Origin of the sequence: Niveispirillum fermenti, from assembly GCF_048066175.1 — a bacterium.
Taxonomy (GTDB): domain Bacteria; phylum Pseudomonadota; class Alphaproteobacteria; order Azospirillales; family Azospirillaceae; genus Niveispirillum; species Niveispirillum fermenti.
The window spans coordinates 1-56,116 of the sequence record NZ_JBLTXA010000031.1 but is presented as its reverse complement, the minus strand read 5'-3'; the positions used below and the strand labels follow the sequence as shown (position 1 = coordinate 56,116).

The following is a 56,116-nucleotide window of genomic DNA, read 5'->3' as shown; positions in this document are numbered from 1 at the left end:
CCGCCCCCGCACCATCGTGCAGGAACCGGTCGGCGCCGTTGCGGATGGCCCGGGCCACCTGCCCGGCCTGGGCCGGCGGCAGCGCGCCTTCCTGCAGGGACAGGCTGAGCAGGCCCAGCGGGGCGACCTGCGGCCAGGCGGGCTCGGCCACGGCATCCGCCGCGAAATGGGGCGACCCCGTGACCGGGCCGGCGAAGACGGGCAGCCGCGTGGTCGCCAGCAGTTCGGCGGCAGCCCAGAAGAACTCGTCCGACAGGTCATCATCGCCATAGCCGCCGCTGCCCTCGAAATCGCCCAGCGCGTGGGCGTCGGGCACGCGGCGCGCCGCCTCCCAGGCCCGCACGGCGGCGCGCAGGCAGCGTTCGGCAAAGGCGGGGTCGATGGTGCGCCACAGCCGGGCCGCCTGGGCCGCCGTCGCGGCCAGGTTCAAGGTGGCGGCCGTGCCGGGCGGATAGAGGAAGCGGGGCTCGGGATCCAGGTGCGGCGGCATGGGCAGCGCCGTCCAGCGCCTGTCCGCCACCTTGTGGTGCGCCATGCCAGAGGCATCCACCAGGGTGAAGCGCAGCCGCTCCCCCGGCTTCTGGGGTCCCAGCGGCAGGGCCATGCGCGTGCCGGCCGGCACCTGCATGGACAGCATGAATTCCATCTGCCAGCGCGCCTCGTCCAGCAGGTCGGGCACGCCGTTGCCGGCCTCCGGCATGGCGGCGGACCCGTCGGGGAAGGGCGGGGGCTTGCCGCGCGCCAGGGCGCGTTCATGCAGGTGCAGAAGCGTCCACAGCGCGATGCCGCCATTCACGACATATTTGCCGTGGTCGCCGGCATCGTACCAGCCGCCCGTCACGTCCAGCCGGTGGGCGCAGGCCGGCCAGTCATTGCCATTGCGGTCGCGGCCGCCGAAACAGGGCACCACCTCGCCGACATGCCCCGCCGGCCGGGCCCATTGCGCCCCCACGAACCGCGCCTCGATCGGCATGCCGGCGCGGTTATGGTGGAAATAGGCCAGGGCATCGCGCTTCAACGCGCCATAGGGGCCGTCGCCGATGGAAAAGGGCCGGCTTCGCAACGGCCCGACGGTCAGGACGAAACCGTCGCCGCGCGCCACAACAGCGCTGAAATCCACCTGATGCAGGTGCTGGCCCGAGGCGGCATCGTCGCCCGTCACGCTGCTGTGGCCCGCCGCCACGACATGGCCCGCCGCATCATGCAGGGTCCAGGGCAGGGGGGTGCGGGCGGGATGGGGCAGGATGGCATGCTTTCCCGCCCGCGCCAGCAGCCCCGCCTGGTTCAGCCGCACGGGTGCGATGTCCCCCGCCGCCGCCCCGGTGCCGGTGCCGGCCGCCGGGGCGGCGGTGACCGGGGCCGGGGAGAGGAGAAGGAGGAGGGGCAGCCAGAGGCCGGCGGCCAGGGCGGCCGCGCGCGTGGATCGTCCGGACATGCCCGTTACTTCCCCGCGGTGGCCGATTGGGCGAAGGGGCCGATCATGGCGCCGATGAAGCTGTTGGCGGCCTTGGTGGACAGGATCTTGCCGTCCGCCCCGGCCAGCACGGTGCGCCATTCTTCCCCCGCCGCCGCCGCGTCGGTGGCGACAAGGAAATCATAGGCCCCGCCCCGCGCCACGATACGCAGATAAAGCGGCCCGTCATCGGGCACGGGCAGAGAGGCCAGAAGCCGTCCGTCGGCCGGCGCCTGCGGCCCGTCGCGCATGGCGACCTGTGCCACCCGGTCCTTGCCCCGGCGTTCCACGGTGAAGCGATACCAGTATTCGTCGCTCTGCACGGCGGCCAGCCCGGCCCGGTCGCCGGGCCGGACGGGGGCGAAATGCATCTCCGTGGTGACCAAGGCGTTCATATGCTGCTGCCGGCGTGCCCAGAAGGCCGGGTTTCCATGGTCGGACAGGCCCACCGGCGTCAGGCGCAGCGTCAGGAAGCCGGCATCCTCGGTCAGGCTGTACCAGTCGCCCCGGGGATTGCGCGCCATCATCCAATAGGGCGGCAGGGCCGGCCCGTCGAATTCGTCGCGCACGGCGAAGGGGCCGGATGTGGGCACGGGCGCCGGCGGCTGTGCCGGCAGGCCGGGCCGCGCATGGGTCAGGGCGATGGCTTCTCCCGGCTGCGTGATGCGTGGCCAGCCATCCACCCAGCGCACGGGCAGCAGATAGGTGTCGCGGCCGGTATTATAGTAATCCCCCTCATAGGGGCGCACGGCCAGGAAGGTGGCCCACCATTCCCCGTTCGGCAGTTCCACGAAATCGGCATGCCCCGCCGACGTGACGGGATGCGGCCGGTCGGGGTCCAGGTCGCGCTGCGTCAGGATGGGATTGACGGGTCCGGGCACATAGGGGCCCATGGGGGCGTCGGCGCGCAGCACGACCTGGGAATGGTTGATGGCCGTCCCGCCCTCTGCCGCGATCAGATAATAATGGCCGTCCTTGCGGATGATGTGCGGCCCCTCGATCCAGATGGGCCGGGTCGACGGATCGATCCCGCCATCGACCAGCAACTGCCGCGGCCCCACGGTCTTCAGCGCCCCGGCGTCGAATTCCTGGATCCAGATGGCGCGGTGCCCGTCATAAAGCGGCGCGCCCGGCGGCGGGCCGTTATTCAGCAGATAGGCCCGGCCGTCATCATCGAAGAAGAGGGACGGATCGATCCCTTCCTCCAGATCGGGCAGCCAGACCGGATCGCTCCACGGTCCGGCCGGGTCGCGGGCCGTGATCACGAAATTGCCGCCGCAATCCACGCAGGTGTTGACGATGTAGAAAACCCCGTCGCGATGCTCGATCGCCGGGGCGAACACGCCGCGCGACAGGCCCAGGCTCCCGAAATCCAGCATGCCGGGCCGGTCGATGGCGTTGCCGATCTGCGTCCAGTTCACCAGATCGCGGCTGTGAAAGACCGGAAGGCCCGGAAACCAGGTGAAGGTGGAATGGACCAGGTAATAATCATCGCCCACCCGCGTGATCGACGGGTCGGGGTAATAGCCGGCCAGGATGGGATTGCGGTAATCCCCCGGACCCGGCCGGGCCACGGCGTCCGACGGGTCCGACCCCTGATAGTCCAGCCAGCCGAACCGCGCCACCGCGCCCGCCCCGGCCTCCGCTCCGCCCGCCGATGCCGGCGCCAGCCCGGATGCCAGCGTCAATACCAGTCCCAGCGCCGCACGCGGCGCCCAGCTTGCCCATCCCATTTACTTCCTCCCTGACGCGCCTTGATCTTGTTAGCGCTATCATGCGGAAGAAGGGCGGCGCTGTCCAGGGAGGATGAGGGGCTGGTGCAAGGGCGGAAGGCGGTGGCCGTCAGGCCCGCTTCGGCGGCCAGGGGATGAAGCCGGAGGTGCGGCGGATATAATCCTCGTAACCGGGTTTGGTACGGGCCATGCGCCGTTCCACGGTGGGGGCGCCCGACCATTTCATCAGCGTCCAGGTGAGCAGCAGCGGCCCCGGCAGTGCCCACAGGCCCGGCCCGGTCTCGGCCGCGATCAGGTACAGGCCCCACCAGGCGCAGGCATCGCCGAAATAGTTGGGATGGCGGGTATAGCGCCACAGGCCGCGGGACATCACCTGTCCCTTGTTGGCGGGATCGGCCTTGAACCGCACGAGTTGCCAGTCGGCCAGCGTTTCAAACGCGATACCGAACAGGCAGAGCCCCGCCCCGGCCCAGCCCAGCAGGCCCAGCGGCGTGCTGGTGTCGATCTGGCCCAGTTGCACGGGCAGACAGACGATCAGCAGCAGCGGCGCCTGGGTGGCGAACACCAGGATCAGCGAGGCGACGGGCAGGCTCCAGCCGCGGGCGGCCTGCGCCTTGCCCAGCATGGCCACATAGCGCCGGTCCGGCCCGTGATGGCGCCAGCGCCACAGCATGTAGCCGCCCAGCCGGCCGCCCCACAGGGCGACCAGACCCAGCAGCAGATATTGCCGCGGGGCGCCGTCCCCCACGCCGCCCGCCATCTGGACATAGGTGCTGGCGGCCACCAGCACCATGCCCAGACCCCAGACGGCGTCCACGGGCGTCATGTCGCCGATGGCCAGGCAGATGGCCCACAGGATCAGGAAGGCGATGATGATCACTGCCGCGTTGGTCAGCAGCAGGCTGGCTGTTTCCATGGCTTGGCGCTCCCTGGTCGATGCCCCTGCCCCTGTCCCGCGCTGACGGCGGGCAGGGGCAGGGGCTTCCTCGTTTGCCGCTCGTGTCCGTCGGGCTTTGCGTGCCGACCGGATCAGAACCGGGTGGACAGGCGGGCGCCGTAGGTGCGCGGCGCGCCGTACAGCGACACCTCGTCCCCGGCGAAGGGGATGATGCTGGTCCGGTACAGTTTGTCCGTCAGGTTCTTGCCATAGACGGTGAACTGCCAGGCACCGTCCGTCGTGCCCAGGCTGACACGGGCATCCAGCAGCCCGTAACCCGGTTCGACATTGGTGTTCTCCGGCCCCCAGAAGATGTTGTCCTGGTAGACATAGGCGACATTGGTGGAAAGCCGCATGTCGCTGCCGACATCGATGGCGTAATTGGCGCTGACGCTGAACTGGTAATCGGGCGTGCGCAGCATCTTGTTGCCGGTGAATTCCAGGTTGCGCGCGGCGTCCAGATACTTGCCATAGCGCGCATGCAGCAGCGAGCCGGAGGCCGACAGGGTCAGTTCCCGCGTCGGCTGCACCTGCACTTCCGCCTCCAGCCCCTTGATCTTGGCCGACGCGGCATTGGCCACCACCAGGGTCAGGGCCACGTCGTCCAGCTGCTCCACCTGCAGGTCCTTGAAGTCGGTGTAGAAGGCAGCCAGGTTGAAGCGCATGCGGTTGTCGAGCAGGTCGGTCTTGATGCCGGCCTCGTAATTCCAGGCGGTTTCCGGGTTATAGGCCAGGGAGGCGGTGGCCGCGTCGGCCGCCGCGCTCTGCCAGCCACCGCCCTTGAAGCCGCGCGTGACGGAGCCATAGACCATGGTGCCGTTGCCCGACGACCATTCCAGCAGCACGCGCGGCGTCAGCCGGCGCCAGGTCTGGTCGACCTTGATGTGATAGGGGCCCAGCAGCGGGGCCGGCGACAGGGCATTGTCCATGCCGTCGGGACCCAGGCTCAGGATGCGCGCCTCGGAATCGAAGCTCTTGTGATCGATCGTGTAGCGCATGCCGGCCGACAGGGTCAGATCGGTGGTCAGATCATATTCCAGTTCGCCGAACGCGGCATAATTGGGTGCCTTGCCCGTCTGGATGAAGATATTGTCGCCATCCAGCGTGTCGCGCGTGCTGCCCGCCCCGCCCGGCAGGAAGGAATTGGCCGTGTTGCGCGACGAACGGTCCGTCGTCTCCTTCAGGAAATAAAGGCCGGACACCCAGCGCAGCGGCTGATCCTGGGCCGAAGCCAGGCGCAGTTCCTGCGTGATGCCGACATAATCTTCCGTCTGGGTCAGCATGCTGTCGGTGATCGAGGGCGGGGAGCCGGCACCCGGCTGGCTCCAGCGGTTCGACGCCTCGCCCCGGCGCACCGCGGCGACATAGGTCAGGACCGGCCCGTCGAAATCATAATCGGCCCGTACCGTCAGGCCCGAGGTGCGCCGCTTCATGTACTGGTCGTGCGGCGTTTCGGTGGTGCGGGGATTGTCGGAAATCAGGTTGGGCGTGATGAAGCCGAAGCCGGCCCGCGTCGGGTCGTCCACGGCATGGCGGGCCGACCCGCCGCCGCTGTCGCGCCCGGCATCGGCCACCACCAGGATGGACAGCGCCTCGTTCGGGTCGAACTGCACCGACAGGCGGCCGGCAAAGCTGTCGATATCCTCCAGCTCCTGCCCCGTCACGATGTTGGTGGCATAGCCGTCATGGCGGTTCTGGTAGAAGGACAGGCGCGCCTTCACCGTGTCGGACAGGGCGCCCGTGATATAGGCCTGGCTGGCGATGGCGCCGTAATTGCCCATGCTGACCGACGCGAAGCCCTCCAGCTCCTCCTTCGGGCGGGCCGTCACGAAGCTGATGGCGCCGCCCACGACATTCTTGCCGAACAGCGTGCCCTGCGGCCCGCGCAGCACCTCCACCCGCTCCAGGTCGAAGATGGGCGGCGTTGCCGTGCCGCGGCGGCCGATATAGACCTCGTCCAGGAAGACGCCGACGGACGGATCGGCCGTGGCGCTGTTCAGGCGCACCGTGCCGATGCCGCGGATGAACAGCTCCTGTTCCAGCGCGTTCTGCTGCTGGAAGGTGAAGCTGGGCGTGCGCGAGGCGAGGTCGGAAATGTCGGTGATGGCGGCGGCGCGCAGCGTCTCCCCATCGATGGCGGTCACGGCGACGGGCACGTTCTGCAGGCTTTCCGCCCGCTTGCGCGCCGTCACGACGATCTCGGCCAGGAAGGGCTGGTCGTTCGCGGCGGCCGTGGCGGCCGGCGCCGATTGTGCCAGGGCCGGGCCGGACGTGGCGCCCAGCAGGGCGGCCAGCAGCCCGGCGGCCGGCCAATGGCGGCGGTTTGCCGCCTGAATTCCGTTGATCATGATTTCCCCCTTAGCTGCGAATTCTTATTGGTATGTTTACGCAAGTCACAAATCTCACCATCCGCTCGCGCCTGTCAAGCTGGACTTCAACTATTTTCTGCGGAAAATTTTGTGCGTATGCACAGTGCGCTTCGGGAAGCCGGTGGCGGATCAACGCTTGCGTAAACGTACCATAGACGATATAAACTTGCATAACCATACTAATCATGCATGGGGAGAACCATTGCCATGGTCTATGTGCTTGGCGGGTGGCAAAGCGATTTTGCGTCCAACTGGACGCGCCAGGGAATGGATATCCTGGCCGGGTTCACGCAGACGGTTCAGCAGGGGCTGGCGGTCACGGGCCTGGATGCGGCCGAGGTCGATTGCGGCCATGTCGGTAATTTCGTGGCCGAACTGTTCGTGGGCCAGGGGCTGCTGGGCGGGTTCTTCGGCCATGCCGATCCGGGTTTCGACGGCATGCCCACGGCCCGGCACGAGGCGGCCTGCGCCTCCGGCTCGCTGGCCGTGCAGGCGGCCATGGCGGATATCGAGGCGGGCCGCCACGGGCTGGCCTGTGTCGTGGGGCTGGAACTGATGCGCAACGTGCCGGGCGTCACGGCGGCCGACCATCTGGGGGCTGCCTGCCTGCGCGGGCAGGAATTCACCGATTGCCGCTATGTCTGGCCCCAGGCCTTTTCCGACCTGGCCGATGAATATGAACGGCGCTATGGGCTGGACCCGGCCCATCTCTGGCGCATCGCAGAGGTGAATTTCACCAACGCCCGGCGCAATCCCAATGCCCAGACGCGCAACTGGACCTTCACCGACCGCAGCTTCACCGACGATGCGGAGGCCAATCCGTTCGTGGAGGGGCGGACGCGCAAGATGGAATGCGGTCAGGTGACCGACGGGGCCGCCGTGCTGTTCCTGGCCTCGCCCGAACGCGCGGCCGATTATGCCCGCCGGCGGGGGATCGCGCTGTCCGACCTGCCCCGCATCACGGGCTGGGGCCACCGGTCGGCCGCCATCGGCTATCGCCGCAAGCTGGCCGACGGGGCGGGGGCCGAGCATGTCTTCCCGCAGGTGCGCCGCGCCATCCTGGATGCGCGCCAGCGGGCAGGCATCACCGACCTGTCGCAGATCCACGCCGTGGAAACCCATGATTGCTTCGCCATGACCGAATACATGGCCATCGACCATCTGGGCCTGACCGCGCCCGGCGAGGCGTGGAAGGCCGTGGAGGAGGGCGCCATCGAGATGGGGGGCCGGCTGCCCATCAACCCGTCCGGCGGGCTGATCGGCTTGGGCCACCCCGTGGGGGCCACGGGCGTGCGCATGGTGCTGGACGCCGCCCGGCAGGTGACCGGTATGGCCGGCGGCTATCAGGTGGAAGGGGCACGGGCCGTGCAAACGCTGAATATCGGCGGCTCCACCACCACCACCGTCAGCTTCATCGTCGAGCGGAGGGCCGCCTGATGGACCGCCGCACCATCCTGGCCGGAGTGCCCGCCATGATCACAGCAGCCCCCCTGGCAGCAGCCACCGCAGCCAGTGCGGCCCCCGCGCCCGACCGCCGGCTGAACCAGTTCAAGGCCGTCATCGCCGACTGGAAGCGCCAGGATATCGACGCCGTGCTGGCCCGGCTGCATGACGATATCGTCTGGCATTTCGCGGCGGCCGTGGTGCCGCCGCTGCGCGGCAAGGCCGCCGCCCGCGCCTTTCTGGAGAAATTCTCGCAGGAGGTGGCGGAGGTGCGCTGGCGCCTATTCCACGCCGCCGAGCAGGGCGACCGGCTGTTCGTGGAAGGGGTTGACGAGTTCGTGCGCGCCGATGGCCGCAAGGTGGCCGTGCCCTATGCCGGCATCATGGAATTTGACGGCGACCTGATCATCGGCTGGCGCGACTATATCGACCGGTCGGTGATCGAGGCGATGCGGCGGGGCGAACCCTATCCCCCGCAGGTGGTTGAACTGATCGACCGGGAGGCCCTGTGATGGACATGACGACCGTTCCCTTCCGCGAGGCCGATTTCATGCCGGTCGATCTGGCCATCGACCGCGCGGCCGATGGCAGCATCCGGCTGCGGTCCCGCCTGGACCTGCATATTCCCGACGCCAACATCCCGCGCGCCATCCGGGCCCGCGCCCGCCGGCATCCCGACCGGCTGGCCCTGGCCTGGCGCGGGGCCGACGGGGCCTGGGAAAAGCGCAGCTTCGGCGCGCTGGCCGATGATATCGCGGCGGCGGCCGGCTGGCTGTCGGCCCATGTGCCGGCCGGGGGCACGCTTCTGATCATGGGGGTGAACAGCCACGCCACGGCCGTGCTGACCTATGCCGCCTTCACGGCGGGGGTGCGGGTCAGTCTGGTCGGCATCTCCTACGGGCTGGCCGGCGGCAATCTGGCGCGGCTGCGCCATGTCTTCGCCAAGGTCGGGCCGGTCATGGCCTATGTCGATCCGCATCCGGCCCTGGCCGGCGCCATCGATGCCGTGGCCCCGGCCGGCATGCCCGTGATCAGCACGGCGCCCCTGGGGCTGGACCGGCCCGTCATCGGCTTCGACGCGCTGCTGGCCACACCGGCCGCCGCCGATCTGGATCAGGCCATCGGGGCGCTGGATGTCACGGCGCCGGCCTGTCTGATGCTGACCTCCGGTTCCACGGGCCTGCCCAAGGTCGTGCCGCTCAGCCTGACCAATCTGGCGGCCAGCACGGCGCAGGGCATGGCCACGGCGGGTGGTGCGCTGGGGCCGGACGGCGACATCGTGGACTGGCTGCCCTGGCACCATGCCGCCGGCGCGTCGGTCCTGCGTATCGCGCTGCTGGAGGGGTATTCGCTCTGGGTCGACAATGGCAAGCCCATGCCCGGCCTGTTCGGCGAGACGGTGCGCAACCTGCGCGAGGTGTCGGTCGGCTATTACAACAATGTGCCGGCCGGCTATGCCCTGCTGGCCGATGCGCTGGAACAGGACCCGGTGCTGCGCCGCACCTTCTACAGCCGCATGCGCATGATGCTGTATGGCGGCGCGGGTCTGGCCCAGCATGTCTATGACCGCCTGCAGCGCATGGCGATCGAGGAGACGGGCCACCGCGTCCATATCACCTCCGGCTATGGCATGACGGAATCGACAACGGGCTGTCTGGTCACCCATTTCCCGACCGACAAGGTGGGCATCGGCCTGCCCGCACCGGGGGTGGAGGTGAAGCTGGTGCCCTATGACGGGCGGTACGAGCTGCGCCTGCGCGGGCCCAATGTGATGGCGGCCTATCTGGATGATCCCGACCGGACGGCCGCCGCCTTCGACGAGGATGGCTTCTACCGGTCCGGCGATCTGGCCCATTTCCATGACGAGGCGCGGCCCGAGGCGGGTCTGGCCTTTGCCGGGCGGCTGGCGGAGGAATTCAAGCTGGATAACGGCACCTGGGTTCAGGGCGGGCATCTGCGCGACCTGTTGCTGGGCCATCTGGCGCCGCTGGTGCTGGATCTGGTCTTCACCGACGACAACCGGCCGTGGCTGGGCCTGTTGTTCTGGCCACGTCCCGGCGCCCCGGCCGATGTGCTGGACCAGGTGGCCGGGCGGCTGCGCGATTTCAACCGCGATCAGGCGGGCCGGTCCGCCACCGTGGCGCGCGTGGCCATGCTGACCACCCCGCCCAACCCCGACTGGCATGAATTGTCGGACAAGGGCACCATCAACCGCCGCGCCGTCATCGACCACCGCGCCGACATCGTGGCCGATCTTTACAGCGCCAACCCCGGCCCGGCCGTGCGGGTGCTGTAGGCAGGGAAGCGGGGTGCCGCCGCCGGGCGGCACCCCGCCTTTTCTCCCCGTGCTGTCTCTGCGCGCTGTCTTTCCCGGCCGGACCGGCTGCCGGATCAGGCCGTGAAGAAATCGGCCCGCGCCACGCCCTGCGGGTCATAGACGGGTTCGATCAGATCGACGCGGTACTTGCGTGCCTCCGCGGCCGTCATGCCGGCCTGTTGCAGCAGGCCGACCATGGTGCTGTAGGCGGGGGCGGCGAAATGGGCACGCAGGGCCGCCTCGTCGCGCCATTCCTCGAACACGTTCACGCGGGCCGGGTTCCTGTGATCGGCGCCCCAGCTATATTCCACGCACCCATCCTCGGCCAGCGCCTCCTGGATCAGGGGGTCGGCATCGGTCAGGAATTGCGCGCGCAGGGCAGGGTCCACGTCCAGCGTGGCCATGATGATGATGGGCATCGTGCTTGTCCTTGATGGGGGGCCGGGTCAGAGGCGGGGCGGCGGGGCGGCCGGATCATCCTTCAGGTAATGATCGACCCAGCGGTGGAAATATTGATTGCCGCGTTCGTTGCGGCCGAAGGTGACATGGTCCAGCGCGCCGGCCTCCAGCCCTTTCTGGATGGACAGGCCCAGCACGTAATCCTCCTGGTTCGTCACATCCCCGAAGAAGCTGGCCATCATGGCCATCTTCTCCCGCTCCGCCTCGTCCGCCGGGGCGTTGGGGGTGGCATAGGTCAGGATGGTGCGGTTCTGCCCCGGCGCCGGCCCCGGCAGCAGCAGGGCGATCTGTGCGATCTCCGGCGCCACGAAGATGGACAGGTTGGGGAACAGGGTGCGCACGAAATCGAACCCGTCATTCTGGTGCCGGTGCCATTCGTCGCGCGGCACATCGCGCAGCCTGCCGATGCTGCGCTGGGGGAAGCCGATGCGCAGATGCGGCCCGAACCCCTCGAAATGCATGATGTTGGAGAAGGTGCGCGGATGCACCGTTTCCGGGTGCGCGGCGGCGAAATGATACCCTTCCAGATAGCCGTCATAGGCGATCTTCCAGTTGGCGCCGGAAATCTCCCGGTTGCCGCAGAAATGCCATTTGCCGAAATTCAGGCTTTCCAGATCGTCCAGCATGCCGCCCAGATAGGATTTTACATCGATCTCCAGGCCCGGCGTCAGGATCACGAAGATCATCCCGGCCACTTCCTGGCAGGCAAGCGGCTTCAGCCGGTGGCAATCCTTGTCCACCTCCCCGAACTTGGCCTTTTCCGACACGGCCAGCAGGCGGCCGTCATTATGGAAGGACCAGGCATGATAGGGACAGGTGAAGCGGCTGGCCGATCCCTGGCCCGGCTTCACCAGCGGCGCGCCGCGATGGGTGCAGACATTCAGCATGGCATGCACCTGGCCCGCCCGGTCACGGGTGATCAGGACGGGCACGCCCATCGCCTCCATCGCCTTGTAATCGCCGGGCGCCGGCAGTTCGATGGACAGGGCCAGCATCAGGGGCAGGCGCCGGAAGATCAGGGCCATTTCCCGCTCGAACCGGGCCGGGTCCAGATAATCGGCGGCCGGCACCTTCAGGATGTCCGCCGCCTGATCGGTGGTCTGGGTTTCCACATAGGTCAGCATCGCCTCGGCCGACCGGTTGATCTGTTCCGCCAGCGCCGTCATACCGCCTCCCCCGATGTGCAAACGGGCTGGCCGCGGAACCGCCCCGCGCGCCACCCGAATGATTTATGATTCATTCGTCATGTTCACTATCCGCAACCGGCTTGTCAAGCCGGGTTTGATTGCGTTTCAGCGAATTTGCATAAACGCCGGGCCGGGGCGGGTTCGCGCTTGACAGGCCGGGCGTTTGCGCTGAAATAATGACTAATGAATCATAAATCGTAATAAGCCGTGGCCATAAGCCGGCAGGCAGGAGGGGGTCACCTGCCGCCTGCCGGCAATGCCGGCCCCGGCCGACAGACAGGGAGGATGGAGAAGATGGGTCGTTTGCAGGGTAAGGTCGCCCTTGTCACGGGTGCCGCGTCCAACCCCGGCCTGGGCTATGCCACGGCCTGCCGCCTGGCGGCCGAGGGCGCCCGGCTGGTCGTGACCGACATGGATGCCGATGGCGCCGGCCTGTGCGCCGCCGCCATCCGGGGGGCGGGCGGGGAGGCCCTTCATCTGCGCCAGGATGTGGTGTCGGAAGATGATTGGGCGCACGCCATCGCGGAAACGGAGAAGACCTTCGGCCGGCTGGACATCCTGGTCAACAATGCCGGCATCCATCTGACCAAGAATGTGGACGACACCACGCCCCGGGAATTCCAGCGGCAGCTGGATGTCAACCTGATGGGCACCTTCCTGGGGGTGAAGACGGCCCTGCCGCTGCTGCGCCGGTCGGGCGGCGGGTCGATCGTCAACCTGTCCTCCATCGCCGGCACCCTGGGCATTTCGGGCCTGTCGGCCTATGCGGCGGCCAAGGGCGGGGTGCGGTCCATGACCAAGACCATCGCCATCGAAGGCGCGCCCGACAATATCCGCTGCAATTCCATCCATCCCGGCATGATCTGGACCAACATGATGATGCAGGCATCCGTCAGTGCGGAGGCGGTGAAGGATGCGCTGATGGCCGCCATTCCGCTGGGGCGCATGGGGGAACCCGATGATATCGCCAATGCCGTGCTGTTCCTGGCGTCCGACGAAAGCCGGTACATCACGGGCATCGAGCTTTATGTCGATGGCGGCATGTGGGCGCAGTGAGGGCAAGGGGGGGCAAGCGCCATGATCGATCGTGGATTGCAGGGCGCGCGCGTCCTGGTGACGGGTGCCTTGCGCGGGATCGGGCTGGCCACGGCGGAACGGCTGGTGGCGGAAGGGGCGCAGGTGGCCGTGACCGACCTGTCCCCGCCCGATGATCCGCTGGTGGGCCAGGTGGTGGGCCGGCTGGGACCGGCCGCCGACTATCTGCGCCTGGACGTGACGTCGGAGGCGGATTGGGACCTGGCGCGCGGCTGGGTGGAAAGCCGCTGGGGCGCGCTGGACGTGCTGGTCAACAATGCCGGAACCGACATGGTCGGCCCCGTCGATCAGGCCAGCCTGGAGGCATGGCACCGGCTGATGCGCGTCAATGTCGACAGCGTGTTCCTGGGCGTGCGGGCCTTCACGGCCGCCCTGGCCGCCGGCGGGCCGGCGCGGCGGGGCGGGTCCAGCGTGGTCAATGTCGCCTCCATCATGGGGCTGGTCGGGTTTGCCGAGACATCGGCCTATAATACCAGCAAGGGGGCCGTGCGCCTGTTCACCAAGGCCGTGGCCATCGAATTCGCGCAGGCGGGCAAGCCCATCCGCGTCAATTCAATCCATCCCGGCTTTGTCGAAACGCCGCTGCTGCATGTCGGCATGCAGCGCTGGGTCGATCAGGGCAAGGCGGCCCGGGCGCAGGATCTGATCGACGCCATCGGCGGCATGACGCCGGCCAGGCGGCTGGCCCGGCCGGACGAAATCGCCGCCGCCATCGCCTTCCTGGCCAGCGATGATGCCAGTTACATGACGGGATCGGAACTGGTCGTCGATGGCGGCTGGACGGCGCAATAGGGGGGCAGCATGATGGATCGTGATCTGAACGGGGCCGTGGCCCTGGTGACCGGGGCCGGTGGCGGCATCGGCCGGGCCATCTGTGCCGCGCTGTCGGGGGCCGGTGCGCATGTCCTGGCGGCCGACCGCCACTGGCCGGCCGATGCCGCCCCGGTGGCGGGGGAAAAGGCCATCCTGGATGTACGCGACGCCGACGCCTGGTCCACGCTGATGCGGGATATCCGCAAGCGTCACGGGCGGCTGGACGTGCTGGTCAACAATGCCGGCATCCCGCTGGTTGCCGCCATCGCCGAAACCACGCTGGACCAGTGGCGCCTGTGCCAGTCGGTGAATGTCGAAGGGCCGCTGCTGGGCATCCAGGCCGCGCTGCCGCTGCTGCGGGAAAGCGGGGCGGCCCGGCCGGGCGGCGCGTCGATCATCAACATCTCGTCGGTCGGCGGCCTGCGCGGGGCGCCGTTCAACGCCGCCTATTGCACGTCCAAGGCCGCGGTCCTGATGCTGACCAAGTCGGCGGCGCTGGAATTCTGTGCGCTTGGCTATCCGATCCGGGTCAATTCCGTGCATCCGGGCGCCGTCGGCACCGCCATGATCCAGGATATCATCGACCGTTATGTCGCGCTGGGGTCGATGGCGTCGGTGGAACAGGCGACGCAGGCCGTGAATGCCATGCACCCGATCGGCCGTCAGGCCCGGCCGGAGGAGATCGCGGCCGGCGTGCTGTTCCTGGCCTCCCCGGCCTCCAGCTATATGGTCGGGTCCGAGCTGGTCATCGATGGCGGCTATACCAGCCGGTGAACGGGCCGCCTGTCCTGGATACCGGTCCCGACAATGATCGGGACCGGTGGTCGGGACCGGTACGGCCCGGCATCAACCCGGCTTTCCCGCCGGCATGCCTGTGAAATTCCGTGCCCAGGGGCCGGCATCGGGGCCGGTCAGCCAGGCGACGGCATTGGACAGAAGCCGGCGATAGCCGGGATTACCATAGGCTGACGGGCCGTCGCCGCACTGGATATAGACGACAGGGCTGTTGCCCGCCCGCTTCGCCCAGGCGATCAGGTCGCTGCCGGGCGGGTGGTGCCAGCCATCATTGGCATGCATGCGGCCGCGCACGGCCAGATCGGCGGAATGGAAATTTTCCGCTTCGAAACGATGGCCGCTGCGCAGCAGGGGCAGCTTGTCCGCCTCGTTGATGCGGGTCAGGTACAGTTCGTCGGTGATGGTGAAACCGTCGTCCAGGCCGTCCGTGACGGGATGGTCGGCCACGACCCGCACGCGGTGGGTCACGTCATGGCGATAGCCGCTGTCGATGATGCCGCGGGCCGGGTCGGGCGTGTAATGGAAACGGCCGCCGATGATCTCTGCCCACCGGTCCCAGGCGGGCCAGCCGGCCAGGGCATGGTGCAGGAACAGCAGGGGTTTGCCCTCGGCCAGCAGCGCTTCCATGCCCGCCTTCATGGCGTCCGGCGGGTCGATCCGATCGGGCGGGGTGGCGGGACGGAACAGCAGCCCCGGCATGTCATAGAAGACCAGCAGGTCGAATGCCCGCAGCCGTTCCGGCGCCATCAGCCAGGGGGCGGCCGGATGTTCGACATGGGTCCAGGCCACATCCGGCAGCGCATCGAACAGGGCGAAGAAGGCGGGCCGGTCGAAGGGATGGCCCTTGGTGACCAGCAGCAGCTTCACCGCCGCATCATAGCGGATCACCATGGGCCAGCCCCCGCCTTCACGCCCAGTCGACTTCCAGCACGGTCTTGCCCACCGTCTGCCCCGCCATCAGCCGGCAGAAGCTTTCCGGCGCCCGGTCGATGCCGCGCGTGACATTCTCCAGCGCGACCAGCCGGCCTTCCGCCGCCCAGCGGCGCAGATCCTCCCGCGCCTGCGGCAGCGTTTCCATGTGCGAGAACAGAAGGAAGCCGCGCAGGGTCAACTGCTTGGCCACCACCTGCCACAGATTATGGACCGGCGTGGGGTTGGACTGGTTGTTGTAATCGCCGATCATGCCGCAACAGACGACGCGGCCGAAATCGCGCATATGCGGCAGCATGGCGTCCAGCGTCCGGCCGCCGACATTGTCGAAATAGATGTCGATCCCGTCGGGGCAGGCATCGGCGATGGCGGCCCCCAGGTCGGGGACGGCGCGGTAATCGATGGCGGCATCGAAGCCCAGCCGGTCCTTCAGCAGCGCCACCTTTTCCGCCGAGCCCGCCAGGCCCACCACCCGCGCGCCGCGCAGCCGGGCAATCTGGCCCGCGACGCTGCCCACGGCACCGGCCGCGGCGCTGATCACCACCGTGTCGCCCGCCTTCACCTGTCCCACATCATGCAGCCCGACATAGGCCGTCAGGCCCGACGGCCCCAGCGCGCCGACATAGTGGGACAGCGGAACGGCCGGATCGACCGCCAGCTTTTCCAAAAGGATGGTCTCTGCCGACAGGATGGAATAATCCTCCCACAGGTTCAGGCCCCAGACATGGTCGCCGGGCCGGAACCCCTCCAGGTTGGATATTTCCACCACCCCCAGCGTCGGGCCACGGATCACGCCGCCCAGCGGAATGGCCTGGAAATAATTGTCCTTGCCGTCCAGCCAGCCGCGGATGGCCGGTTCCATGGAGAAATAGAGGTTGCGCACCCGCATCTCCCCCGGACCGGGCTCCGGCACCGGCTGCTCGATGCGCTGGAAATCGGACGGCACGGGGGTGCCGCCGGGGTGCGCGCGCAGGATGATGCGCCGGTTGATACTCATTCGCGTGGCTCCCTGAACGGAAAGAACCGGCCGGCGGCGGAACCGCCGGCCGGGCGGCATCAGAATTCGACGCCGAGCTGGACGCCATAGGTCCGCGGTTCCCGCGCAGAGGCGAAGGAGAACAGGCCCGCCACGGTGAAGGCCGCCGTGGGGCCGCGATCATCCAGCAGGTTGCGGCCATAAAGGGTCAGCTTGGCCCGGTTGTCGCCCAGGTCGAAATTCATCGTCGCCGAGGCATCGACCAGGTTCTGCTTGTCCGACCGCACGCGCGGATCGTTGGCCAGGACGGTGACGTTGCCGGTCGCCGGATCGACCTGCGTCGGCCCCAGCGAGATCTGCTGGTCATAGGCGTCGATATAGCGGTAGCCGAGGTTGAACACCAGGTCACCGGCATCCAGCGGCACCGTGTAATCCAGCGCGATCGAGCCCGTCACATCCGGGGAATAGATCATCTTCACGGCCGAGTAGTCGAAATTCACCAACTGGCCGGCGGCATTGGGCGCACCCGTGATGAAGCCCTTGAACCCGGAATCCTGGATACCCAGCGAGCCGGTGACCTTCAGGTCATGGGTGACCCGCGCCGTCACGTCCAGTTCGATGCCCTTGATCGTGGCGGAACCGACATTGCTGACGATCGTCTCGTTGCCGGTGCCGACATTGGTGGGGATCGTGGTGTTTTGCTGCAATTCGTCATAGTCGGAATAATAGGCGGCCAGATTGACCTGCAGGCGGTTGTCCAGCATCGAGCTTTTGATGCCCGCCTCGTAGCTGTCCACGGTTTCCGGGCCAAACGGCGTGGTGGAGGAAACCAGCGTCTGCCCGCGGCTGGAGAAGCCGCCCGAGCGGTAGCCGCGCGACCAGGAGGCATAGATCATGTTGTTGTCATCGGGCCGGTAGTCCAGGACCACCTTCGGCGTGAACTTGCTGCCGCTGTAGCTGGCCTGCGGATATTGCGCCGGCCCGACGCGGTTGATCTGCTTCTTCTCGTCCCGGGTCCAGCGGCCGCCGCCCGACAGGCGCCACTGATCGCCCAGCTTCCAGTTGAAATCGCCGAACAGGGCATAGGATCGGGCGCGGCCGGTATTATACTGATCGGCGGCGGGGGTCATGGCGCCGAACAGGCGGGTGGCCTGGAACAGGTTGAACTTGCTCTCGTAATAGAAGCCGCCGATGACATAGTCGAAATTGTCGGTCAGGTTGCCGGCTCCGCGCAGTTCCTGGCTGAACTGCCAGTAATCCTGGATGCGGTTGGTATAGTACAGGTCGGCGGTGGAGGAGTCGAAATCCTGGGTCTGCGCCTCGTCGGAGGTGCGGTATCCCGTGACCGACGTGACATCCATTCCGTCGGTATCCAGGTTCATTTCCAGCGTGACGGCCGGGGATTTGTAGTTGGAATGGCCGGGCTCGCTGAAAATGGTGTAAAGGTCGCCGCGCGTATTGCGGTCGCACTCGGCCGCGGGGGCCATGGTGCAGATCACCTCGCCGGTCTGCGAGATGGAGGAATTGACCACGTCGAAATTCTGGACCTGCTTTTCCACGGTCAGCAGGGCCTCGAAATTGTCGGTCGGCGTGAACAGGAAGCTGGCGCCGAAATTGTCGTTATTATTGCCGCCCCGACGATCACCGTTCACGCCATGGCGGTAATAACCGTCGCTTTCATTGTGGAAATAGAAGAACTTGGCGGCCAGCTTGTCGGGGACGACATTGGCGTTCAGGATGGCGCGCATGGCCCAGGTGTTGAACTTGCCATAGCTCAGTTCCACCTTGCCGCCATTCTCCCCCGTGGGGCGCGACCGGCGGATATTGATGACGCCGCCGATCGTGTTGCGCCCGAACAGCGTGCCCTGCGGGCCGCGCAGCACCTCGATGCTCTCGATATCGAAGAAATCCAGATAGGCACCGGTGCTGGTGCCGATGAACACGCCGTCCACCACGATGGCCACGGTCGGGTCGAAGGATTTCTCAATATCCGCGAAGGACAGGCCGCGAATGGAGACATTGGCGGCAGCGCCACCAGAATTCTGTTGTGAAATCAGTACGTTGGGGGCAGAGCCCATCAGGTCGCCGATATTCAGCGTCGCCTTGCTTTCCAACTGCGCCGGTGTGATGGCCGTGACGGCCAGCGGCGTCTCCTGCAAGGTTTCCGACCGGCGGCGGGCCGTGACGATGATTTCCTCCAGCGCGTCGACCTGGGTGCCGGATGCGCCCCCGGTGGTCTGTGCCAGCGCCGGGGGGGTGCCGGTCAGCACCAGGGCCGCGGCGGCCAGCAGGGTGGAACGCAATGTGGGTGCGCAAGCCATGGTGGATATCCTCCCTGTGGATGTCTTTTTTTGTGGGCTTGTTTTGCAGCGACTCTTGCGGGCGGGGCACCGGTTCCGGCGTGTCAGAACGACGATGCACGCCTGCCCGTAAGTGATGATTGATGAGTCATTAATCACTATATTCACGGTCCCGTGGCACGTCAATCCACCTTTCCGGTCCCCCTGTCGATTTCTGTGCGTATTGGCGCCTTGGTTTGGGGGTATGGAAACCGGCGCAGACGGTTGCGGGGCGGGCTTGACAGGCCGGCGGCCGTCCCATCTAATGACTGTCGAATCATAAATCATAGAAAACCGGTGCGACGGGGCATTGTGCCATCCGGCGGCCGGCCCATGACGGAGGAAGACCATGCCCCAGACCGATGCCGCCGCCCGCAACCTGGCCACCGCCGAGGCGCTTTACGCCGCCACGGCGACGGGCGACTGGCCCCTGGCCGAAACCATGCTGTGCGAGGATCTGGTGATCACGGAGGCGCAGACGCTGCCCTTCGCCGGGACCTATAGCGGCAAGGGGGCGCTGCGCACGCTTTACGCCAAGGTGCTGGGCACCTCGCTGGGGCAGGCGACCATTGCGGTGAAGAACAGGATGGCGGCCGGCAATCATGTGGTCTACCTGCTCCAGCTTGTCCCGCCTGTCGGGGAACCGCTGGATCTGGTGGAAGTGTTCCATTTCGCCGAAGACGGGCGGGTCGCCGCCATCAAGCCCTATTACTATGACAGCGCCGCGGTGACGGCGGCCGTCAACCGGGCACAGGGCTGATAACCAACTGGCGATGAAAAGAACTCATCGCCAGTTGGTTCTGATCACCGTAAAATAGCCGGACAGCGGCCGGGCCTGGCGGAGGCGTATACCCCCGCCAGGCCCGTTTCCCGCCGGTGGATCAGTCGGCCAGATATTTATCCAGCGTGGCATGCAGGTGGCGCACCCGGATTTCCTGGTAATTGCCCAACTGCACCTCGCCATTCTTGGAACATTTCAGCCCGTCCTGGACGAAGGGCAGGTTTTCCATATCCTGCTGGAACACATCGCCCAGCACGCCCAGTTCCGGGGCATCGGTCCAGGGCTGGTCCGGGCCCAGGAGTTTCATTTCCACGGGCGGCGGCCGCGGCGCGTCGGCAGGCAGGCGGACCAGGATGCGCACTTCCATCAGGGTCTTGTCCTGATCCGGCCAGGGCCGCCAGCGATAGACGATGTTGGGCATGAACCCGCCCCAGGGCGCGAAATTGGGGAACACGTTGTAGACAAAGGCGTCCAGCAGCTCGGCATCGGTCACATGGCTGTGATCGTACCCGCTGTCCGCCTGATATTTCTCCCGGTTGGCGGCGGCCATGGCGGCGCGTGCCGTCATGCCGTCGGGCACATCCACGGCCATTTCGGTGCCGCCGGCCCGGCCGTTATATTTCAGGAACTCGTCCACGATCCATTGCTGCTGCTTGCCGGCCGGATCGACATGGGGGGACATGACAGCGAACGGCGTCAGCGCCGCGTTCACATGGTCGCCATAGGTGCTGTATTGCGTATTGGCATCGCCGGTGAAGGGCAGAAGCTGGGGGTGCGTCTCGATCGTGTGCCAGGCCTCCATGAAGGCTTCGGCCACCACCTTCCAGTTGGCATTCACCACCTTGCCCACCCAGATGACGGTCGTGCATTCCTCGTGCCGCCAGCGTTTGAAGAAATCGGGCAGGGGGGCCAGATATTCCTCCAGGCTGGGACCCTCGGCGGCTTCCCGCAGGAAGACATAGCCGGCCCAACGCCCGACCTGCGCCTCCGGCAGGGCCAGTTTCTCTTCCCGCAGGTGCGGGAAATCCCAGCGGCAGGGAATATCCTTCAGGCTGCCGTCATTGTTCCAGGCAAAGCCATGGAACGGGCATTTGAATTCCGCCGCCGATCCGCTTTCCAGCCGCAGCTTGCGCCCGCGATGCAGGCAGACATTGTGGAAGGCGCGGATCGACCCGTCCTGCTGCCGCGTCACCAGATAGGATCGGCCGGCATTCTCGTACAGCGCGTAATCGCCGGGCTGGGGGATATCCTCCTCCCGCGCGGCGAATTGCCAGACGCGCGGCCACATCCGTTCCTGTTCGCGGCGGAAGAAATCCGGGCTGGTGTAACGCGCGGCCTGCAGGGGGTCACTGCCCATATACTGGTAATTTTCCCGGCGCAGGAAATCGGGCACGGGGCGGGTGTCCGCATCCATCAGGTCGTTCCACGACGTGCCGGGACAGCGGGCCTCGCCGGGTTTGGGCTGTGACGAAAGATCATCTGGCACGGCAACCTCCCTGAACATGTTGTTTCGTTCGATCTTGCGTTGGGCGGACGCTTTCGGGGTCGGGCCGGCCGCTCCCCCGCGACGATGCGGGGGGCGTGCCCTTCGCCCGTCGCCGCCTAAACCCCGACCAGACCCGACGTGGTGCCGCCATCGGCCACCAGTTCGGCGCCATTGATCAGCGACGATTCCGCGCTGGCCAGGAAGCTGACCAGGGCCGCCACCTCTTCCACCCGGCCCAGGCGGCCCAGGGGGGAGATGTTGCCCAGATAGGCCAGCGAGGCGTCGGGGTCGGGCGTGTCGGCCACGGCGCGGCGGATGATCGGCGTGTCGATGATGCCGGGATGGATGGAATTGCAGCGGATATTGGTTTTCGTGCGGGCACAATGCACGGCCACCGATTTGGCCAGCAGGCGGACGGCACCCTTCGATGTCGTATAGGCGATGTTGGCCGGCAGGCCGACCAGGCCGTTGATCGAGGAATTGACGATGATCGACCCGCCCGGCCCGCCGGGATTGGCCTTCATGGCGGCAATCGCGTGCTGGCAGGTCAGCATGGTGCCCGTGACATTCACCGCCATGATGCGGTTCCAGGCCGCCAGCCCGATCGTTTCGATGCTGCCATCTTCATTTTCGATCCCGGCATTGGCAAAGGCGATGTCCAGCCGCCCGAACCGTTCGGCGATGGCCTGCATCAGGGCGGGCCAGGCGGCCTCGTCCGTCACGTCATGGGCGTGGAAATGGGCGCCCGTGTCCTGACAGATCTTTTCCGCCGCCGCCGCGTTGGACCCGGTGAAGACCACCTGTGCGCCGTCCGCCGACAGGCGCCGCACGGCCGCCGCCCCGATGCCGGCCGTGCCGCCCGTGACCAGGGCCACCTTGCCGTCAAGCCTTGTCATTCTCGCCTCCCTGTTCCTGCGCGATCCTTGCCGCGATGCGCTGGCGCAAGATGTCCTTGCGCACCTTGCCCGATGCCGTGCGGGGCAGGTCGGTGACCAGCTCCACCCGTTCGGGGAATTTCTGCCGGGCCAGCCCGGCGGCGGCCACATGGCGGGTGATGCCGTCCAGATCGGGCCGTTCCCCCGGCTGCGGCACGACATAGACGCAGACCGTCTCGCCCAGCCGGGCATGCGGCATGGCGACGGCCGCGACCTCCTGGATCCCCGGATGGCGGTGCAGCACATCCTCGATATCCTTGGCCGACAGGTTTTCTCCGCCGCGGATGATCAGGTCCTTCTTGCGGCCCGTGATGACGATGGCGCCGGCTGGTGTCAGGTGGCCGATATCGCCCGTGCGGAAATAGCCGTCATCATCCATCGCCTCGCGCGTCTGCCCTTCATCGGCATAGCCCATGAACAAAGACGGGCCGCGGACCAGGATTTCGCCATCCTGGCCCGGCTCCAGCCTCTGCCCCGCCTCGTCAACGATGCGGATGTCGTAATCGATGACCTTGCCGTCGGTGGTGGCGGCCAGTTCCGCCTCGTCGGCCCCCATGCAGCCCTGGGTGATCAGCGGCGCCTCGGTGCTGCCATAGACGCGGAAGGCGCGGCCGCGATCGAACAGCGCATTGGCGCGGCGGATCAGACCGGGCGGCACGGCGGCGCCGCCACAGGCGAAAATCTTCAGGGAGGGCAACCGCGATCCGGCCCGGTCCGCCGCGTCCAGCAATTCCTGGAGGAACGGCGTGGCGCCGATGGTGACATTCACCCCGTGCCGGTCGATCAGGGATACCGCCTCGTCCGCGTTCCAGCGTTCCATGAACAGCGTGCGCGTGCCATCGGTGAAAGGCAGCTCGATCCCGTTGGAATAGCCGGTGATATGCGTGACGGGCGAGGGCATCAGCATCAGGTCACCCGGTGCCAGCCCCCAATACCCCATGAAGATATGGGAGACACGCGCGATGGACCGGTGATCGTGCCGTACCGCCTTGGGCCGGCCCGTGGTGCCCGATGTATACATCACCAGTTTCAGCGCATCGGCGGATATTCTCGGCCAGTCGATGCGCCGGCCCCGGCCCGCCTGGATCAACCCCTCCAGGGTCAGCGGCGCCTGTGCCGCCCGCACCTGCACCACATGGCGCAGGTCGGGCAGGGATGGCCGCAACCCGTCCAGCATGGCGGCATAATCAAAGCCGCGATAGGTATCGGGGATGAAGATCAGCCGGCTTTTGCAGTCGGCCAGGATCAACCCCACCTCCGCCCCGCGATAGATGGGCACGATGGGATTGCAGACCAGACCCAGCAGCCCGGCCGCAATATCGATCAGCACGGCTTCCATCCAGTTGGGCAACTGGAAGCTGATCACGTCGCCCGGTCGCAGGCCCAGATCCCAAAGCCCGACGGCCAGCGCCTCGGCATCGGTCAGCAGCGCGGCATAGGTGCCGGGATGCTGGTCATTGTTCAGGAAGGCGACGGCATCGGGTGTTCGCGCGGCATGCTGGCGGGCCAGCGCCGCCAGGGGCTGCGCGGTCCAGCCGCCGGGTGCAAGGTTCACAGCCGCCGCCATCAGGCATCCCCCCCGTCAAAACCGGCGGCCGTCCAGCCGCCCAACCGGTCCAGATGCCAGCCAGCCCCGCCGAACAGCGTTTCCAACAGCATCAGGCGACGATAGTAATGCCCGATGACATACTCTTCTGTCATGCCGATCCCGCCATGCAATTGTATGGATTGCTCCCCGATCAGGCGGGCGGCGGCGGCGCTGCGCGCCTTGGCGGCGGCGGTCAGGACGGGGGCGTCCCGGATGGCGGGGCCGCCCGTGCCGGCCGCGATGGCCGCGCCGATCGCGGACCATGTGATGGCGGCGGCCTCCTGCGCGGCCAGAACCATGTCGACCATCCGGTGCTGCGGCACCTGGAAACTGCCGATGCTGGTGCCGAACTGCGTCCGGGTTTTCAGATAGTCCAGGGTCAGGCGGTTTGCCGCCTCCATGGCGCCCACCGCCTCGGCACACACGGCCAGGGCGGCCATCCGGTTCAGCCGGTCCAGCAGGGCCGCGTCGCCGCCGGGCAGCCGGTCTGCCGCCGCGACCCGCACATTGTCCAGTGTCAGGTCGGACACGGGCCGGTCATCGATGCTGCGCGCATGCGCCAGGGTGACGCCCGCGGCCGTCGGGCACAGCAGGAACAGGGCGGTGTCGCCGGCCAGGTCGGCCTTGACGATGATGCGGTCGGCGGCGGCACCGTACAGCACGAAGCCCCGGCAGCCCGACAGGCGATAGCCGTCCCCGTCGGGCCGGGCCGTCACCGGCGCCCCGTCGCCGGCGGCATCATCCTGGGCAAAGGCCAGGATGGCCTGTCCCCCGGCGATGGCGGGCAGCCATTGTGCCTGCTGTTCGGCACTGCCGCCGGCCGCCAGCGCGCCTGCGGCCTGCACCAGCGTGGGCAGCAGCGGTTCCATCAGCAGGCCACGGCCCGCGGCCCGCATCAGCACGGCCAGTTCGGCCAGCCCGCCGCCGGACCCGCCATGATCCTCGCCGATGGCGATGCCCAGCCAGCCGAGTTCGGCATAGCGCGCCCATTCGGCCCGCCCGAACCCATCGTCGGATTTCAGGATGGCCGCACGGCGGTCCGGACCATAGGCGTCGGTGATGAAACGATCGACGCTGTCGGCCAGCAGGCTGCGGTCTTCTTGGGTGAATGCCGACATGTTGCTCCCTAGAGGCCGAGAACGGCCTTTGCCAGGATGTTGCGTTGAATCTCGTTGGCACCGCCATAGATGGTGGTGGCGCGGTCGTGCAGATGTTCGCGGATCATGCCGGGCGCACCCGGCACCCCGACCGCCGGCGCCTGCCAGCCCGGTTCCAGACCTTCCGTCTGGTAGACCAGGCCCTTGACGGCCAGCGCATCGACCATGGCCCCCGTTATCCCCTGGATCAGTTCCGATCCCATGATCTTCAGGGCCGAAACCTCCAGCCCCGGCGTGGACCCGGCCTCCGCGGCGGCCAGATATTCGTTGCATACCGCCTCCAGTCCCAGCAGCCGGGCGCGCAATTCGCCCAGCCGGCGGCGCCAGTGCGGATCATCGGCCAGGGGCCGGCCGCCATCGCGGATTTCGGCCAGCGTGCGGCGCAACTGGTGCAGCAGGCGGGTGGATTTGCCCACCTCCGCCCCCAGCAGGCGTTCATTGTTCAGCAGGAACTTGGCATAGGTCCAGCCGCGCCCCTCTTCCCCCACCAGATGGTCCGCCGGCACGCGGACATCGTCCAGGAACACCTCGTTCAGGTGGTGGCACTTGTCGATGCTGATGATGGGCCGCACCGTGACGCCCGGTGCCTTCATGTCGATCAGCAGGAAGGAAATGCCGTTCTGCGGCTTGCCGTCATTGCCGGTGCGCACCAGGGCGAACATCATGTCAGCCCATTGCGCCATGGTGGTCCAGGTCTTCTGGCCATTCACGATGTAATGGTCGCCGTCCCGCACGGCGCGGGTCTTGATATTGGCCAGGTCCGACCCCGCCCCCGGTTCCGAATAACCCTGGCACCACCAGGTGTCGGTGCTGCGGATGGCGGGCAGGAACCGGTCCTTCTGCGCCTGGCTGCCGAAGGTGTAGATCACGGGGCCGGCATAGCAGACGCCGAACGGGGTCAGCCAGGGCGCGCCCGCCTTGCTGGTTTCATCATCGAAGATGGCGCGCTGCAGGGGGGTCCAGTCCTGTCCGCCATACTGGCGCGGCCAATGGCCGACGATCCAGTCCCTGTCGAACAGGATCTTCTGCCAGCGGACATAATCATCCTTGCCCAGATGCTGGCCCGACAGGACCTTGTCGCGGATATCGGCGGGCAGGTGCGTGGCGCAGAAACGCTGCACCTCCGCCCGGAATGCCTGGATGGCCGGGTCGCGCATGAGGTCGATCCCCAACATGGCCTTGCTCCGGATTTTGAATGATTGGTGAGTCACAAATCAGACTAGATCGGGGACGCGGGTTCGTCAACGGCCTGAAGCGGGGAAGAGTGATTTTTACGTTGACTGATGAATCAAGGATCAATCATCATCGGGCATCAACCCCTTGTTCCATGCCGCTTTCGCGCAGGATGACATCCATGTCCGCCGATATTGCCGCCGAAAACCCGACCTATCACGACCTGCTTTCCGCCGATGACCTGCCGCCGGGGCAGATGCGCCTGTTTTCCCTGGCGGGGGAGGAGGTGCTGGTCTGCCACGCGGCGGGCGGTTTCTTTGCCCTGCGCAACCGCTGCCCGCACGCGCAATCCCCGCTGGATGGCGGGCGGCTGCGCCAGAACAGCATCTCCTGCCCCCTGCACGGCGCCCGGTTCGACCTGATCACCGGCCGCGCCCTGGGCAGCAGCGGCTATCGCCCGCTGACCTGTTTCCCGGTGAAGGTGGAAGACGGGCGGGTGCTGGTGGGCATGAAGGGGTAGGGGGGGCTGGCCATTTTCGGATGGCAGGTCATGGCGGCTATGGGATAGGATGCCGGTATGAACATGATGAACATGCCCGTCCTGAAATTCCAGTATGATGAGAAGAAGGCGGTCGAGGCGCTGACCCACATTGCCTCGAAATGGCCGGGCGTGACCGTGTTCTTTGCCTCCAAGATATTGTTTTTCGCTGAAAAATATCACCTGAACCGCTATGGGCGTCCCATTGTCGCGGACACGTTCATCGCCATGCCGAACGGGCCTGTTCCGTCATCTGTGTATGACATGATCAAGGGACGGGTCGATTTGCTGGGCGATCCTGAATCCGTGTTCACCGCGATTGAGGTTGGTCAGAAATCGTACCCACAGGTCCGGGCCCGCCGCGCGCCAGACCTGGATGTATTGTCGCCCAGCGATGTCGAATGCCTTGACGAAGCCATCGCCTTTTGCCGGCAATATAGTTTCAGCGCCTTGTCCAGCCTGACCCATCAGGAACGGGCGTGGATGGAAGCCCCGGTCAATGGCCCCATGGATTATCAAGCCATGATCGATGAGGAGAACCCCGCCAGGGCGGACATTCTGCAAGACGCACGGGAATTTGCGGCATACGGTGTTCTGTGACGCCGGGGCATGTCTATGTCATTCACACGACACTGGCATCGCCGCCCAAGGACAAGCTGACCCTGTGTATCTGTGCGGCCGACACCCTGTTTGTCTGGATAAACACCGATGCCAGACACCATGGGATCGGGCAGTTTCCACTGAAGGCCGGTGATCATCAGGCACTGTCCCGTGATTGCCATCTCGACCTGTCCCGGGTGACCACCTTTCCACCCCGCGAATTGTCAAGGGCGCTGGACCGGGGCGTTATACCAACTTGCAATGAGTAGAACTCATCGCAAGTTGGTCCGGCGGCGACTGCCGCCGCGCGCCACATGCCGCGTGCGCCCGAGCAACGGATGTTGGCGCCGGCCTTGATCAGAACCCCGGTGTTGCCCCCATGGCGCCGCGGCCGATGGCCCAGCGGATGCCCCGGCGCAGCAATTCATAAAAGACGGGGCTTTGCCAGGAACAGCGCTCGCTATGGGGATATTCCTCCATCAGGGGACGCAGGTCGTGCTTGCCCCGGCAATGGCCCAGCACCAGATACAGCACCTGCCCCGGCCCGTGATCGCGCAGATACAGCACGGGATGGTCGGCTTCCGGCCAGTCCTCCTGCACGAAGGGGGCGCAGTTCCCGCCCCAGCGCGTATGCAGCAGGGTTTGATTGCCGGGGCTGACGGTGCCCAGATACAGCTCATCTTCGACCCAGAAATTCTTCAGGCCGGCGGTCAGGGGGTGGGTGCTGTCGGTCACCTGGATTTCGTAGCGGCAGATGGGGGGATGGGCGCGGAACTGGCTGCCCAGCATGTCCGACAGATCATCATCCAGGTCGGGGCAGTCGATGCGCCCATCCTCCAGAAACCGGATGACGGAATTGGTGCCGTGCAGGGCGAACCATTTGCCGCCCTTGGCCAGGAACCGGCGCAGGCCGGCCTGTTCGGCCGCACTGGGCACCACATCGCAGGTATAGGTGATCAGTATGTCGGCCGCCTCGATCTCCGCGATGCGGCTGTAATCGGGCCCGACCTCCACCCTTATATCCTCATGCTCGGCCAGAAGCGTCAACAGCTCCAGCCGCGCGAAATTGATGTCATGATACTTGCCGCCGGCGACCAGATAGACGTCGATCCTGCTGGACATGGCCCATCCCCCCTGCCGTCAGAGCTGCACGCGCTTGGTATAGCCGCCATCCACCACCAGATTGACGCCGGTGACCCAGCTTGCCGCCGGGCTGGACAGGAAGGCGATGCAGGATGCCACCTCTTCCGGCGTGCCCAGGCGGCCCGACGGCTGTTCGGCGATGGCGGCGGCATAAAGGTCGGGCAGGTCGGTGCGGAACCCGTCCCAGGCGCCGCCGGGAAATTCCGTGGGGCCGGGGGACACGACATTGACCCGGATGCCGCGCGGCATCAGCGTTTGCGACAATTGCTTGGCATGGATGATCAGGGCCCCTTTCAGCGCGTTATAGGCCATGGGCGCCATGAAGGTTTCCACCGCCGCCGTCGTGCCGGTGATGGTGATCGCCCCCTGGCCCGATGCCTCCAGCGCCGGCAGGGCCGCATCCACGGCGCGCAGCGTGCCCAGCACATCGACCTGAAAGGCATCGTGCCAGCTTTGCTCCCCGTTCATGCTGCCGCCGACGGAGACATTCGGGATCAGGATGTCGATCCCGCCCAGCGCCTCGCCCATGCGCGCCACCCAGTCACGCACCGAATCCGCGTCCCCGGCATCCATGGCGGCACCGGCAACCTTCACGCCCAGACCGGATAGTTCGGCGACCGTGGCCTCCACCTCTGCCGGCTTGCGGGCGCCGATGGCGATGTCGCAGCCTTCCCGCGCCAGAAGCTCCGCCACGCGCCGGCCGATGCCCCGCGTGGAACCGGTGATCAGCGCCTTGCGCCCGCCCAGCCGAAGGTCCATCGCCTATCCTCCCCAGATGTCCGTTGTTGATGATCCCATTGTCGAAGGGGGCGGGAAGGGGATGCTTTCACCCCCTTCATGAATTGACAAGCAACCGCGCCCATGTTCATTATTATGACTGATGAATCAAAAGTCAACGCCTGGGCTCCCGGAAGCGGCGTTGACCCCCACCCGAATGGCTGAACGCGACGGAGGAACCATCATGGCGATGGAGGGCAGGCCGCTGGCCGACAATGTCTTTACCTGGCCCGGCGCCGATCCCGCCCTGATCGGCGGTGTCGATGGGCGGGGCCGCATCCGCTTTCCCTTCATGGGCCGTCCGGGCGAACGGCCGGTGGAACTGGCGCGGCAGGGCACCTTGTGGAGCTGGACGGTCCAGCGTTTCCTGCCCAAGCAGCCGCCCTATCTGGGGCGGGAGACGAAGGCGGACTTCCAGCCCTTCGCGCTGGGCTATGTCGAATTGCCGGGGCAGGTGCGGGTGGAAACGCGGCTGGTGGATTGCGTGCCGGAGGATCTGCGCATCGGCATGCCCATGCGGCTGACCATCCGGCCCCTGTTCCGTGATGAACAGGGGTGTGACCTGCTGATGTACGCATTCCGCCCGGTGGCGTGACGACCGGGAAGGCTGGGAGGAACAGGACATGTCGGATGTCGCGATTGTGGGCATCGGTATCCATCCGTTCGGACGGACACCGGACCGCACAGGTTTGGAACAGGGGGCCTTCGCCGTGCGTCAGGCCCTGGGCGATGCCGGGATCGCGTGGGGCGATGTGCAGTTCGCCTATGGCGGCAGCCAGGATGGCGGCAATGCCGATACGATGGTGGATGAACTGGGCCTGACGGGCCTGCAATTCATCAATGTCGCCAATGGCTGTGCCACGGGGGGCAGCGCACTGATTTCTGCCTATGGCGCCATCCGGTCGGGGCAGTATGATCTTGGGCTTGTCGTCGGGTTCGACAAGCATGAACAGGGATCGTTCCGGGTGCGCCCGGCCGATTGGGGCCTGCCGGAATGGTATGGAGAGGTGGGGTTTGCGCTGACCACGCAATTCTTCGCCATGAAGATCCAGCGCTACATGGCCCTGCACGGCATCACCGATGATGCCCTGGTTCGCGTGGCGGAAAAGGCCTTTGCCAATGGCGCGCTGAACCCCCATGCCTGGCGCCGCCGCGCGCTGTCCTATGCGGAGATCGCGCAATCCACGATGATCAGCGATCCGCTGCGCCAATATATGTTCTGTTCGCCGGGCGAAGGGGCGGTGGCCCTGATCCTGGCCAGCCCGCAGAAGGCGGCAGAATTGACACGCCATCCCGTCTGGTTGAAGGCGGCGGCCATGCGCACGCGCGGGGCCGGATCGTTCGAGGTGTTCAGCCCCGGCCTGTCGGTGGACGATGGGGAGGGGGCCACCCCCATCGCCGCCCGCGCCGCCTTTGCCATGGCCGGTATCGGCCCGGATGAGATCGACATCGCCCAGCTTCAGGATACCGAAAGCGGGGCGGAAATCATGCATATGGCCGAAAATGGCTTCTGCCGGGACGGGGAGCAGGAGAAATGGCTGCGCGACGGCCTGACCCGGCTGGACGGGAAATTGCCCGTCAACACCGATGGCGGCTGTCTGGCCAATGGGGAGCCGATCGGCGCATCGGGCCTGCGCCAGGTCTATGAGACGGTGTTGCAATTGCGCGGGCAGGCCGGGGCGCGGCAGGTGCCGAAACCGGTCCGCACCGGCTACACCCATGTCTATGGCGCGCCCGGCGTGTCGGCCGTGACGATTTTGGCGCGGTAGGGGAAAGCCTGCCGTCTTCCCCGGCCTCCTGGCGGGGAAGACGGAACAGGCTGGTCAGGGCAGGGGTCACCCGCAGACTTGCACAATAATGCGGGCCGTTTGCCCTGATCTAATACCAACTTGCGATGAGTAGAACTCATCGCAAGTTGGTCCGGCGGCGACTGCCACAGCACCGCTCGTTCGGCGTAGCCCAAGCCAACGAATGTTGGCGCCGGCAATTGAGGGCGGTGATTAGAACCTATTGGTTCTAATCACCGCAAAATAGTATAAGAAACGGTCCGGGGACCGCACCGCTCCTTAATCAATCCTGCCAAAGCGCATAGACAGCGTCGGAAGGGGCCTGACCGCCCCGATGTTTCATCAGCGCGAAGACCCCCTGATCCCAGGACACGCTGCGCGGCGGGCTGGCGTTCCAATCCATCAGATACTGGCGATGGCTGAATTTCCATACGCCGTCCCGCCTTTCATACCGGTCCAGATAGCGGCCATAAAGAAGGCTGTCCGTGTCGTCTCCGGCCCCGGCGGCCAGCGTCAGGCTGTAGATTTCCCCTACCGCCCGGTCGCCGCGAATGTCGAACCATTCATTGCCGGCCATGTGGAACGACCGGGCCAGCCCGCCCGTCGCCCCCACGGCCAGGGCGCAGAAATCCGCCGCCGGCCCCGTGAAATAGCCGAAATCGACCGTGGCATCCGGGTGCCAGACGCTGCGCAGCAGCGCCTCGTCCGCCCGGTCCACGCCCCGGCAATAGGCCATGTTCAGTTCATGCAGCGCCTGCTTGGCCAGCAGGATATCCAGATCGCCCATGGCACTGTCTCCCCTTTCAGCTCAACAGCCCCAGCGGCTGTTCCAGATGCTGGCGCAATGCTGCCAGGAAGCGGGCACCGACCGCCCCGTCAATGGCGCGGTGGTCGCAGGACAGCGTCACCGACAGGACGGACCGGAACCGCACCCCACCATCCGGCCCCTCCTGCGCGTCGCGCCGCGTGGCGCCGACGGCCAGGATGGCGGCCTGCGGCGGGGCGATGATGGCCTGGAAATCCCGGATGCCGAACATGCCCAGATTGGAAATGGCGAAGGTGCCGCCGGAAAGGTCGGACGCGGTCAGCCGCCGGTCGCGGGCACGGGCGGCCAGGGATGCGGCCTCTGCCGCGATGGCGCGCAGCGGCCGGCCGCCGGCATCATGCAGGACCGGCGTGACCAGCCCGCCCTCGATCGCCACGGCGATGGCGATATTGGCCTGGGTGAACCGACGCATGCCCGCGTCGGTATATTGCACATTCACATCGGGCACGTCCGACAGGGCCAGGGCGGATGCGCGGACGATGAAATCATTGACCGATATCTTCTGTCCCGCCATGGCGTTCAACTGTGCCCGCAGGGTCAGCAGATCATCCATCAGGATGTCGGCAGTCAGATAGAAATGCGGCACGTCGCGCTTGGCGGCCGTCAGGGCCGTGGCGATGGTGCGGCGCATGGCGCTGTGCGGCACCAGATCGCCGCCGGTGACCGTGGGATCAGGAACGGGGGCCGGGGCGGCGGCGTTGCGCACATCCTCCTTCGTGGCATGGCCCTTCGGCCCGGTGGGCGTGACGCCGGACAGGGACACGCCCAGATCGGCCGCCAGCTTGCGCGCAGCGGGACCGGCGGGCGGGGTGGCGGCGGGGCCAGGCGTGACGGTCAGGCCGCTTTCCCCGGCAACGCGCTCCACATCCTGCACATTCACCCGACCGTTGCGGCCCGTGCCGGCCAGCCGGGTCAGGTCGATGCCCAGCCGGTTGGCCAGCCGGATGGCGTGGGAGGTGGCATGGACGGCCCGGTTGCCGGCGGCAATGTCCGGGCCCCCGGCCACAGGAGACGCCGCGGGAGACGCCGCGGGAGACGCCATCGGGGCCGCCGCCGCGGGGCGGGCGGCGATGAAGGCCTCCACATCCTCCTGACTGATCCGGCCATTGCGGCCCGTGCCGGTGACAAGCGACAGATCCACCCCGTTCCGGTTGGCGATGCGCCGGGCCATGGGGGTTGCCGACGCCGTCTCGTTCCGGTGTTCCAGATCGGGATCACTGACCGATGCCGGCGCCGGACCGGTGCCGGCATCGGTCATTGCGGGCGCCGGGGCCGGGTTGGGGGCGGGCGCTTCCGCCGGTTCCGCCGCCGGGGCATCCCCCCGGATGAAGCGGTCGATCTCCGCGTCCGGCACGCCCGCATCGGCGACGATGGCGATCAAGGCACCCACGGGCAGGGTCTGCCCCACGGGGGCCACCAGCCGGCGCACCGTGCCTTCCAGGTCGGATTCCAGCGTGTTGACGATCTTGGCAGTTTCGATATCGACGATTTCCATGCCGCGCGTGAGGGTCTGCCCCTCCGCCACGTGCCAGTTGGAGATCGTGCCTTCCGACATTTCCAGGCCCCATTTGGGCATGATGATCGGGGTGATGGCATTCATCGCGTCGCAACCCCTTCGTGTCAGCGGCCGGAAAGCACTTTGCGGATGGCCGCCTCGATCTTCTCCGGCGACGGAAGATAGGCTGCCTCCAGCTCGCGCGCGAAGGGCACGGGCGTGTGCGGGGCCGTCACCTGGATGATCGGGGCCTTCAGATGGTGGAAGGCCTTTTCCGCGACCATGGCCGCGATGTCGGCCGCGACGGAGCAGCGTGGCGGGCTTTCATCCACCACCACCAGCCGGCCCGTGGCCCGCACGCTTTCCAGGATGGTTTCCTCATCCAGCGGGCTGGTGGTGCGCGGGTCGATCAGGTCGCAGGTAATCCCCTCCGCCGCCAGCCTGTCCACCACGCCGGCCGCCAGCGGCACCATGCGGGCCAGGGCGACCACGGTCACATGCTCCCCCTCGCGCACCATGGCCGCCTCGCCGAACGGGATGGTGTAATCCCCGTCCGGCACCTCGCATTCATCCATGTACAGCGATTTATGCTCGAAGAAGATGACGGGATCATCGTCGCGGATGGCGGTCAGCAGCAGGCCCTTGGCGTCATAGGCGTTAGACGGCACCACCACTTTCAGGCCGGGAATGGCGGTCAGCAGGGGATAGATCGTCTGCGAATGCTGGGCCGCCGCGTTCATGCCGCCGCCGCAGGTCATGCGGATGACCAGCGGCGTGCGCGCCTTGCCGCCGAACATGTAGCGGAACTTGGCCGCCTGGTTCAGCAACTGATCCAGGCAGACGCCCACGAAATCGGCGAACATGATCTCCGCCACGGGGCGCAGGCCGGTGAGCGCCGCGCCATTGGCGGCACCCACGATGCAGCTTTCGCTGATCGGCGTGTCGATCACCCGGTCCTCGCCGAACCGGGGCAGCAGCCCCTTGGTCAGGCCGAAGACGCCGCCGGCGGCTTCACGTTCCCCCGACGTGCCGCCGGCACCGCCGGACACATCCTCCCCCAGCACGATGACGCGCGGGTCGCGTTCCATTTCAAGATGCAGGGCGTCGTTGATCGCCTGGCGCATGGAAATCCTGGGCATGGGTCAGGCTCCCGCTCAATAGCTGATATAGACGTCGGTCAGGACGTCGGCTTGGGTGGGGGCGGGGGCGGCGACCGCCTCGCGCACGGCGCGGTCGATCAGGTCATGCACCTCGCCTTCCACCTGATCCAGATCGCTGCCGGGCAGCAATCCTGTTTCCGTCACCCGCTGGCGGAAGATTTTCAGGCTGTCATTCTCCGCCCGCAGCCGCGCCACCTCGTCCTTGGCGCGGTAAAGCTGGGGATCGCCCTCGAAATGCCCGAAGAAGCGGGTGCATTCGGCATAGACGGCGCAGGGGCCGCCGCCATTGCGCGACAGTTCCGTTGCCTGGCGCATCGCCTCATGGACGGAAAAGAAATCATAGCCATCGGCCTGGAACACAGGCATGCCGAAGCCTTCGGTGCGGCGCACCATATCCTTGCTGCCGACCGCATAGCTGAAACCGGTATGTTCGCTGTAGCCGTTATTCTCCAGCACGAAGATCTTCGGCACCTTCAGCACCACGGCCATGTTCATGGCCTCGAACACGGTGCCCTGGTTGCTGGCGCCGTCGCCGCTGAACGATACGGCGACACCGCCCGTCTTCAGCACCTTGGCCGTGATGGCCGCCCCCACGGCGATGGGCGGGCCGCCGCCAACGATGCCATTGGCACCCAGCATGCCCTTGTCCAGGTCGGCGATGTGCATCGACCCGCCCTTGCCCTTGCACAGCCCGTCCCGCCTTCCATAGATTTCCTTCATCATGCCGATGACGTCACAGCCCTTGGCGATGCAATGACCGTGGCCGCGATGGGTGCTGATGATCTTGTCCCGTTCCGTCAGATGTTCGCACACCCCGACGGCCACGGCCTCCTGGCCCGCATAAAGATGGGTGAAACCGGCAATGCCGCCGCGCTGGATATCGACATGGATCCGTTCCTCGAACGCCCGTATCGTCACCATCTGGCGGTAGGCGCGCAGCATCTGCTCGCGGCTTATCTGCATGGAAATCCCCCTATGATGCCGGATGGTCCGGACGCCGGCGACTTCAAGGGGCAGTACCCCTTTCCTGCCCGCCTTGAACGACCCCGTTCCCCCGACAATGATTTTTGATTCATTAGTCAATGTAACGTCGCGGCCCTGGCCCGTCAACGGCCCTTCCTGCAGGATTTCAGGATTTTGCCGCCGCGCAATCCACCGATTGCGGGCACAGGCGGAGTGTGCCAAAATGACTTACGAGTCACCAATCACATTCCGGCAGTCCCGCCAACCACCGCAGCCAAGCAGGGTGATCCCGTGCCGCCCAGGAAGCAGAAAGCCGTTGCCGACGACAAGGCGAATAGCGGGCAGCCGGCCACCCGCCGCCGCCGGTCGGAAGCCCAGCAGCAGAAGAACGAGGAGACGCGCACCCGCCTGTTGAACGCGGCGGCGCGGGTCATCGGCAAATATGGCTATGCCGGCTGTTCCATCGCCCGCGTCGCGGCAAGGGCCAAGGTGGCGCACGGCACCTTCTACCTGCATTTCAAATCGCAGCAGGATCTGTTCGACCAGTTGCTGCCCGCCCTGGGCGCGGAGATGCTGGAGGTGATCGGCAAGGCGGTGCGCGACAGCAAAAGCCTGATCGAGCTGGAACATCGCGGGCTGGTCGCCAATTTCGACTATCTGGTGCAGCATCCCTATCTGCACCGCGTCACGTCGGAGGCGGAACTTTACGCCCCCGTCGCCTACCGGCAATATTTCGAGGAACTGGCCAAGCCCTACAAGAAGTCGCTGCGCCGGTCGATGGCGGCGCAAAGCCGGCCGGCCTTCAGCGAGGAACAGCTGGATGCCGTCATCTCCATGCTGCTGGGTGCGCGCTATTACCTGCTGACCCGGTTCTGCGTGCAGGGCAACAGCCTGAAACCGCTGACCCCCGAGCTGACCGAAACCTATCTGCGCTTCGTTGCGGAAGGGTTGGGGGTGAAGCTGGTGACGGCGCCGTCGATGACCCCCGGGGCGGAAGCCGCCAGCGCCGGGCCGGAAGCACACGCCACCAAGGCGGTGCCGGACGGACAGGCAAAAGTGGTGCCCCTGGCCCCGCGCCGCCGGGGCAAGGCGGCGGGGTAGGGGGCCGCCCGGCGCCTTGGCACAGATGACGGGGTCCGCCGGCGGTTCTGGCAGACCCCCAGGCGCGGGCGCCAGCACGCCAACGGCTCGGCCATGCCGCACGCGGGCGGTGCTGCGGCGGTCGCCGCCGTACAAGATCCCGGTGAGTTGCACTCACCGGGATCTGGCCTCAACCCGCCGTCGCCCGTGCCACCGATGCCGCCACCTCTTCCCGCGTGGGGTTGCGGCGAAGGGTCAGCCCGCCATTGACCTGCAGGTTCTGGCCCGTCATGAAGCATTCATCCGATCCCAGCCAGACCGCGGCGGCGGCGATATCGTCCGATGTGCCGATCCGGCCCAGCGGATATTCGGGCAGGAACGCCTCTGTCAGGCCGGGAATGGCCATGTGGTCGGCCGTCATCGGCGTGGCGGTCAGGCCGGGGGAAATGGAATTGGCGCGGATGCCGCGGCTGCCGAATTCATGGGCCACGACGCGGATGATGTGATCGGTCCCGGCCTTGGCCCCCATATAGGCGGCATGATCGTTCAGCATGATGGTGGCGGTGGCCGAACTGATCTGGATGATCGACCCGCCCCGGTCCATGGCGCCGATCACGGCCTGATAGAACATGAACGGCCCCTTGAACTGAAGCGCGCTCATCTGATCGAATTCGTCCTCCGTGGTTTCCAGGAATGGTTTCAGCAGACCCCAGCCCGTGGCGTTCAGCGCGATATCGACATGGCCCAGCCTTTCCCTGGCGAAATCGGCCAGCGCGAAGACCTGTTCCCGGTCGGTGATGTCGCAAAGCGCTGCGTGCCCGCCGATCTCGCCGGCCAGCCGTTCCAGCTCGTCCCGCCTGCGGCCGGCGACCACCACCGTGGCCCCTTCCGCGGCGAAGCGGCGGGCGATGACCTGACCCATATTGTCCCGGTTGGCCGCCCCGACAACGATGGCGCCCTTGCCTTCAAGACGTCCCATGGTGCCCCCCGTCAAACCCAGTAGCGCACGGAGAAGGTGCGGGATTTGAAGGCCCAGCGACCGTCCTTCTTCACCAGGATGTCGTCATACTGGCCGTGGGTGCGCCGCGCGACACCATCGCTGTCGGTATAGGATTCCGCCGTGTACATGCGCGCCGTGGCCTGGTCGCCATCGACCTGGATGAAGCCGGGCAGCACCAGGAACACGATGTCGGGATAATGTTTCATCGCCGCCACCCAGGCGTCGACAATGGTCTGCTTGCCCGACAGCTTCTCCATGCCCGGCACGTGGGGCAGGCACCAGAAAGCATCCTGCGCCCAGGTGGAGGCCCAATCCTCGGCATTATGCTGGTTGACGGCATCCGCATAGGTCTCGTTCAGCTCGCGGATGGCGAGCCGGTCTTCCACCGGTCCCGTGAACGGCATCTTTTCCTCCCGATTTCCGATTGATCATGTGGCCGGCACCGCCAGGGGGCCGGGCAAATCTCGTGGCATCATCAGGGCCCGTCATCCCCGGATGACGCCCGCCCGATGATCATGTTGACGGGTGATCACGCCTTGCGGTGACCAGGCCTTCCAGTGATCGGTTATGATTAATGATCCGCCAGTCATTGTGTTGCAGCGGTCCCCGCTTGTCAAGCCTGCGGGCCGTTCCGGCAACCGGTGAAATCCGGCCGCCTCTTGTCCAGGAAGGCCCGCAGCCCCTCGGCGAATTCCGCGCTGTCGGCGCGGGCGGTGAACCGCTCCTTTTCGGCCAGAAGCTGTGCCGTGAAGGCCGCGGTCAGGGGCGCGCGCAACAGGGACTTTGCCGCCGCATGGGCGCCTGCGGGGCCGGCGGCCAGGCGCTGTGCCAGCGCTGCCGCCGTTGTGGCCAGGGCATCGGCGGCCACCACCTGATTGACGATGCCCAGCCGGTGCGCCTCGGCCGCGCCGAACCGGTCGCCCAGCATCACCAGTTCGCTGGCTCGTTTCAGGCCGCACAGATGCGGCAGGATCATGGTCGCCCCGCCATCCGGCGTGGCCCCCAGGTGGCAATAGGCCAGGGAGAAGCCCGCCCCCTCGGCCGCGACGGAAACGTCGCAGGCCGCGGCCAGTCCGATGCCGAACCCGGCAACAGGGCCGTTGATGGCGGCGATGACCGGCTTTGGCATGCGCCAGATGCGCTGCACCGCGCCATGGGCATGGCCGATCAGCCGGCTGAAATAACGGCGGCGGTCCGCCGGCGTCTGGTCCAGCGTGGTGGCGAATTCCCGTACATCGCCGCCGGCCATGAAGGCGCGGCCGGCCCCGGTCAGGACGATGGCGCGCACGGCGTCATCCGCCTCCAGCCCGGCCAGCACCCCGTCCAGGGCGGTGGCCAGCGCCATGTCCAGCGCGTTGAGCGCGTCGGGCCGGTTGACGGTGACATGGGCCACCGGTCCCCGCATTTCCACGCCGACCACGTCCCCGCCGGTCATCTCCCGTCCCTCCTTCACGTTCCCGTCCGGCGGTATGATTATGATCAATGAATCATTAGTCAATACAGGAAACGCCGGCCCGCCCGGAAGCGATGATGCCGCCACCCGGCCCGCCGCCCGCCCTGCCCGACGTTGAACCGTTGCCCCATCCGTTGCTATGATCCGGCGGGAAACAGCATGGGAACCGGCGCCTGTCCGGTGCCGGTTCACGTTCAGGGAGTGTCGACGGTGGGGGCAAGCGCACAGGGCCGGAAACGGAAGCCGTCCGCCGAAAAGGTGGAAAAGAACGAGGCCACGCGGATGGCCCTGATCGAGGCGGCGGCGAAGATCGTGGGGCGCTATGGTTATTCCGGCTGTTCCATCGCGCGGGTGACGGCCAAGGCCAAGGTGGCGCATGGCACCTTCTATCTGCATTTCAAGTCGCAACAGGAATTGTTCGATCTGCTGCTGCCGACCCTGGGCGCACGCATGCTGGACCGGATCAGCGAGGCGGTGCGCAACGCCACCTCCCTTTACGAGGTGGAGCGCCGGGGGCTGGAGGCGAACTTCGCCTATCTGGTGGCGCATCCCTATATGTACCGCCTGATGATGGAAGCGGAACTGTTCGCGCCGGCCGCCTTTCGCGCCCATGTCGACATGCTGGTCGAACGCTATGTCCGGTCCCTGCGCCGCAGCCTGAAGGACCAGGACCCGCCGCTGTACAGCGAGGCGGAACTGGAACAGGTGGCCAGCATGCTGATGGGCGCCCGATCCTATCTGCTGATGCGGTTCTGCGCGGCGGATGGCAAGATAAGGCCGCTGTCGCCGGAAATCCTGGATACCTATCTGCGCTTCGTCGCCAGCGGCCTGCAGGCGGGTCCGCTGGCACCACGGCCGCCGGAACCCCAGCCCGAGCCGCAACCGGCAAAAAAGCCCGCCCCCCGCCGCCGGGCGAAGGCGACGGTCAAGGATTAGGGCGGTTTTCCTTGTTTTCCGGCATGTCAACGGCCTCATCCGGTCACCCCGGCTTTCGCCGGGGTGATGGAGATAGTGAAGGTCATACCAACTTGCGATGAGTAGAACTCATCGCAAGTTGGTCCGGCGGCGACCGTCTTCAGCGCCGCCCCTCGATATAATCGTTGATCATCTCGTGAAAGCGGCGGACGCGCGCTTCCTGGCCCGTCAGATAGGCATCCTTGAACCCGCGGGAGCGCAGGCCCAGTTGCTGCCCCACGGCGATGGACAGGTCCTGGTCGGCGACGAAGCCCAGGGTCTGGTCGCCATGCGTGAAAATCTCATGCTCGGCCTCGGCCAGGGGGCGGGGGCCGACCGGGGTCGCGGCCTCCGTCTGTCCCGGCACCACGGGCACCATGTACCAATGGTCGAAGATGCATTTCTCCGGATCGGTCGGGTGGGGCTGCGGGCGCAGCAACTGGAACCCGTCGGCGCTCATGGTCAGGGAGATGTTGGGAAACAGGGTGTAATGGTGGTAGTCGGTCAACTGGTCGTCATCCAGCAGATCGTAATGGGCAAAGCCGCGTTCGCGGCCCAGCCGGCGCTTCTGTTCCTGCAGGGCGCGGCGCGCATCGCGGGCATGGCCCTGGAAGGCGGCCGGGTCCAGGTCCCAGGCGCGCAGGATGTCGTCCAGCGGCTGCGCCACATCCGTCACGCTCTGCGCCCGCAGCGATGGCAGGCCGCCCTTCATGCGCATCCGGTTGTGGCCGGAGGCGTAAAGATCGAACATCGTGTCCTGATAGGCATCCTCGATGAAGGTCGAGAGTTCGGGATGCAGGGTCGGCAGGTGATAGCTCTCGTTGAAATTGTCGTGAATGATCTTCCAGTTGCAGTTCACCTCCGCCGTCAGGTAAAGCACCCGCACCTGGCCATCCATGCCGTATTTCTCGAATTGCGGGGCCACGGGGTCCAGGAACTGCCGCAGCGGCGGGGCATCGGGGTCCATGTTGAACCAGACGAACCCGCCCCACACCTCGCACCGGACCGGGGAGAGGCGGACCTTGCCGCACGGGTTTCCCTGCGGGAAATCATCGGGATCCTGAACGCGGCAGGTGGTGCCGGCCCGGTCGAACTGCCAGGAATGATACGAACAGGTGAAGACCCTGGCATGGCCCAGATCGCCATGCACCAGCCGGTTTCCCCGGTGCGGACAGACATTGTAGAAGGCGGCGACCGACCCGTCCTCCTGCCTTACCATCAGGATGCTTTCACGGCCGATGCCATGGGTGATGTAATCGCCCGGCTGCGGCAGGTCCGCCGCCCAGCCGCCGATATGCCAGACACGGGTCCACATCCGGTCCCATTCCAGCGCCATGAATTCCCGGCTGGTATAGCGGTTCCCCGTGATCGGGTCCCCGCGCAGCGGCGGCGGCGGGGGAGAGGGATCGGCGGCGGGGCGGGGCGGCTGGCTGTTGATCACGGACACGGGCTTCATCCTCCGCAGGTCGGCCGGCATGCCGGCGCCATATTTATGATTGATGAGTCATTGATCATACTATGGCCGGAAGCGCCCGCCGTCAACGGCCGGCAGAAGCCGCGCGCGGGATATCGCCCTGCTGCGTGCCGGCGCCAGCATCCGTTGGCTTGGCGACCCCGCACGAGCGGTGCTGTGGCGGTCGCCGCCGGACCCACTTGCGATGAGTTCCACTCACCGCAACCTGGTGCTATGGCCGGCAGCGTGCCAGGAATGAGCGCTCGAAGGTGATCACGGTTTCGCCTGTGGATTTCAGGCCCGTGGTCTCCACGCCGATGATGCCTTGCTGCGGCCGCGACCGGGAGGGGCGCTTTTCGATGATGCGGCTGCGCGCATAGAGCGTGTCACCGACATAGACGGGATCGCGCAGGCGAACCTTGTCCCAGCCCAGATTGGCCACCGCGCGGGCCGAAAGCGCCTGGACCGTCATGCCGCCGACCAGCGCCAGGGTGATGGAGCTGTTCACCAGTATCCTTCCATATTCCCTGCCCTCGGCATAGGCCTTGTCGAAATGCAGCGGGTGCTGGTTCATCAGCAGCAGGGTCAGCCAGGTATTGTCCGTTTCCGTGATGGTCCGGCCCGGCCAGTGGTTGATGGTCATGCCGACCTCGAAATCCTCGAAATCGCCGCCATGGCATTCCTGATACTCGTTCTCCGCGATACGCACGAGGGTCATGACCTGCCGCTCCCGTCCCTGTTGCCGGCCCCGAAGGCCGCCTGCCACGCCTGTGCCGACCCAAGCAGGTCGCGTGCGCGCCTGACGAAAGGCGGGCCGATCATGCGCCCGTCCAGCATGCAGACACCGCCCCCGGCCGCCGCCGTGGCTTCCATGATGCGCCGGGCCTGATGCAGTTCCGCCGCCCGCGGGCGGAAGGCCGCGTTGATGCCGGCCAGTTCGCCGGGATGGACCGTTCCCTTGCCGTGGAAACCCAGCGAAACCGCCTCCTCGATCTCGGCGGCCAGGGCGCCGGGATCATCCAGGCGGAAATTCCCGGTATCCAGGCAGCCGATGCCGGCACCCGCCGCGGCCAGGGCCATCGCCTGGCGCGCGGCGCGCAGCGCGGCCGCACCGATATCCACGCCGATGGTTGCGGCCAGATCGGCCGATCCCAGGATCATCCCGTCCAGGGCATGCGCCAGTTCGGCGATGCGCTGCACGGCCTGGACCGTCTCGATGGTCGCATACAGGGCCGGGTGCCACCCGGCATCCGCCAGCGCCGCCCGCAGGCAGGCCGGCTCGGCGGCATCCTCGACCATGGTCATGAAGATGAAGGCCGGGCGCACCGGCGCCCCCATCAGCATCACCATGTCCCGGTGATGATCGGCCGTCCGGCAGCCATTGACGCGGACCGCCATCCGGCCCGGATCGCCGCCGCCGGCCAGGGCCTGCCGGCAGGCCGCCCGCGCCGCGTCCCGGCCGTCCCGCGGGACCGAATCTTCCAGATCGATCAGGTACAGGTCGGCATCATGCGTCCGCGCCTGTGCCAGATGCGCCGGGTTGCGGGCCGAACTGTAAAGCACGCTGCGCGGTATGGCCCGGCGGGGCGCTGCATCCCGCCTCATGCCGCGTCCCCGGCGCGGGTGGCGAAGCCGGCGATCATGCCGCACAGGCCCCGGATCGTCTCGTCACCCTGGCCGACACGCATCATGACCCGCAGGCCGGCGGTGCCGCGCGCGACGATCGGGAAAAAGACGGGGGAGACGTAATAGCCGGCCGCGAACAGCGCCCGCCCCAGTTCCACGACCTGCGTGTCCGGGACGGACACCAGCCGGATGGGAAAGCCGGCCCCGGCCTGCGGTGTGGGCACCAGGCTGTCGAACAGGGCGATCTTCTGCCGCAGCCGGGCCTGAAGGGTGGAGAGTTCCCCCGTCCGGTGGATCTCGGCCGAAGCCATGCTGGCGCCCACGGCGGCGGTGTTCATGGGCTGGGAATAGCTGAGCGCGCCGGCGAACCGCTCGACGATGCGCAGCGTCTCATGGCTTTGCCCGCCGAACATGATGGCGGCACCGCTGGCGCCAAAGGCCTTGTTCAGGGTGGCGACGATGATCGTCCGCTCATCCAGCCCGGCCATGGTGCTGCGCACGTGGCCGGCGCCGCGCCGGCCGGAAATGCTCAGCGAATGGCTGTCATCGTAATAGACATACAGCCCGTACCTTTCCTGCAGGCGGGACAGGTCGGCGACGGGGGCATAGCCGCCCAGGCTGTCGCTGCCATCGCAGACATAGCAGACCGTCGGGTGGCGGCGGCACATATCCTCGATGAAGTCGAGATCGTGATGGCGGCAGGTGAGCACCTCCGTCTCGTCGGCGCAGGCCGGCTTGGCCTGGCTCATCGATACGTGACAATTCTTGTCGAAGATCATCAGGGGCCGCCGGCCGCCGCTGAGATGGCCCGACCCCAGCAGCGGCAGCAGCCCGGCCGAGGCGACACTGGCGGAAATGGCGCTGACCACCTGGACCTCGAACAGCTCGCCAAGCGAGGCTTCGAGTTCGAGCAGCGCCGGTAACTGGACCCGGGCGCGGGGAATGCAATGGTCCAGCACGCCGAAGCGGCGCAACGCCGCGATGGCGCCGTCGATCACCCGCGGATGCTGGTCCAGATCCAGATAGGAACAGCAACTGAAATTGACGAAACGGTGCCCGTCGGCCCTGCGCAGTTCCCCGCCATCGAGATCGGCCACGATCCCGGCCAGCCCGTGCTTTTCGGACAGGTTCCAGAAGGCATTGCCGATTTCGATCGCCTTTGCATTGTTCCGGTAACGGTTTTCCGGCGTGACTTTGGTCATGGGGCGTCGCTGGCTCCCGGTTGGGGCTGGGGGGCCGGCCGGCTGCGGGCAGCCGGCCGGTAGTCGTAGAGCTTCATGAAGCGCCGGAACGCATCCTTGTAGAGCGCGTCGAACAGCACATAGGGATGGCGCAGCACCTTCGGCGTGTAGAGCCAGAAGTTCATGTTGACGTTCGCATCTTCCCCCAGGGGGTCGACCTGATGCCACCAGGCGGTTGGCAGGTACAGCATCTGGCCGGGCCGCAGAACGCATTCGCGGGCCTTGGGCAGTTCCGCCGCCATGGCGGGATAGGCCGTCAGGTCCAGCCGGGTCACGTCGGGAAATGCCGAATGGTGGCCGAACCCTTTCAGAACGGGGCGGGTGCTGTAGCGGCGCCAGCCCGGCGGCAGGCAGATGAAGCGCTTCGCCCCGGCAAGCTGGAGATTGAAATTCTCCATCTCGTCGAAATGGAGGCGGCCGAACTGCCCCTTGAAATTGATCCAGACATTCACCCGGTTGCCTGGCCGCCGGTAGGGGAACAGCGGTGCCGCGGGCATGCCCAGCACATCGTCCACCAGGCCGGGATTCTTCGCGATGTTGGTCACGACGCGGTAAAGGGTCTTCCCGTCCCTGGCCCGATAGCCGGGATTGTCGAGAAATTCCCCCAACGGGATGCTGGTGACCCTTGAGCGCTGCCGTGTGGCGATATCCGCCGGCTTGCAGAACAGCGTGACCTGTTCCCCGCCCAGGCCGGACCGTATCCGGTCGAATGCCGCCTGCGCCTCGTCGGCGCCGTACCAGTCGATCACGCAGGGCGTGTCCCGCCGCATGATGGCGGCCGGTCCCTGTTCCAGGAAGGCGGCGCGGGTCAGGACCGGAACGGGCTGGCCCAGGATGAGACGGGCGGCGTCGGGCATCATCGGTGATCCTCGGCAGGAAGGGCACCACCGGGCAGCGACGGCACATCCAGCCCGTAGGCATCGGTGACGAAGGCGGCCACCTGCCGGAAATCCGCCTGCGCTTCGGCATCCAGGCTTCCCAGGTCATGCGCAGCGGTGTCGGTGCAGCGGGCGAACAATTGTCCGCGCGGGATGGCAAGGGCGGCGCGGGGCCGCCGGGGCCGGTCGACAAGCCGCACCCAGGTCCGGGCCAGATGGTCGCGCCAGTGCAAGATATGCTCCGCCGTTGCAAGCCGGCGCCCTGCGGCCCGGCCCATGGCGGCGCGGCGGCCGGGATCGCGGGCCAGCGCGACGGCGGCGGCCACGAACGCGGCACAATCATCCACGACGGCCGCGCAGTCCGGCGTCACCAGATCGCGGATGCCGCCATGGGGAAACACGATGCAGGGCAGGCCGGCGGCCATCGCCTCCTGCAACGCCTTTTCACTGGTGGCATAGGTGAACGGGTTGAGCGGATAGAAGAATATGTCCGCCGCCTGCAGGAAGGCGTCCGCCTGCTCGATGAAGCCCGTGAAGTCGACCCGGTCGGCGATGCCCAGCGCCTCGGCCTCCCGGCGATAGGCGTCCAGCGTTCCGTCTCCGGCGAACCTGAAGCGTGCCGTGGGAACCTGCCGCAGGATCGCCGCCGCCATCGGCAGGGCGGCGCGATGCATCTTTATCGGCTCCACCGTGCCCAGATAGGCAAAGACGATTTCTCCCCCCGGCCGGCCGGCTGGCGCCTCTGCCGGCCCCGGCCGGTCGGGGGGGGAAACCGTCGGCGCGGCGGAATAGACGCAGGGCGGCGGGGGAAGGCCGGCGGCCTGCCGGGCCCGGACGAATGCCGGATTGCCGGCCGCACCGGGCGTCGTCACGGAACAAAGATCGACCCGGGACAGAAGCAGCGCCGACGGGCACATGTAGGGCGCATCGAAATGCCCCCGGCTGTGCAGCAGCAGCCGGCAGGGCGGCAGGTCGGTCGATGTCAGGAAGGCGTTGACCTCCGGATTGTTCCACCATTCGATCTGCACGCCGTCGCAGCTTCGCACCGCGTCCATGATGGCGGCCGGGTCCCGGATCACCTCCACCCCGCTGCGGGCGAAACGGGCCAGTGCCGCCGGTTCCGGCCGCCGCAGCGACGCGACGGTCTGGGTGAAGCCGGGCGGGCCGTCGATGCACTGGCGCAGCATGCCCAGACTGGCGCCGCCATCGGTAACCTCCCGGATCACATGCAGGATCCTCATCGCCTCATGCCCCGTGCCGCCATGCCGACAGCAGCGCGTCCCGATCCGGAAAGCCGGGCCCGAACAGCGCATCGTTCAGGGCCGGCACCGTCTCGTCGGCAAGCATCAGGAACCGGAAAAGCGGATCGTCCAGCATGACCGGCCAGCGCCTCAGCACATCCATCGTCGCGGCCCGGCCATCCCGCGACAATCCGTCGAACGAACTCCCGCCGCCGATGGGGCTGATGGCGGCCGGCACCTCGGGCGACCGTGCAAGCCCCAGCGCGGCCGACAAGGCCGCCCGTTCCCCCGCATCCCCCACCCACCGGTTGAACAATACCGGGCGCAAGGGGGTGCAGCCATCCAGGACCAGCCGGGCATACCGGCACCAGAGATCGGGGAAATCCCGGACCCTGAAGCGATAGGCGAAGGCCGGCCGGTCCCGCGCGCTCCGCGCGATGGAAGCGGCGTTGTTGGGATAGTCCCGCAGCAGCAGAAGCGCGTCGGCGCGGTGGGCGACGCGGGCGTTCCAGGCAAACGGAAACACCGCCGGATCGCAATTCTCATAGGACACGATCAGGCAGCGTTGCAGGGCGGACGGCACGACCTGCCCGTATTTGTGGCCATCGACCCGCAGCCGGCCCGGCCCGCCTTCGAACAGTGCCGGTTCCGCGCTGTTGAGGAACAGGACCTCGCCGGCCGCGAAATGCCGCGACAGCCATTCGACCAGCGCGTGGTTGCCGGAACGGCGGATGCCGAACAGGAAGAAGGCCCGGTCGAACAGCGGGGCGGGGGCCCCGCCCGGCGGTTGCAGTCCGGCGACGGCCCGGCGAAGCACCCCCCGGTCCAGTCGCCCCGACCGGAGATCGGCCAGGGTCCGGCGCTGAAAGGCCAGGGCCGCGGCCAGGGCCCCCTGGCCGCGGTATCCCGGATCCTCTCCGCAGAGATCGAGGGTCAGCCGGTCGAGCGCGGCGGCCGGCAGCAGGGTCGCAAGATCCTGGACATGGCGTTCGATCTCGTCATCGGTCCGTGCCGCGGCGGGGACTTCCGGTATCTGCGTGATGGCTTGCATGTGCATGGCGTGCCCGTTCACCCGACCGCCGCGGCCGGAAGCCCGGCCGGCCGCAACGGCGTGGTCGTGCCATAGCGGGAATGCTGGCCGGCCGCGCGCGGGGCGGCGATATAGTTCACGATGGCGGCGAGACGGCCCCGGTCCGACCGGTTCGGCCTGCTGGCATGGATGGTCAGCACATCCAGGAACAGCGCGTCCCCGGCCGCCATCTCGATCACCCTGACGCTCTGCGGATCGATGCGGCCGTCTTCGATCTGCCAGTCCTCAAGCTCGTGATGTTCCAGCATGCCCCGGCTGTGCGACCCCGGCACGACCTCCATGCAGCCATTGCCGGCCGTTGCCGGGTCGATGGGACACCAGATGGTCACCTGCGCACCCGTCATGTCCGGCCAATAGGCAAGGTCCTGGTGGAAGGGTTTGCGCCGGCCCTGGAACGGCGGCTTGTAGAGCATCTTGGATGAATGGAGATAGATCCGGGGGCCGATGAACCGTTCGACCAGGTCCAGGACGCGGTCGCCGCCGAAGATGGACCTGAAAACCGCCGAATGCTCGAACGGGGCAGGGACCCGGCGCACGATCCGCGCCGCACCGTCCCCGTCGGCCGGTTCCCATGCGGTGCCATCCTGCCGCCAGCGCTCCTCCCCCTCGCCACGGTCGGCCTTTGCCTGGGCCTGGGTCAGCAGCAGCCTCAACGCCTCGCATTGCGCGGGGTCAAGAAGACCGGGGACGACGCAATAGCCGTTTTCCCGGAAAAAGGTCATATCCGGAATAAAGCCCATTGATGCGCTTTCCTCTGAAAGAATGCTGGCTTATACTCTTATTGGTAGGTAAGAGTCCATGATGCATCGATATAAATGCGAAAGAGGCTTTATATAATGCAATCGTTGAGTCGTGTGGCGGCAGGGGTCTCTCCCATCAGGAACGGACCGTTCGCGGCCTGCACGTTCGTGGGGGTGCGATGACGCGGAACCCCAGGATCATCGTCGGCATTTCCTGTTCCCATGATGCGTCCGCCTGCCTGCTGGTCGACGGCAGGCTCGTGCGGGCCGTGCAACTGGAACGGCTGACCCGCGTGAAGCATGATGGCCGGCCGTTCCTGTCCAGCCGGGCGGCCGTCGATTACTGCCTGGAGGCGGAGGGGCTGACGCCGGACGATGTCGACCTGTTCGCGTTCAATTCCCAGAACCTGCTGCCCGGACAGGTCGGGCTGGGCTTTCCCCTGGCCGATGGCGGGTTCGACCTGTTCGACCCGCTGGGAGACCGGTCGGTCTTCGTCACCCACCATCTGGCCCATGCGTTCGCCGCCTATTTCTGCGCGCCGTTCGGCGATGCGACCGTCATGGTGATCGACGGGTCCGGCGGCAGCGTCATCGGCGATGACGACCTGATCCTGGACGGGCCGGGCCTTGCCGCCTATATCGCCCGCCCGGTGCCGGTGCCGCGCCCCGGCTATCATGCGGAATCCATCTATCATTTCACCGATGAGGGCTACCGGCTCTGCCGGCGGCACGTGGCGCGGTCCTTCCATCCGATGTGCGGCTCCTCCTCCCTGGGCGAGACCTATGCCGCCGTCTCCCACCATGTGTTCGGCGACTGGATGGAGGGGGGAAAGCTCATGGGCCTGGCACCCTATGGCCAGGCGCAGGCGTTCGGCCCCAGCCTGCTGGAAACCGCGGCGGACGGGTTGCTGCATTTTTCCAGCGGCTGGAAGGCCGCGCAGACCGACGCCGTTCGCCGCCTGGACCCGATGGCACACCGTCATCTGGCCGCGCGGGTCCAGCGCGACCTGGAAGCCGCGCTGGTGGAGCGGGCGCGCCACGCCATCGGGCTGACCGGCGCCGCCCGCATCGCCTATGCCGGCGGCGTGGCGCTGAACAGCGTCGCGAACCAGCGGATCGTGGAACTGCCGGGGGTGGAGCGCTTTTATGCCATGCCGGCCAGTCACGATGCCGGCATCTGCATCGGTGCCGCCGCGGCGGCCCTTTATTTCGCCACGGGGCAGTGCAAGGGGCAGCCGGTCACCCATGATTTCCTGGGCCGCGGCTATCGCCCTGACGAGGTGGCGTCGGCCATCGCCGACCATCAAGCCGCGATGACGGTGGAACCGATGTCCATCGCGGCAGTGGCACAGCGCCTGCGGGACGGGCAGGTCGTGGGCTGGTTCGAAGGCGGGGCGGAGTTCGGTCCCCGCGCGCTCGGCCACCGGTCCATCCTGGCCGCCCCGTTCGAGCGGGAGACATGGCGCCACCTGAACGCGGCGATCAAGTACCGGGAGGAGTTCCGCCCCTATGCCCCCCTGGTCCTGGCCGAGGCGGCGGAAACCTTCTTCGACATGGGGCCGGACCCGGAAAGCCCCTATATGCTGCGCGTCGTCAGGGTGAGGGACGAATGGCGGCCGCGGCTGGGGGCGGTGACGCATGCCGACGGATCGGCCCGCGTGCAGACGGTGGACCGCATCCGCACCCCACGCCTGCATGCGCTGCTGACGGCATTCGCCGGCCTGACGGGCGTGCCCATCCTGGTCAATACCAGCATGAATGTCCGGGGTCAGCCCATGGTGGAAACCCCTTCCCAGGCCATCGAGATGCTTTTGTCCACCGGCATGGATTGCCTGGTCATGGAGGACCGGCTGCTGACGCGCTATGTCTGCCCGGCCGGCCGGATCGAGGATCACGCCGTCATCCTGGCCCCCGGCTGCTCCCTTCATGCCGAGGGGCGGGGGGACGGGATCATCTGCACGGTCGCCGCGCAGGCCCAGGGGAACCGGCCCGTGGCCGTTCCAAGACCGCTGTTCCTGTGCCTGGCCGACGCGACGGCGGGGCACAGGGTGGGGGCGCTGCTGGCGGCACATGGCATCGAAGGTCCCCGGCGTGCGGAGGCCCTGGCCGCCCTGCGCGACCTGATCGACGGGCATCGCCTGCTGGTGCTCCGCCCCGACGGCCCCATGGCCCCCATGGACCCTGCGGCCCCAACGCCCCGAGTGACCGGATGATCATGGAACCTGTGCCGCTGCGTGTCGCCCTCATCGGTGCCGGGTTCATCGGCACGGATCTTCTGATCAAGATCGGCCGGTCGCAGAAGCTGCGCTGCGTCCATGTCGTGGGGCGGGACATGAATTCCACCGGCCTGCGATGGGCGGCCCGGAACGGCTACCGTGTGTCCGATCAGGGTGTGGCCGCCCTGCTGGCCGACCCGGAGGGCTTCGATCTCGTCTTCGATGCCACCGACGCGCGGGCCAACCTGAACCATTGGCGCCTGCTGGACCCGCTGGGGAAGATACTGGTCAATCTGACGCCCAGCCCGTCGGGCGTGATGATTGCGCCGACGGTCAATGGCGGGGCCGTCACCCGGTCGCGCAACATCAACCTGATCAGTTGCGGTGGCCAGGCGGCCGTGCCCATCGTCCATGCGCTGGGCCGGGTCGCCGCGCGCATCCCCTATATCGAGGTGGTGACCACGGCGGCCAGCCGCAGCGTCGGCCAGGGCACGCGGATGAACCTGGACGAGTTCATCGATGTGACGGGCGGCGCGGTGCAGGCCTTTTCCGGGGCGGCACAGGTGAAGGCGCTGGTCAATCTCAGCCCGGCCAGCCCGGCCCCGGTCTTCCGGGTCGCCATCACCGCCCTGCTGGAAGGGGCGGACGCCACGGAGGTCCGGCAGGCGATCGAACAGGCCGCCGCCGGCGTGCGCCGCTTCTGCCCCGGCTATGCCGTCACCACCTGCGACATCCGTGCGGACGGGACAATCTTCATCGCCATCGGCGTCACCGGGCGGGGGGACCGGCTGCCCTTCTTCGCCGGCAACCTGGACATCATCAACGACGCCGCGGTGGCGGTGGCGGAAAGCCTGGCCGATCTTTCCATTCCCGCGGGGCACAGGGCATGAACGGCATGCAACCACCGTCGATCCGCATCTATGATCCGACCCTGCGCGACGGCCAGCACGCCGTGCGGCACCAGCTGGGGGAACGGCATCTGGCCGCCTATGCCGCGGCGGCGGACCGCGCGGCCATTCCGGTGGTGGAGGTGGGGCACGGCAACGGCCTTGGCGCCTCCTCCCTGCAGGCGGGGCGGGCGGCGCTGACCGACCGGGAGATGCTGCGCACGGTGCGCGCGGCCCTGCGCAACAGCCGCATGGCCGTCTTCATGCTGCCCGGCTGGGGCGTGACCCGCGATATCGATACCGCCGCCGGGGAGGGGGCCGACATCGTCCGGATCGGCGCCCATTGCACCGAGGCCAACGTGACCGAACGCTATCTGGGCCATGTGAACCGGATGGGGCTGGAGGCCCAGGGGGTCCTGCTGATGAGCCACATGGCCTCGCCGGAGCGGCTGGCCCGGGAATGCCGGCGCATGGTGGAGTTCGGGGCCCATGCGGTCGGGCTGTTCGACAGCGCCGGCCATTACCTTCCCAAGGACGTGTCGGAGCGTATCGCGGCGATCCGCAGCGAAGTCGGCGTGCCCATCCTGTTCCATGCGCATAACAATCTGGGCATGGCCGTCGCCAACGCCGTCGCGGCGGCCGAGGCGGGCGCCACCATCCTGGACGCCTGTGCCCGCGGGTTCGGGGCCGGGGCCGGCAACGCACAGCTTGAAGTGCTGGTGCCCGTGCTGGAACGGCTGGGCTACCGTCTCGGCATCGATCTCTATGCCCTTCTGGACGCCGCCGAACTGGCGGAACGGGACCTGATCGGCGCCAATCTGCCGCGTATCGACCAGTTGAGCATCGTCAGCGGACTGGCCGGCGTCTTCTCCGGCTTCAAGTCCCGGGTGGCGGCAATCGCGGGCGAGCGCGGGCTCGATGCACGGGACATTTTCTTCGAACTGGGCCGGCGGCAGGTCATTGCGGGGCAGGAGGATGTCATCTATGACGTTGCCGATGCTCTTATGAACGGGAAAATGCGGCGTGACGCTGATGAATGAACTTGCCGAGAGGAACAGGCTCCGCCGTCTGGAAGTCGAAGCCTATTGCCGCGACCGCCGCGCCGCGCATGCGGCGTCGTCCTTTCCGGCCTTTGACGCCTATCCGATCCCGATGCTGAAGCGCCGGATCGCCGATGCCCTGTCCGCCCGGTGGGGCAAGGGCCGGCTGAACCCGCAGATCGAGCTGATCGAGCGCGAGCGCTATGGCGGCGATCTGGTCGTGAAGGTGCCCGAACTGCTGCGCGACGGAGGGCCGAAGGGCTTCATCGCCAAGCACCTGCCCTGGATCGTGGAGGAATTGTCGCAGCCCGCCTTCGCCGATGCCATCGCGCGCATCGAGGCCAAGGGGATGTATGTCAACCTGACGCTGAGCGACCGCTGGCTGCTGCAAAGCGCGCAGGATGTGGTGGAGCGCGGCGAGGATTTCGGCCTGAACGACGCGCTGCGCCCGACGACATACGTGGTGGATTATTCATCCCCCAACGTGGCCAAGGTGCTGCATGCCGGCCATATCCGGTCGACCATCATCGGCCATGTCCTGTCCAACCTGTTCGAGGCGTGCGGGGCGCTGGTCTATCGCGTCAACCATATCAACGATTTCGGCGGGTTCGGCTTCACGCTGGAAGGCTATCGCCGGTTCAAGGACCTGTTCCCCCCGGCAATGGGGGAGAATGACCGCCTGCTGGAAATCTATCGCATCCGCCGCACGGCGGAGCGGATCATCGAAAAGCGGGTGCCGCTGGACGAGGTGCCGGCCGAGGACCGGGAGATCATCACCCGTTATTTCGGTGTGGACAGCACCGATGCGCTGGAGGGCCGGTTCCGCGACTTCGTCCGTGTCGCCGACGCCCGCTTCGCGGCGCTGGAGAGGGGCGAGCCCGAGGAGGTCGGGCTCTGGGCGCAGATGGTGGGATGGAGCCTTGCCGACTTCGACAGGTTCTATCAGGCGCTGGATGTCGAGTTCGACCTGACCATCGGCGAGAGCTTCTATGCGGAGGCGGGGGACGCGGTCGTCGATCGCGGGCTGGAAACCGGCGATGCGCTGGTGCTGACCGAAGCGATCGCCGGGGAGGCGCTGGCCGCCCTGGACGCGCAGCAGGCGGAAGGCAAGATCACCGAGGTGGAGCGCGATACGCTCTCGAAGCTGGTGCGCAAGGATATCGGCGCCGTCGTGGTGCCGCTGGACAATAACGAGCGGTATGTCGTCCGCCGCGCGGACGGCAACAGCATCTATGCCACCCGCGACCTGGGGGCCATCAGCCTGCGGCGGCAGATATTCAATCCGACCGACATCATCTATGTCGTCGGACAGGAACAGCAGGTCCATTTCGACCGGCTGTTCCGGGCGGCCCTGCGGCTGGGGCTGGCATCGCCGGGCGATCCGCGCTTCCAGCATCTCTGGTTCGGCTTCTATGTCGATGCGAAATCCGGCAGGAAGCTGTCCAGCCGCGACACCGTCGCCAATGTCAATCACATGCTGGTGGAAGCGAAGCGCCATTTCCGCGATCGCCTCAGCGACCGGGTCGACCAGGGTCCGGAGGAGATCGAGAAGGCGGCGCAGGAACTGTCCATCGGCTCGGTCGTCTTCAACGACCTGCAGCAGGACATGAAGGGGTCGGTCGAGATCGATGCGGCCAACCTGGAGGCCACCATCGCCGGCTTCGAGAAGTCGGGCGGCGCCTATGTCGTCTATTCGGCCTGCCGCGCGCGCAGCATCCTGCGGCGCCACGGCAAGGAGCCGCCGGCGGCCAAGGATATCGACACGTTCGAGATCGACGCGCAGGAAGCCCACATGCTCCTGACGATCCAGGAGATCGTGGAGAAGATCAGGATCACGGCGGAGAAGTCCAATCCCGCGATCCTGGTGCGCCACCTGCTGGGCATCGCGGCGATCTACAATTCCTATTATGCGCGCGTGCCGGTGATCCGGGACGGCCAGGCCGATCCGGCGCGCCTGCTGATCACCAAGGCGGTTCAGCATTCGCTGACCGCCGGCCTCAGGCTCTGCCATGTGGAGTGCCCGGAGGCGATCTGACGACAGGGGGGAACTTGGCGCGACTTGATGGCAAACGCTGCCTCGTGACGGGCGGTGCCAACGGCATCGGTCGCGCCATTGCCGAGGCGTTCGCGGTCGAAGGCGGGGATGTCTTCATCACCTCCCGGGCCGATCCCGCCGCCGCCGCCGCCGTCTGCGCCGGCATTGCCGGCATGGGCCGCCAGACGGGCTTCCTGGTCATGGAGGCGGAAACGCCCGACGCCGTGGAAAGCCTGTTCACCGCGGCGCAGGCCTGCCTGGGCCGGATCGACGTGCTGGTCAACAATGCCGCCACGGCGGCCCGCACACCCTTTCTGGAGATGAGCGAGGCGGAATATGACCGCACCATGACGGTCAATCTCCGCTTCCCCTTCTTCACGACGCAGCGTTTCGCCCGGACCTGCGTGGCCGATGGCCGGCCGGGCAGCGTCATCAATGTGGCCTCCGTCAGCGCCACCAAGGCGATCAGCCGGCTGAGCGCCTATCAATGCAGCAAGGCGGGGCTGGTGATGCTCACCCGTGGCGCGGCTTACGAGCTGGCGCCCTGGGGCGTGCGCGTCAACACCCTGTCGCCGGGCCTGACGGCGACCAAGGGCAATGCCGACCAATGGCGCGACAATCCCGTTCTGTGGCAGGAAAGGGGGCGCGACCTTCCCCTGGGCCGGGCCGGGACACCGGCGGACATGGCCGGGGCCGCCGTGTTCCTGGCCTGCGACCAGTCCGCCTGGATGACGGGCGGGGAGATCGTGGTCGATGGCGGGGACAGCGTCATCTGATGCCGCCCGCCATCCCTTTCATCACGCGCGAGCGGCTGGCGGATCCCCGGCTGATGGCGCTTGCCATCGACGCCATCGGCCCGGCCTTCGCATCATTGACCGGCGGCGGCCTGCAGGCGCCGGACCGCACCTTGATCCAGACCGGCGCCGCGCCGCCCCTGCGGCAATTGCTGGTCAGCCCGGTCGCCTGGCCGGACCGGGCCCGGGCGACCGTCAAGGTCACCACGCTGACGCCTGCCAACCCGGCCCGCGGGCTGGCATTGATCCAGGGGCTGGTGCTGCTGCTCGACCTTGAAACCGGCCAGCCACGGGCGATGCTGGAAGGCGGCGGCCTTACGGCATTGCGCACGGGGGCGACGGCCGGTTATGCGGCACAGCGCCTCTCCGCCCCGGGGGCCGCCGATCTGGCCGTGATCGGCGCCGGGGTCCAGGCGCGGGCGCTGATCGATGCCATGCTGACGGTGCGCCCCATCCGGACCGTGCATCTGGCCTCCCGCGGGCGGTCGGGGCTCGACCGGCTGGCGGACTGGGTCGCGTCGCGCTGGGGCCGGCGGGTGGATGTACGGGTCCATGACGATGTCGGGGCGGCGGTGGCCGGGGCCGACATTCTTTGCACCGCGACATCGACGGAAGACCCTACCCCCCTGGTCACGCCCGGCATGGCACGGCCGGGCACTTTCTATGCCGTCATCGGCGGCGCGACCGAGCATGCCTGCGAGATCGCACCGGACCTGTTGCGCGGCGCGCGTGTGGTGGTGGAGACGGTGGACGGCGCCCTGGCCGAAGCCGGGGAGATACGGGCCGCCCTGGCGCGCGGCTTCCTGCACGCGGCCGACCTGCTGGACCTGCCCACCCTGGCCACCGCCCCCCACCCACCCCCCGCCGACCGACCGGCAACCATCTTCCGATCCGTCGGCCACGCCGCAGAAGACCTCGCCGTGGCCGACGCGGTCTTTGAGGCGATGGGCGGGGAGGGGGGCGGCCCGTTGTAGCTATCGAAGCCAAGTCTTTGATGCTCCGAAGCGAACATAAAATCAACGCGGTGAGCAGCGAATGGCCTGAACTTGCACAATAAATTGGCATCAACATGTTCAATAATTTGCAGATCGCAGGCGAATACAGAAAATCACCCGAACCGCGTTTTCCCCTTG

General features: G+C 67.1%; 50 protein-coding genes (1 of these 50 cut by a window edge). 19 read left to right on the top strand and 31 right to left on the bottom strand.

Annotated features, from left to right (window positions below; translation table 11 throughout):
* From ACM9LZ_RS21070 to ACM9LZ_RS21055, 4 genes are all read right to left on the bottom strand, one after another.
* On the bottom strand, nucleotides 1-1,435 hold the 5' portion of the coding sequence (locus ACM9LZ_RS21070) for a glycoside hydrolase family 9 protein (RefSeq protein WP_416621496.1). 449 nt of this gene lie to the left of the window's left edge; the window shows 1,435 of its 1,884 coding nt (coding positions 1-1,435); its start codon is at nucleotides 1,433-1,435; the stop codon falls past the left edge of the window.
* A gap of 5 nt (nucleotides 1,436-1,440) precedes the next feature.
* Nucleotides 1,441-3,186, bottom strand: a complete 1,746-nt coding sequence (locus ACM9LZ_RS21065; RefSeq protein WP_416621495.1) for a glycoside hydrolase family 43 protein — start codon at nucleotides 3,184-3,186, stop codon at nucleotides 1,441-1,443.
* Between the two features lie 109 nt (nucleotides 3,187-3,295).
* Nucleotides 3,296-4,102: a DUF1295 domain-containing protein gene (locus tag ACM9LZ_RS21060; RefSeq protein WP_416621494.1), complete on the bottom strand. Its 807-nt coding sequence runs from the start codon at nucleotides 4,100-4,102 to the stop codon at nucleotides 3,296-3,298.
* A 113-nt stretch (nucleotides 4,103-4,215) separates the two neighbouring features.
* The gene (locus ACM9LZ_RS21055) at nucleotides 4,216-6,471 is read right to left on the bottom strand and encodes a TonB-dependent receptor (protein ID WP_416621493.1); all 2,256 of its coding nucleotides are present in this window, start codon (nucleotides 6,469-6,471) and stop codon (nucleotides 4,216-4,218) included.
* Between the two features lie 228 nt (nucleotides 6,472-6,699).
* Between ACM9LZ_RS21055 and ACM9LZ_RS21050 the strand changes: the two genes are divergently transcribed.
* Genes ACM9LZ_RS21050 through ACM9LZ_RS21040 form a run of 3 tightly spaced genes read left to right on the top strand, consistent with a single transcriptional unit; the run spans nucleotide 6,700 to nucleotide 10,231 of the window.
* Nucleotides 6,700-7,929 carry an acetyl-CoA acetyltransferase gene (locus ACM9LZ_RS21050; protein ID WP_416621492.1) on the top strand — a complete coding sequence of 410 codons (1,230 nt, stop codon included), beginning with the start codon at nucleotides 6,700-6,702 and terminating at the stop codon, nucleotides 7,927-7,929.
* On the top strand, nucleotides 7,929-8,447 hold the full coding sequence (locus tag ACM9LZ_RS21045) for a nuclear transport factor 2 family protein (RefSeq protein ID WP_416621491.1): 519 nt from the start codon (nucleotides 7,929-7,931) through the stop codon (nucleotides 8,445-8,447). The genes ACM9LZ_RS21050 and ACM9LZ_RS21045 overlap by 1 nt, the downstream gene beginning before the upstream one ends.
* Entirely contained in the window at nucleotides 8,447-10,231 is a 1,785-nt protein-coding gene (locus ACM9LZ_RS21040; RefSeq protein WP_416621490.1) for an AMP-binding protein, read from the top strand. Before ACM9LZ_RS21045 ends, ACM9LZ_RS21040 begins: the two co-directional genes overlap by 1 nt.
* Before the next feature lie 95 nt (nucleotides 10,232-10,326).
* Here ACM9LZ_RS21040 and ACM9LZ_RS21035 read toward each other — a convergent pair whose 3' ends face one another.
* On the bottom strand, nucleotides 10,327-10,671 hold the full coding sequence (locus tag ACM9LZ_RS21035; protein WP_416621489.1) for a putative quinol monooxygenase: 345 nt from the start codon (nucleotides 10,669-10,671) through the stop codon (nucleotides 10,327-10,329).
* A gap of 27 nt (nucleotides 10,672-10,698) precedes the next feature.
* Nucleotides 10,699-11,877: an aromatic ring-hydroxylating oxygenase subunit alpha gene (locus ACM9LZ_RS21030; protein WP_416621488.1), complete on the bottom strand. Its 1,179-nt coding sequence runs from the start codon at nucleotides 11,875-11,877 to the stop codon at nucleotides 10,699-10,701.
* 315 nt (nucleotides 11,878-12,192) lie between these two features.
* Here ACM9LZ_RS21030 and ACM9LZ_RS21025 point away from each other — a divergent pair, with 315 nt between their 5' ends.
* From ACM9LZ_RS21025 to ACM9LZ_RS21015, 3 genes are read left to right on the top strand one after another with little or no spacing between them, the layout of a single operon-like run.
* Nucleotides 12,193-12,954, top strand: a complete 762-nt coding sequence (locus ACM9LZ_RS21025; RefSeq protein WP_416621487.1) for an SDR family NAD(P)-dependent oxidoreductase — start codon at nucleotides 12,193-12,195, stop codon at nucleotides 12,952-12,954.
* A gap of 21 nt (nucleotides 12,955-12,975) precedes the next feature.
* Nucleotides 12,976-13,785, top strand: coding sequence for an SDR family NAD(P)-dependent oxidoreductase (locus ACM9LZ_RS21020; RefSeq protein WP_416621486.1), 810 nt, complete (start codon nucleotides 12,976-12,978; stop codon nucleotides 13,783-13,785).
* 9 nt (nucleotides 13,786-13,794) lie between these two features.
* Entirely contained in the window at nucleotides 13,795-14,580 is a 786-nt protein-coding gene (locus tag ACM9LZ_RS21015; protein WP_416621485.1) for an SDR family oxidoreductase, read from the top strand.
* A gap of 72 nt (nucleotides 14,581-14,652) precedes the next feature.
* Here the strand turns inward: ACM9LZ_RS21015 and ACM9LZ_RS21010 are convergent, their stop codons facing one another.
* From ACM9LZ_RS21010 to ACM9LZ_RS21000, 3 genes are read right to left on the bottom strand one after another with little or no spacing between them, the layout of a single operon-like run.
* A complete protein-coding gene (locus tag ACM9LZ_RS21010; protein WP_416621484.1) occupies nucleotides 14,653-15,492 on the bottom strand; it encodes a ThuA domain-containing protein in 840 nt (279 codons plus the stop codon).
* A gap of 16 nt (nucleotides 15,493-15,508) precedes the next feature.
* Entirely contained in the window at nucleotides 15,509-16,528 is a 1,020-nt protein-coding gene (locus tag ACM9LZ_RS21005; RefSeq protein ID WP_416621483.1) for an NADP-dependent oxidoreductase, read from the bottom strand.
* A gap of 59 nt (nucleotides 16,529-16,587) precedes the next feature.
* The gene (locus tag ACM9LZ_RS21000) at nucleotides 16,588-18,828 is read right to left on the bottom strand and encodes a TonB-dependent receptor (RefSeq protein ID WP_416621482.1); all 2,241 of its coding nucleotides are present in this window, start codon (nucleotides 18,826-18,828) and stop codon (nucleotides 16,588-16,590) included.
* A gap of 367 nt (nucleotides 18,829-19,195) precedes the next feature.
* Here ACM9LZ_RS21000 and ACM9LZ_RS20995 point away from each other — a divergent pair, with 367 nt between their 5' ends.
* Entirely contained in the window at nucleotides 19,196-19,606 is a 411-nt protein-coding gene (locus ACM9LZ_RS20995) for a nuclear transport factor 2 family protein (RefSeq protein WP_416621481.1), read from the top strand.
* Nucleotides 19,607-19,727: 121 nt separating this feature from the next.
* Here the strand turns inward: ACM9LZ_RS20995 and ACM9LZ_RS20990 are convergent, their stop codons facing one another.
* The 5 genes from ACM9LZ_RS20990 to ACM9LZ_RS20970 form a co-directional block, all read right to left on the bottom strand.
* The gene (locus ACM9LZ_RS20990) at nucleotides 19,728-21,113 is read right to left on the bottom strand and encodes an aromatic ring-hydroxylating oxygenase subunit alpha (RefSeq protein WP_416621480.1); all 1,386 of its coding nucleotides are present in this window, start codon (nucleotides 21,111-21,113) and stop codon (nucleotides 19,728-19,730) included.
* A gap of 116 nt (nucleotides 21,114-21,229) precedes the next feature.
* Nucleotides 21,230-22,009, bottom strand: a complete 780-nt coding sequence (locus ACM9LZ_RS20985; protein ID WP_416621479.1) for an SDR family oxidoreductase — start codon at nucleotides 22,007-22,009, stop codon at nucleotides 21,230-21,232.
* Nucleotides 21,996-23,615, bottom strand: a complete 1,620-nt coding sequence (locus tag ACM9LZ_RS20980) for an AMP-binding protein (protein WP_416621478.1) — start codon at nucleotides 23,613-23,615, stop codon at nucleotides 21,996-21,998. The genes ACM9LZ_RS20985 and ACM9LZ_RS20980 overlap by 14 nt, the downstream gene beginning before the upstream one ends.
* Nucleotides 23,615-24,754: an acyl-CoA dehydrogenase family protein gene (locus ACM9LZ_RS20975; protein WP_416621477.1), complete on the bottom strand. Its 1,140-nt coding sequence runs from the start codon at nucleotides 24,752-24,754 to the stop codon at nucleotides 23,615-23,617. Before ACM9LZ_RS20975 ends, ACM9LZ_RS20980 begins: the two co-directional genes overlap by 1 nt.
* A gap of 8 nt (nucleotides 24,755-24,762) precedes the next feature.
* Nucleotides 24,763-25,968 carry an acyl-CoA dehydrogenase family protein gene (locus ACM9LZ_RS20970; protein ID WP_416621476.1) on the bottom strand — a complete coding sequence of 402 codons (1,206 nt, stop codon included), beginning with the start codon at nucleotides 25,966-25,968 and terminating at the stop codon, nucleotides 24,763-24,765.
* A gap of 179 nt (nucleotides 25,969-26,147) precedes the next feature.
* Between ACM9LZ_RS20970 and ACM9LZ_RS20965 the strand changes: the two genes are divergently transcribed.
* Together ACM9LZ_RS20965 and ACM9LZ_RS20960 are read left to right on the top strand one after the other, a co-directional pair.
* Nucleotides 26,148-26,486: a Rieske (2Fe-2S) protein gene (locus tag ACM9LZ_RS20965; RefSeq protein ID WP_416621475.1), complete on the top strand. Its 339-nt coding sequence runs from the start codon at nucleotides 26,148-26,150 to the stop codon at nucleotides 26,484-26,486.
* Nucleotides 26,487-26,543: 57 nt separating this feature from the next.
* Nucleotides 26,544-27,104 carry a Panacea domain-containing protein gene (locus tag ACM9LZ_RS20960; RefSeq protein ID WP_416621474.1) on the top strand — a complete coding sequence of 187 codons (561 nt, stop codon included), beginning with the start codon at nucleotides 26,544-26,546 and terminating at the stop codon, nucleotides 27,102-27,104.
* 357 nt (nucleotides 27,105-27,461) lie between these two features.
* Here the strand turns inward: ACM9LZ_RS20960 and ACM9LZ_RS20955 are convergent, their stop codons facing one another.
* A complete protein-coding gene (locus tag ACM9LZ_RS20955) occupies nucleotides 27,462-28,226 on the bottom strand; it encodes a ThuA domain-containing protein (RefSeq protein ID WP_416621473.1) in 765 nt (254 codons plus the stop codon).
* An 18-nt stretch (nucleotides 28,227-28,244) separates the two neighbouring features.
* The gene (locus ACM9LZ_RS20950) at nucleotides 28,245-29,006 is read right to left on the bottom strand and encodes an SDR family NAD(P)-dependent oxidoreductase (RefSeq protein WP_416621472.1); all 762 of its coding nucleotides are present in this window, start codon (nucleotides 29,004-29,006) and stop codon (nucleotides 28,245-28,247) included.
* A 202-nt stretch (nucleotides 29,007-29,208) separates the two neighbouring features.
* Between ACM9LZ_RS20950 and ACM9LZ_RS20945 the strand changes: the two genes are divergently transcribed.
* Together ACM9LZ_RS20945 and ACM9LZ_RS20940 are read left to right on the top strand one after the other, a co-directional pair.
* A complete protein-coding gene (locus tag ACM9LZ_RS20945) occupies nucleotides 29,209-29,619 on the top strand; it encodes a Zn-ribbon domain-containing OB-fold protein (protein WP_416621471.1) in 411 nt (136 codons plus the stop codon).
* Nucleotides 29,620-29,647: 28 nt separating this feature from the next.
* On the top strand, nucleotides 29,648-30,793 hold the full coding sequence (locus tag ACM9LZ_RS20940) for a thiolase family protein (protein WP_416621470.1): 1,146 nt from the start codon (nucleotides 29,648-29,650) through the stop codon (nucleotides 30,791-30,793).
* Between the two features lie 301 nt (nucleotides 30,794-31,094).
* Here ACM9LZ_RS20940 and ACM9LZ_RS20935 read toward each other — a convergent pair whose 3' ends face one another.
* Genes ACM9LZ_RS20935 through ACM9LZ_RS20920 form a run of 4 tightly spaced genes read right to left on the bottom strand, consistent with a single transcriptional unit; the run spans nucleotide 31,095 to nucleotide 35,255 of the window.
* The gene (locus ACM9LZ_RS20935) at nucleotides 31,095-31,598 is read right to left on the bottom strand and encodes a nuclear transport factor 2 family protein (RefSeq protein ID WP_416621469.1); all 504 of its coding nucleotides are present in this window, start codon (nucleotides 31,596-31,598) and stop codon (nucleotides 31,095-31,097) included.
* 16 nt (nucleotides 31,599-31,614) lie between these two features.
* Nucleotides 31,615-33,237, bottom strand: a complete 1,623-nt coding sequence (locus ACM9LZ_RS20930; protein WP_416621468.1) for a 2-oxo acid dehydrogenase subunit E2 — start codon at nucleotides 33,235-33,237, stop codon at nucleotides 31,615-31,617.
* Between the two features lie 20 nt (nucleotides 33,238-33,257).
* Nucleotides 33,258-34,271, bottom strand: a complete 1,014-nt coding sequence (locus ACM9LZ_RS20925) for an alpha-ketoacid dehydrogenase subunit beta (RefSeq protein WP_416621467.1) — start codon at nucleotides 34,269-34,271, stop codon at nucleotides 33,258-33,260.
* Nucleotides 34,272-34,286: 15 nt separating this feature from the next.
* A complete protein-coding gene (locus ACM9LZ_RS20920) occupies nucleotides 34,287-35,255 on the bottom strand; it encodes a thiamine pyrophosphate-dependent dehydrogenase E1 component subunit alpha (RefSeq protein ID WP_416621466.1) in 969 nt (322 codons plus the stop codon).
* Nucleotides 35,256-35,546: 291 nt separating this feature from the next.
* Here ACM9LZ_RS20920 and ACM9LZ_RS20915 point away from each other — a divergent pair, with 291 nt between their 5' ends.
* Complete coding sequence (locus ACM9LZ_RS20915; RefSeq protein WP_416621465.1) at nucleotides 35,547-36,356, top strand: TetR/AcrR family transcriptional regulator; 810 nt, start codon at nucleotides 35,547-35,549, stop codon at nucleotides 36,354-36,356.
* A gap of 169 nt (nucleotides 36,357-36,525) precedes the next feature.
* Here the strand turns inward: ACM9LZ_RS20915 and ACM9LZ_RS20910 are convergent, their stop codons facing one another.
* The 3 genes from ACM9LZ_RS20910 to ACM9LZ_RS20900 form a co-directional block, all read right to left on the bottom strand.
* Nucleotides 36,526-37,314, bottom strand: coding sequence for an SDR family oxidoreductase (locus tag ACM9LZ_RS20910; protein ID WP_416621464.1), 789 nt, complete (start codon nucleotides 37,312-37,314; stop codon nucleotides 36,526-36,528).
* Nucleotides 37,315-37,325: 11 nt separating this feature from the next.
* Complete coding sequence (locus ACM9LZ_RS20905; protein WP_416621463.1) at nucleotides 37,326-37,739, bottom strand: YybH family protein; 414 nt, start codon at nucleotides 37,737-37,739, stop codon at nucleotides 37,326-37,328.
* 209 nt (nucleotides 37,740-37,948) lie between these two features.
* The gene (locus tag ACM9LZ_RS20900) at nucleotides 37,949-38,770 is read right to left on the bottom strand and encodes an enoyl-CoA hydratase/isomerase family protein (RefSeq protein WP_416621462.1); all 822 of its coding nucleotides are present in this window, start codon (nucleotides 38,768-38,770) and stop codon (nucleotides 37,949-37,951) included.
* Nucleotides 38,771-39,046: 276 nt separating this feature from the next.
* Here ACM9LZ_RS20900 and ACM9LZ_RS20895 point away from each other — a divergent pair, with 276 nt between their 5' ends.
* Complete coding sequence (locus ACM9LZ_RS20895; RefSeq protein WP_416621461.1) at nucleotides 39,047-39,724, top strand: TetR/AcrR family transcriptional regulator; 678 nt, start codon at nucleotides 39,047-39,049, stop codon at nucleotides 39,722-39,724.
* 139 nt (nucleotides 39,725-39,863) lie between these two features.
* Here the strand turns inward: ACM9LZ_RS20895 and ACM9LZ_RS20890 are convergent, their stop codons facing one another.
* The 8 genes from ACM9LZ_RS20890 to ACM9LZ_RS20855 form a co-directional block, all read right to left on the bottom strand.
* Nucleotides 39,864-41,189 carry an aromatic ring-hydroxylating oxygenase subunit alpha gene (locus ACM9LZ_RS20890; protein WP_416621460.1) on the bottom strand — a complete coding sequence of 442 codons (1,326 nt, stop codon included), beginning with the start codon at nucleotides 41,187-41,189 and terminating at the stop codon, nucleotides 39,864-39,866.
* Between the two features lie 238 nt (nucleotides 41,190-41,427).
* A complete protein-coding gene (locus tag ACM9LZ_RS20885) occupies nucleotides 41,428-41,913 on the bottom strand; it encodes a MaoC family dehydratase (RefSeq protein WP_416621459.1) in 486 nt (161 codons plus the stop codon).
* Complete coding sequence (locus tag ACM9LZ_RS20880) at nucleotides 41,910-42,800, bottom strand: HpcH/HpaI aldolase/citrate lyase family protein (RefSeq protein WP_416621458.1); 891 nt, start codon at nucleotides 42,798-42,800, stop codon at nucleotides 41,910-41,912. The genes ACM9LZ_RS20885 and ACM9LZ_RS20880 overlap by 4 nt, the downstream gene beginning before the upstream one ends.
* Nucleotides 42,797-44,023, bottom strand: coding sequence for an 8-amino-7-oxononanoate synthase family protein (locus tag ACM9LZ_RS20875; protein WP_416621457.1), 1,227 nt, complete (start codon nucleotides 44,021-44,023; stop codon nucleotides 42,797-42,799). Before ACM9LZ_RS20875 ends, ACM9LZ_RS20880 begins: the two co-directional genes overlap by 4 nt.
* Complete coding sequence (locus ACM9LZ_RS20870; protein WP_416621456.1) at nucleotides 44,020-44,922, bottom strand: cupin-like domain-containing protein; 903 nt, start codon at nucleotides 44,920-44,922, stop codon at nucleotides 44,020-44,022. The genes ACM9LZ_RS20875 and ACM9LZ_RS20870 overlap by 4 nt, the downstream gene beginning before the upstream one ends.
* Entirely contained in the window at nucleotides 44,919-46,181 is a 1,263-nt protein-coding gene (locus ACM9LZ_RS20865) for a glycosyltransferase family 4 protein (RefSeq protein ID WP_416621455.1), read from the bottom strand. The genes ACM9LZ_RS20870 and ACM9LZ_RS20865 overlap by 4 nt, the downstream gene beginning before the upstream one ends.
* 4 nt (nucleotides 46,182-46,185) lie before the next feature.
* The gene (locus tag ACM9LZ_RS20860; protein WP_416621454.1) at nucleotides 46,186-47,238 is read right to left on the bottom strand and encodes a hypothetical protein; all 1,053 of its coding nucleotides are present in this window, start codon (nucleotides 47,236-47,238) and stop codon (nucleotides 46,186-46,188) included.
* 11 nt (nucleotides 47,239-47,249) lie between these two features.
* The gene (locus ACM9LZ_RS20855) at nucleotides 47,250-48,011 is read right to left on the bottom strand and encodes a phytanoyl-CoA dioxygenase family protein (protein WP_416621453.1); all 762 of its coding nucleotides are present in this window, start codon (nucleotides 48,009-48,011) and stop codon (nucleotides 47,250-47,252) included.
* A 179-nt stretch (nucleotides 48,012-48,190) separates the two neighbouring features.
* On the opposite strand from ACM9LZ_RS20855, the gene ACM9LZ_RS20850 reads away from it, so the two are divergent.
* From ACM9LZ_RS20850 to ACM9LZ_RS20825, 6 genes are read left to right on the top strand one after another with little or no spacing between them, the layout of a single operon-like run.
* A complete protein-coding gene (locus ACM9LZ_RS20850; RefSeq protein ID WP_416621452.1) occupies nucleotides 48,191-50,224 on the top strand; it encodes a carbamoyltransferase family protein in 2,034 nt (677 codons plus the stop codon).
* A 2-nt stretch (nucleotides 50,225-50,226) separates the two neighbouring features.
* The gene (locus ACM9LZ_RS20845; protein ID WP_416621451.1) at nucleotides 50,227-51,117 is read left to right on the top strand and encodes an acetaldehyde dehydrogenase (acetylating); all 891 of its coding nucleotides are present in this window, start codon (nucleotides 50,227-50,229) and stop codon (nucleotides 51,115-51,117) included.
* Between the two features lie 5 nt (nucleotides 51,118-51,122).
* A complete protein-coding gene (dmpG, locus tag ACM9LZ_RS20840) occupies nucleotides 51,123-52,154 on the top strand; it encodes a 4-hydroxy-2-oxovalerate aldolase (protein ID WP_416621450.1) in 1,032 nt (343 codons plus the stop codon).
* Nucleotides 52,147-54,189, top strand: a complete 2,043-nt coding sequence (gene argS / locus ACM9LZ_RS20835; protein WP_416621501.1) for an arginine--tRNA ligase domain-containing protein — start codon at nucleotides 52,147-52,149, stop codon at nucleotides 54,187-54,189. The genes dmpG and argS overlap by 8 nt, the downstream gene beginning before the upstream one ends.
* A gap of 14 nt (nucleotides 54,190-54,203) precedes the next feature.
* Complete coding sequence (locus ACM9LZ_RS20830) at nucleotides 54,204-54,965, top strand: SDR family NAD(P)-dependent oxidoreductase (RefSeq protein WP_416621449.1); 762 nt, start codon at nucleotides 54,204-54,206, stop codon at nucleotides 54,963-54,965.
* Complete coding sequence (locus ACM9LZ_RS20825) at nucleotides 54,965-55,957, top strand: ornithine cyclodeaminase family protein (RefSeq protein ID WP_416621448.1); 993 nt, start codon at nucleotides 54,965-54,967, stop codon at nucleotides 55,955-55,957. Before ACM9LZ_RS20830 ends, ACM9LZ_RS20825 begins: the two co-directional genes overlap by 1 nt.
* Nucleotides 55,958-56,116: the final 159 nt, after the last annotated feature.

Coding starts and splice junctions, on each gene's coding strand:
- ACM9LZ_RS21065 (WP_416621495.1), bottom strand. CDS start 3,186: ATGGGATGGGCAAGCTGGGCGCCGCGTGCGGCGCTGGGACTGGTATTG.
- ACM9LZ_RS21060 (WP_416621494.1), bottom strand. CDS start 4,102: ATGGAAACAGCCAGCCTGCTGCTGACCAACGCGGCAGTGATCATCATC.
- ACM9LZ_RS21055 (WP_416621493.1), bottom strand. CDS start 6,471: ATGATCAACGGAATTCAGGCGGCAAACCGCCGCCATTGGCCGGCCGCC.
- ACM9LZ_RS21050 (WP_416621492.1), top strand. CDS start 6,700: ATGGTCTATGTGCTTGGCGGGTGGCAAAGCGATTTTGCGTCCAACTGG.
- ACM9LZ_RS21045 (WP_416621491.1), top strand. CDS start 7,929: ATGGACCGCCGCACCATCCTGGCCGGAGTGCCCGCCATGATCACAGCA.
- ACM9LZ_RS21040 (WP_416621490.1), top strand. CDS start 8,447: ATGGACATGACGACCGTTCCCTTCCGCGAGGCCGATTTCATGCCGGTC.
- ACM9LZ_RS21035 (WP_416621489.1), bottom strand. CDS start 10,671: ATGCCCATCATCATCATGGCCACGCTGGACGTGGACCCTGCCCTGCGC.
- ACM9LZ_RS21030 (WP_416621488.1), bottom strand. CDS start 11,877: ATGACGGCGCTGGCGGAACAGATCAACCGGTCGGCCGAGGCGATGCTG.
- ACM9LZ_RS21025 (WP_416621487.1), top strand. CDS start 12,193: ATGGGTCGTTTGCAGGGTAAGGTCGCCCTTGTCACGGGTGCCGCGTCC.
- ACM9LZ_RS21020 (WP_416621486.1), top strand. CDS start 12,976: ATGATCGATCGTGGATTGCAGGGCGCGCGCGTCCTGGTGACGGGTGCC.
- ACM9LZ_RS21015 (WP_416621485.1), top strand. CDS start 13,795: ATGATGGATCGTGATCTGAACGGGGCCGTGGCCCTGGTGACCGGGGCC.
- ACM9LZ_RS21010 (WP_416621484.1), bottom strand. CDS start 15,492: ATGGTGATCCGCTATGATGCGGCGGTGAAGCTGCTGCTGGTCACCAAG.
- ACM9LZ_RS21005 (WP_416621483.1), bottom strand. CDS start 16,528: ATGAGTATCAACCGGCGCATCATCCTGCGCGCGCACCCCGGCGGCACC.
- ACM9LZ_RS21000 (WP_416621482.1), bottom strand. CDS start 18,828: ATGGCTTGCGCACCCACATTGCGTTCCACCCTGCTGGCCGCCGCGGCC.
- ACM9LZ_RS20995 (WP_416621481.1), top strand. CDS start 19,196: ATGCCCCAGACCGATGCCGCCGCCCGCAACCTGGCCACCGCCGAGGCG.
- ACM9LZ_RS20985 (WP_416621479.1), bottom strand. CDS start 22,009: ATGACAAGGCTTGACGGCAAGGTGGCCCTGGTCACGGGCGGCACGGCC.
- ACM9LZ_RS20980 (WP_416621478.1), bottom strand. CDS start 23,615: ATGGCGGCGGCTGTGAACCTTGCACCCGGCGGCTGGACCGCGCAGCCC.
- ACM9LZ_RS20975 (WP_416621477.1), bottom strand. CDS start 24,754: ATGTCGGCATTCACCCAAGAAGACCGCAGCCTGCTGGCCGACAGCGTC.
- ACM9LZ_RS20970 (WP_416621476.1), bottom strand. CDS start 25,968: ATGTTGGGGATCGACCTCATGCGCGACCCGGCCATCCAGGCATTCCGG.
- ACM9LZ_RS20965 (WP_416621475.1), top strand. CDS start 26,148: ATGTCCGCCGATATTGCCGCCGAAAACCCGACCTATCACGACCTGCTT.
- ACM9LZ_RS20960 (WP_416621474.1), top strand. CDS start 26,544: ATGAACATGATGAACATGCCCGTCCTGAAATTCCAGTATGATGAGAAG.
- ACM9LZ_RS20955 (WP_416621473.1), bottom strand. CDS start 28,226: ATGTCCAGCAGGATCGACGTCTATCTGGTCGCCGGCGGCAAGTATCAT.
- ACM9LZ_RS20950 (WP_416621472.1), bottom strand. CDS start 29,006: ATGGACCTTCGGCTGGGCGGGCGCAAGGCGCTGATCACCGGTTCCACG.
- ACM9LZ_RS20945 (WP_416621471.1), top strand. CDS start 29,209: ATGGCGATGGAGGGCAGGCCGCTGGCCGACAATGTCTTTACCTGGCCC.
- ACM9LZ_RS20940 (WP_416621470.1), top strand. CDS start 29,648: ATGTCGGATGTCGCGATTGTGGGCATCGGTATCCATCCGTTCGGACGG.
- ACM9LZ_RS20935 (WP_416621469.1), bottom strand. CDS start 31,598: ATGGGCGATCTGGATATCCTGCTGGCCAAGCAGGCGCTGCATGAACTG.
- ACM9LZ_RS20930 (WP_416621468.1), bottom strand. CDS start 33,237: ATGAATGCCATCACCCCGATCATCATGCCCAAATGGGGCCTGGAAATG.
- ACM9LZ_RS20925 (WP_416621467.1), bottom strand. CDS start 34,271: ATGCCCAGGATTTCCATGCGCCAGGCGATCAACGACGCCCTGCATCTT.
- ACM9LZ_RS20920 (WP_416621466.1), bottom strand. CDS start 35,255: ATGCAGATAAGCCGCGAGCAGATGCTGCGCGCCTACCGCCAGATGGTG.
- ACM9LZ_RS20910 (WP_416621464.1), bottom strand. CDS start 37,314: ATGGGACGTCTTGAAGGCAAGGGCGCCATCGTTGTCGGGGCGGCCAAC.
- ACM9LZ_RS20905 (WP_416621463.1), bottom strand. CDS start 37,739: ATGCCGTTCACGGGACCGGTGGAAGACCGGCTCGCCATCCGCGAGCTG.
- ACM9LZ_RS20900 (WP_416621462.1), bottom strand. CDS start 38,770: ATGACCGGCGGGGACGTGGTCGGCGTGGAAATGCGGGGACCGGTGGCC.
- ACM9LZ_RS20885 (WP_416621459.1), bottom strand. CDS start 41,913: ATGACCCTCGTGCGTATCGCGGAGAACGAGTATCAGGAATGCCATGGC.
- ACM9LZ_RS20880 (WP_416621458.1), bottom strand. CDS start 42,800: ATGAGGCGGGATGCAGCGCCCCGCCGGGCCATACCGCGCAGCGTGCTT.
- ACM9LZ_RS20875 (WP_416621457.1), bottom strand. CDS start 44,023: ATGACCAAAGTCACGCCGGAAAACCGTTACCGGAACAATGCAAAGGCG.
- ACM9LZ_RS20870 (WP_416621456.1), bottom strand. CDS start 44,922: ATGATGCCCGACGCCGCCCGTCTCATCCTGGGCCAGCCCGTTCCGGTC.
- ACM9LZ_RS20865 (WP_416621455.1), bottom strand. CDS start 46,181: ATGAGGATCCTGCATGTGATCCGGGAGGTTACCGATGGCGGCGCCAGT.
- ACM9LZ_RS20860 (WP_416621454.1), bottom strand. CDS start 47,238: ATGCACATGCAAGCCATCACGCAGATACCGGAAGTCCCCGCCGCGGCA.
- ACM9LZ_RS20855 (WP_416621453.1), bottom strand. CDS start 48,011: ATGGGCTTTATTCCGGATATGACCTTTTTCCGGGAAAACGGCTATTGC.
- ACM9LZ_RS20850 (WP_416621452.1), top strand. CDS start 48,191: ATGACGCGGAACCCCAGGATCATCGTCGGCATTTCCTGTTCCCATGAT.
- ACM9LZ_RS20845 (WP_416621451.1), top strand. CDS start 50,227: ATGGAACCTGTGCCGCTGCGTGTCGCCCTCATCGGTGCCGGGTTCATC.
- dmpG (WP_416621450.1), top strand. CDS start 51,123: ATGCAACCACCGTCGATCCGCATCTATGATCCGACCCTGCGCGACGGC.
- argS (WP_416621501.1), top strand. CDS start 52,147: ATGAATGAACTTGCCGAGAGGAACAGGCTCCGCCGTCTGGAAGTCGAA.
- ACM9LZ_RS20825 (WP_416621448.1), top strand. CDS start 54,965: ATGCCGCCCGCCATCCCTTTCATCACGCGCGAGCGGCTGGCGGATCCC.